This window comes from Candidatus Dependentiae bacterium (assembly GCA_026389015.1).
GTDB lineage: Bacteria > Babelota > Babeliae > Babelales > Vermiphilaceae > JAPLIR01.
The window spans coordinates 1-57,671 of sequence record JAPLIR010000029.1; the positions used below are offsets into that span (position 1 = coordinate 1).

The window sequence follows — 57,671 nt, forward strand, 5'->3', positions numbered from 1 at the left end:
GTCTGCGAGCAGCATTCTCGAGTCTTATCTTTATTATATCATACGTACTTTTTATCATTCCCTGCCCAGTCTCATAAAGCGCCTCTCTACGAGCTCCACGATGCAATAACATTTCTGCAAGTGACCGATGCCCAACATCAGCTGCCAACATCAACGGCGTAAAACCATTACGATCTTTATCTTCTAAGCTTTGTGGACACTTCCTAAGAAACTCTTCGACTTCTTGCACGTTGCCATTAATACAAGAACGAATAACCTCAGCACTCAGTTGTCCTGGTTGTTTCATGCCGTGGCAAACAATTGCACACAAACTACTGACAAGTAGACACTTAGCAACTCTATTATTCATAGCCCCTCCTGGTAAAAAAAAGACACCAAAAAATACCTAGAATAGAGTATACGAGACGACATATTGCTGACAATAAAAATATATTCTTCTTACTCGGGCTCATGCTGTTTTTTGTAGACCTGTTCCAACACCTGAGCAATTGCTATCAATCCTGGAGACGTTGTCTGCGTAACCTTACTCACTGCAATTTCGTGTACCATTTTTTGTTTTTTCGGGTGCTTAATAGTAAGATCAGCTCCTTTGTCTATTAAACACTTAACCGTAGCAAGCCCCTGGGGATTGGCAGCAGCATACATAAGGACAGAACACCCATCATTATCAACCGCGTTGATATCAGCCTCACGTTTCAATAAAAAATCAACAATATCAACATGACCCGCTCGAGCAGCTATGGCAAGCAATGTTTTGCCACGATAATCAACAGCATGTACCACGTTTGGATCGTCATGAACTGCCTGAGCAATCTTCTCTTTATAGCCGAAATAACAATCAAAAGCACAATCATCAGTGAGTCTCAACATTTCTGAATTTTCTTGCATACCAAAGAGAAAGGAAGAAAAAGTTACATTAACTATCAAACTTATAACAAAAAGCTTTCTGTTCATTACTTCTCCTTATAAATAGGGTAATAATTTCATGTTAAGGCTATATAAAAGGAAAAAAGGAAAACAAGAAGAAACTGAAAAAAAATATATTTTTCTTTACTCTACTTCATATTGAGCTTTGTAGGATTTTTCCAATACCTCAGCAATCTCAGCCAACTTAATAGATGATCTGCGAAGCGCTTTAATAAATACAATTTCATGGGCCATTTTTTGTTTTTGTGGATGAAGCTGACTCAAATTTGCACCTTTATGTATTAAATGGCGCACCATGGAAAGTCCTGAATAATCTGTCGCAGCGTACATAAGAACAGAATTGCCCTTGTGATCAACAGCATTAATATCAGCCTTATGCGCAAGCAAAAGATCAACCATACATTCGTGTCCCGCATGAACAGCAAGTGCAAGCAACGTCTTCCCATCAAAATCAATCTTATATACCAAAGACGATTCGCTCTCTAATGCGAAAGCCAAAGCTTGCTTATGGCCAAACCAACAATTAAATTTATCTTCATCACTCAGAAACATTGACTCTTTTTCTCTATCATCACTCTTATTTTCGTCACGACACTCCGTATCTTCAGTCTTATGTCCAATGTAGCTCAAAGCTAATTGATCATGACTAAGTTGATTCTGCATGCCATACGAACAAATACAAGAAATGATAGTAACCATAAAACTTATGGCGAAAAGTTCTTTATTCACTACTTCTCCTCAATACATGCAAAAAAATTTCATGCTTATGATATACGGAGAAAAAAAGAAAAAACAAGAGAAAACAATATAAGGCTTGATGCATATAGATCATACGCATCAAGCCTTATGTTAAAATCTAATTGGTACGCGTGGCAACTCTGTAGCCATCTATCCAAGTATAATAATCAACTTGTTTATCTTTACTTATTTTCTTATCCACAAACATTTTAAATGTCTCAATCAAACCTTTAAGTTCAGATCTTTCTACCGCTGACAATTTACGACCCTTGAGCAAGGTAAATTTAAATTGCGCCCTATTCATAGCTTGCGTAATCGCAAAGGTATCTACTGCTCCATTAATCTCTATCAAAATGTTTTTAATATCGGCAAGTTCTTTTTCACTTGAAACCGTTGGGGCACTCGTCACTTGATCAGCCTGAATAAACGCAGCAGAACCTAAAAAGCCCGTCGCAAGAACAGATATTACATATAATTTTTTCATTCTCTTTTCCTTCCATTTTAAATATAAAACAATTCATTATCATCGTGAGTGCGGTCGTAGACCCTATCGAACGACTCTCCTTTTAAAAATAAACGTGAAACGTTACACAACCTACAATTCCCTCTTAAAATTATACTTTTTAATAGACTCCAGACGCAATGATATGACATGCCGTTTGACAATAAGCCACAGGGTAGGGTACTCTTAGTAATGAATAATCCTTCAGGGACTGTTCTCTTTGAAATTTTTGGGGGCGTAATGGTTTCGACGCGTTATTGAGGGCTTTAGGAGCATGTCGAGCGTTGACTGAGTGCTCGTTAAACAATTGGTTAAAATAAGAAATGCAAACGTTAACTCGTATGCAGAATCATTTTCTCCCGCTTTTGCGTAAGTAAGTGATTCTCTTTTCAGCAAAACGTGTCTATCAGTCGCGCTGAAACGTATAATAAAAAGATAGAACCGCCAGATGAGATTTTTTAGTTACGTAGTCTGGTTTGTATCATGGAACTAACTCATAGATTAATGCAGCCGTTTTTGATGTAGTCTATGAGTATAAACAAGAACTAAGCATGTAGTTGCCTGGGGTTTGACATAGGGCGGACATGGGTTCGACTCCCATCGCCTCCACCAGTCTTCGCTCCTGCTCCGCAGGGCTTCGTCTGGCTCCGCCACTTAGGCTGTGGAAGAACAAAAAACTTTAAATGTTTTATTGCGAAGACTGCCCGAAATAGCCGAAGGCGACGACGGGCTTATTGCTTTTGAAATATCTTCGCTTATCCGGGCCTTCAGGCTCGGCAAGCTACGTCTGGCTTCGCCAGTCAAGGATGATTTATCTAATATATCTGGCCCCCTTTCATTCCTACACATTCTTTTTTTAATCTACAGTATCTAGCTGTATCTTTCTGCCGCCCATACAAAAAAAGCACCATAACAATTTGAGAATGCCCATAGATGAACAACAAGCTGTAGTTCCAAATACACGGCGCTCCAAGCAGCCCGCAGCGCTGTTTAACAGCGCGAAGGTGCGCGATTAGTGCCGTATTAGGAGTCCAGGGGAACACTGGCACGGCGAGGCAGGGCATTCGTGCCAATGCCCTGCCTCGCCGCGAGTAGCGGTGAAGTGGAAACAAGAAAAATAGAAAGCTATACCGAAAAAAAGGCAACGTTAAGAAAGAGAATGCAAAACGATATTTTGCTCCCCCTTCCCTTTTTGACTCTCATTCTTTCTTTATGGTATCATCAACGCATTCAGATCCCATAACCATTACCATAAAGGGTTTTTTCATGAAATCACACAACTCTTATTTGTTAAGCCTCTTTTTTGCGATCGCCACACTTTTTAGTGCAACCAACATGCACGCATATCTCTATCGAGATGAAGCTATTACCGAAGCCACCGATATTGGGTACAAACTGTTTCTCGTATACAACCTTGATGCTGACACACAAGAAAAAGTAACAGAATTTATTGAAGATTTTAGTAAAAATACTTTTACCTACGATATTCCTTACAGCCAATTCAACAGAGAAAATATCGCCGAAATGATTATTGTTGCTGCAGCAGAATGGATCTGTAATCAAGCAATGAATGTAGCCTCAGGAGAAATATTGCGTGATAGCACCTTCCGCCCCCACTTCACCGGTACTAATCAATTTAATTTAAAAACAATGCGTACGATTATTCATAAAGCAATTGATATCCAACTTAAACGCATCACCAAAAAACCATTAGAAAAAGTTATGTCAGGCGACTTCTACCAATTTATTGGAGAAGGATTACGCATTAAAGTTCGTGAGCAGCTTCAAGAAATCGTTAACCGTGAGTGCGCTGCCTACTGTGGCGATGACAATCAAGGCCTTATTCTCTTAACCTGTGGCCACAAACTACACCAAACATGCTTGAATAGCTTACAACGCATTCAATGTCCCGTATGCTCTGATAGTCTTTTATATCTCAGACCAGCAGCACCAGCGCCAGTATATCAATCAGCTATGCCTGCGCCATCTGCACCGCTCTATCAACCAGCACCTAAGCCACAAGCTCCTAAGCCTGTATTTCAACCCGCGGCACCACGCCCAAGCTATCAACCGGTATATCAAGCACCTAAACCGGTTTACCAATCACAAAAACCCAGGCCAGAGATTCACCTCTCCAACGAAGAAGCTGCCGCGCTCTTAATTGGCACCGCAAGCGTTGTGGGCATAGCCCTTGTTGTCTGGGCACTTAACACGCTTATCAATCACGCATAGCTACGTAGATTTTTCATTAAAAAAAGCCGCTCATATGAGCGGCTTTTTTTGTTTTTAGATACTAGCTATAATAATCAGTCTTTATATTTCAAGGCGCGTGATGTTTCTCGTTTAATGTCGCGCTCTTTGATAGCCTCTTTTTTGCCGGCAGCTTTTTTATGTTTACCAAGGCCAAGCTCAACTTTAACCATATTGCGTGCATTAAAATAGAGCAATAGGGGAAGAACCGTTATACCTTTGCGAGAAATATCACCTACTAATCTTGCAACTTCTCTTCTATGCAAGAGAAGTTTGCGACGTCGGGTTGATTCGCCATCATCTTTGAGAAATGCTTTTGAGTAAGGAGTAATTCGACAATTTACTAAATATAACTCGCCGCCAAGAATTACCGCAAAAGCACCAATTAAAGAAGCCTTACCCTCGCGCATTGATTTAACTTCATCGCCAGTCAATACGAGTCCTGCTTCAATTTTTTCAGAAATTTCGTAGTCAAAATATGCTTTTTTATTCTGTGCAATTACTTTCATCAAGATACCATTTACCTTGAAAGATCTCCGACTAAATGTCTCCGATCTTTCATTCTAATTTGTGTTCGCTCTCGCGCACATGAGGGTTTTATTATAACTTTTTGCATCATCAACTCAATTAGGGTATCCTACCATTATATTAATTAATATCATAATTAAACCGTCGCTAATTATAGCAGGAGGACCATGAAAAAGCTCATCGCTCTAGTATCTCCTATTTTGATCACTTTTACAATCTGTCACACAAATATAACCCTTTCATATGCCAAAGGTCTCTTGATTGGCTCAATCCAATTTCCAGCATCATTAACTAGTATTCCCGAATTGCGTGTATACCGCGGTGGCAACAAAGTCGCCTGTGAAACCCATGAAGCTGCAAAAAAAATATCGTTTGCTATACCGGAAGATAAAACTAGAACACAATTCTCATTAGTCATCACCGTACCCCCTTCAAATATCAAAAAAGAACAACAATTCAAATCGGTAAAAGACACCAATGTCATCGAATATTTGACCGTTCAACCTAAGCAAACATATAAATTCTACTGCCTTGAACTTCTTGCCTTTGAAGAGGACGAAGAAAATATCACCCACAGATGGATCATTAAAGAACAAAAGAACGGTCTTGTTGGCGGTAGAATTCCGGACGATGCAATTATTGTATACTATAAACCAGAGTGGATAGGCTCAGTAGAAGGCGGCACGGTAAACGGTAACGTCATAGAGCTCCCTAAAATTATGATAAAAGAGAACATTATCCAACTTGCAGGCTCTGCAATCAAATTAAAAGAAACATCAGAGAGCATCTTAATCTCTGCTATGGATCTTGATGCAATTCACTCGACCTTTAAAAAAGAAATACTTCAAAATAAATTGTGTACTCGCATCACCATTCTAACTTAAAATCAGGCATCGCTATGGCACTCCGTATACTTGGTATAGAAACATCATGCGATGAGACCGGCGCCGCAATCTACGAAGAAGGCAAAGGCATTATTGCAAATGCCCTTTTTTCTCAAATTGAGTTGCACCAAAAATGGGGTGGCGTTGTACCAGAAATTGCTTCCCGATCTCAACTTGAAAAAATTAACCCTATCGTGAACGCAGCGCTTGAACAAGCACAAATAAAAATAACTGATATCGATGCTATAGCGGTTACCAATCGCCCAGGCCTAGCTGGCTCACTATTAGTAGGCGTATGCTTTGCCAAAGCTGTTGCATGGGCAATCGATAAACCAATTATTGGCGTAAACCATCTTGAAGGACACGCTTTTTCTGCCTGCATAGAAAACGAAATACCATTTCCGTTCTTATGCATCACCGCCTCGGGTGGGCATACCTCCCTCTACCTTGTTCACGATTTTGGCAATTATACTATTTTAGGTCAAACAGTTGATGATGCAGCAGGCGAAGCGTTTGATAAAATTGCAAAGCTCATGAATTTGCCATATCCAGGTGGACCAGTCATAGAAAAATTAGCAGCGGCTGCAAACTTTGAAGATTACTACCATTACCCACGTAACAGTAATCCAACCTTGGACTTTAGCTTTTCTGGCCTCAAAACTGCCGTGCTTTACGATTTGGTTAAAAAAAACGCTTATGATATGAGTAGTAAAAAATTCTTAGCCGTAGACGATCTAGATTTACAACAAAAAGTCTCGAGCTCTCTGCTTGTCTGCGTTGCCAGTATCTTTAAACAGAAACTTGAGCGTGCGCTCAAAGAACACCCTGAAGTTAAAGCCATTGCCTTTGTGGGTGGCGTTGCTTGCAACAAATACATACGCAATGAACTCAAAGAGCTCTCCGCTCGGCATGCATTGCCATTCTTTGTACCATCACCACAATACTGCACCGATAACGGCGCCATGATTGCATTTGTTGGCTACTATAAAGCTAAGCGTCATGAATTTTCTAATCTTGATATGGATATATTAAAATAAAAAATCCAATCAATAAAACCAATAATTATGTTTATACTAAAATAGGCTGACACTCTTCATGAGTATCAGCCTATCTATTTTTTAAACCCTTCAAGTTCGCTCGAAAAACTCGCTCCTTCAGGGAGGACGGGTGCGTGAGTCTACATGTTAAATCTAAACAAATATACCCTCCGCCGTCCTGGCTAAAGGAAGCCCGTTAGGGCGTACTTGAAGCCTACTTTCACGAGAATTTATAAAACGTAGCTCGTTACTGTGCCAGCCCTTTATTCTTATTTAAAGCTTCCAAGAACTCTTCGTTAGATTTATGCTTCTTCATCTTATCAATGAGGAACTCCATACCTTCGTTGGTGTTCATAGCAGCAAAGAACTTTTGTAATACCCATACTTTATTCAATTCTGCCTCTGAGTGCAACAAGTCATCGCGACGAGTACCTGAAACAAGCAAATCAAACGCAGGGTAAATACGACGGTTGGAAAGCTTACGAGACATATGCATTTCCATATTACCCGTACCTTTAAATTCTTCGTAAATCACTTCATCCATACGAGAACCGGTTTCAACCAACGCAGATGCGATAATGGTTAATGAACCACCCTCTTCAGTATTTCTTGCCGCACCAAAGAATCTTTTTGGACGTTGCAACGCATTAGCATCAATACCACCAGTTAAAATTTTACCTGATGATGGTGCCGTGGTGTTATACGCACGAGCTAAACGAGTGAGAGAATCCAAAATTATAGCAACATCTTTGCCTGATTCAACATAACGCTTTGCTTTTTCAAGTACAATTTCTGCTACTTGTACGTGACGCTCAGCTGATTCATCAAAGGTAGAACTAATAACTTCCGCCGATGATCCACGCACGGTACGCTTCATATCTGCAACTTCTTCAGGACGCTCATCAACCAAAAGAATGATCAAGTGGGTTTCTGGATGATTAGCAATCAATGCTTGCGCTAGTTCCTTGAGAAGTACCGTTTTGCCCACTTTAGGCGGCGCAACGATTAGGCCTCGTTGTCCCTTACCGATTGGGGTAAAAATATCCATAACTCGTGTAGAAATGACGGCTGGATTATATTCTAAATTAAACTTTTTGTTAGGGTGCAATGGCGATAAGCGATCAAAATGTGGACGCTCTTGCAAGAGAGCTGGATCTTCACCATTAACTTTAGAAATTTTCAATAAAGCAAAATATTTTTCGCCATCCTTTGGCTTACGAATCACACCAATAACGTTATCTCCGGTGCGTAAATTGAAACGTCGTATTTGTGATGGTGAAACATACGTATCATCTGGACCAGAAAGATAATCACAAATTGCTGAGCGTAGAAAACCAAAACCATCGGGCAGCTTCTCTAAAACACCTGTCACTTCAATTTCAAGGTCAGGATGCGCCTCAGCAAAAACGATTCTTTTAATAAGCTCGTCTTTAGACATATAACTTGAACCAATAATACCCAATCTACGTGCATACAAATTTAAATCGTTAAGAGACAATTCAAGTAAATTTGAGCGACGTTGTTCTGGTTGCTGTGGCTGCTGTTGTTGTTGACGATTTTCATTATGGTGCTGCCTATTGCCTTCATGTGGTCGGTTATGTTCTTGTGACCTAGAATCTTGGCGTTGTTCTTGGTACCGAGGCTCCTGATGTTGTCTCGGTTCGTGTGATCGTGATTCTTGTAATCTAGGCTCTTGATGACGAGGTTCTTGATGTAGTCGTGAATCTTGTTGTTTTGGTTCTTGAGATCTAGGATCACGGTATTGACGAGCTTCTGGCTGTCTGGTTTCTGTATGTAATTCAGGTGATTGCTTAATTTTTTCTTGATGTGGGGTAATTTTTTTAGCAACAGCCGGTGGGGTATCTTGTGCTGGTTGAGCTTGCTCGGGCTGAGCTAATTCTAGTTTGATTTCTGGAGCCTTAGGGGTACGAGTTCGAGGACTTTGAGAGCGTGTACCATGTGCTTTGGGTTGCACTTTCACAAGTTCTGGTGTTGTTTGCTCTTGCGATGTTTGTTCAGCAGTTGGTGCTTGAACTTTTATATCATTATCTTGCATATTGCGACCTTCTAATTCTGACATGGGTTCCTGAGTTTTTGAATTTTTCTCATTCATCAACTGTTCCTCTGAGCTCTACAAAATATACTAAAAACATGTGTGTTTGCTCCATCATAAAGAAACTATTTCTCTACTTTTTGGACATAAAAAAAATGCAAAAATTTATATAGTGCCTACAGCAGACAATGACCGCACTACTGGTATCACAAAAAATCAAAAAGGTATGAAAGGATTTTTCTTATTTTTTTGGTTCTTTATAAAGCAACATCATGACAGGGCTTGCAATATAAATGGAAGAATAAGTACCAAATACAATACCGATTAACAATGCTAAAGAGAAATCTCTGAGCACTTCGCCACCAAGCAAACACATTGAACCAGCGGTTAATGCGGTAGCAAAACTGGTTAAAAGAGTGCGTCGCAATGTTTGATTAATACTAGTATTGACCACTTCATACGTTGATTTGCCAGGCATTTTTTTAAAATTTTCTCGAATTCTGGCAAAAATAACAATCGTATCATTAATCGAATAACCAAGTACCGCTAAAATTGCGCCAATCAAATTGATGGAGATTTCTTTATCAAGGAATAAAAAGACTGCTACAATTACTATAGCATCATGCGCCAAAGCAACCACAGCTCCTGCAGCAAAAGCAAATGACCAAAAACGAATTGCTATGTATAACAACATCGCAATGAGGCCTATGATAACTGCTCGCATTGATTTATAACGCAAGGTTGCCCCAACGCCAGCGCCTACGCTTTCACTCTCTTGCAATTCAACGTTGTTATCTGGCATACCAGCTTGTATTGCTTGTACAATACGTTGGCCTAGGCCCTTGGAATCATTAGAAAATTCTTTAACACGTACTAAAACTTCTTGTGATGAAAAGTCGCGAATAACCGCTCCCTGCCATCCAGACTTTTCGACAATTTCTTTAAGATTATTAGAACTGACTGGCTTATCAAATTTAAGCCTTACTTGAGTACCACCGGTGAAATCAATGCTGTAGGTAAATGCTTGCCCACCACGCGTATGTGCTTTATAGATATATGTTCCCGCAAAAGTTGCAATCAACACTACTGAATAAACGGCACACGCTACACGATACTTAAGAAAATCGATCATAATACTCCCCGTCCAAAATCATCATTCATTACATGTTATCTAATTTTTTTTAAAAACTCATGATAGAGGTACGGCAGTTTTTAACAAGATTTAAAAGATTAAGCAAGTTATTTGTAGGACATCATACAAAAAACTGCCCCTCATTATCATGAAAAGTGAATTATTGTTTACGACTGAACAACAGAAACGTATCTACGCCCTTTTGGTCCGAAGTGAAACTTAATTTTGCCAACAGCTTTGGCAAAAAGAGTATGATCGTTACCCAAACCAACAAATTTGCCAGGATGAATACGGGTTCCTCGTTGACGAACAATAATTTCGCCACCGGTAACCACTTGCCCATCAAATAACTTTACGCCAAGTCGCTTACTATGACTATCTCGTCCATTCTGCGTACTACCACCGGTTTTACTCGTTGCCATGTACAGTCCTTTAACTGATTAAGAAAGTTGTTGTTATTTGTCTAAATAAAAAGAATTGTTTAGCTAGACTTTGTTTTTTCTAACTTCATATAGTATGTGCAGAATCCTCTAAAAAGTCAACGCTCACTATGGCAAAAAAGATCATTGGTCTTGAAAATTCTAATAGAAAATTCTCCATTGGCCGAGTATTCCATGAAACTCTAAATTTTATACAACACTACGCCTAGAGAATCACTTGCCAATCATACTTGCCATAATAAAATTATTAAAGTACTTTGACCTAAAATTTAATAACCCACTACCAAGGAGATCTTCATGTTCACACATTTACCTGTCAGAAAACTCTTATTAAGCGTATTACTTATCCCTACGCTTGGTCAGGCTAGCCAGAAACCTAGCTCATCATCAAGTACAACAAGCACAACAAGCACAACAAGTACAACACTCATGGCTGCAGGGGCAGGCCTTCTAGGAGGAGTCGCAACTACAGCTTTAGCCTCTTGGAGACTCAATGCGAGACGCGAAGCCCTTACAAAAGACAAGGGTGACCTTGATGGCAAACTTACCCAAGCTATCGCGAAGATCACAGAACTCACCGAACAATCAAGCAAACACGCAGAAGCCACAACTGCCTTAGAAAGAAGACTAGCACAAGAATTCCTAACAAAGACTACATTAAGCTCAACAGTGGCTGCCCTAGAAGCAGAAGCAAGGCGCAAACAAGGCGCCCTTGATGTGTGGCAAACCACCGGTCTTCAGCTACTCGCGCAAGCAAAAGCTGATGTAAGCAACATTGATAGCGCAAACATAACACATGACCAACTTACCAAGCTATCAGAGCAAATTGGAAAACATCATGAACTAGCATGCGGAGATCGCATACAAAAGGCAGCATCCGAGCGAATCCAAGCCTTAAGGGCGGAAGAAGCAGAACGGACTCAACAACAGATACAAGAGCATACTACTACTCTCAAAGAAATGCTGGAAAAAGCTTTGCAAGAAAAACAACGTGAAACAGATGCAAAAGTAGCTTTAGAAAAAGCTCAACATGATCTTAAAAAAAAATTAGAAGCTGCAGAGAAACAAAACGTGATGCTTGCGATTGCAATAAACGAACAAACTACATCCATAGAGGATCTTCAAAGACAGCTAGCTGCAAAACAATAATAAATCCAAAAATAGGCCGCCCGCGGGCACTTATTCCGTGAGCGGCCTACAACTTTTTAAAAAATATCTACACTTAGTCACGACTAGCAAGAACAAGTCCCGCCGCTATCGCCGTCACCAAAGCAGTCCAATTTGAAATACCAACATAAGACTCTCCAAGAATCTCTCGCGTCATTTCTTGATTACTATATAAAATAGGCAATCCCATCAAAAAAAAACTCAAGGGTGTCTTGTGCAGAGCCTCTGCTTTTTGACACAGTGCCAAACTTGCAATCAAAGCACCGCCCGTCATAGACCCAAACAGAACTGATCCTACCACCTTTTTTGCTTCCATCTCTGGCTTATTTTTGCATAAAGAGTTTTCATTTTTTAATGCTACGCTTAACCCAGCGAGCATATCAGTCGCACCCATCGCTTGTGTCACAGAAAATAATGCCATAAAAAGCATGCCCTTTTGTATATTCACAGCCACTCCTTTTTTAAATTAAACTCCACCTCACTAGCGCCCAGCTCAAATAATCTATCTCAGGAACCACTCTTTTTCATAGACATTAAAAAAAAGATATTAAAAACCCTTTCCATGACTACTGCCACACGCTATGCTCTTTGGCAAAATCAGCCAATCAAAAAGGATCATTATGAAAATACCAAAAATAATCACACTCACCTTGATACACACGCTTCTCATTTCCACCTATATACAAGCTATGCAGACCAATAATCAAACATCACGATCATGGGCACCGTCTCTCATTGGCACGTTAGCAACCCTAGGTGGCCTTGCACTAACAGCTACCACCTTACATCTAAGAGACAAACTCAAGCAACAGAAGGACATGAACACATACGTCATACATAAAATGGTAGTCCTTGAACATGAAAAAAAGGAATTAGCGAAACTTACCCTTTGCGAAACTGATGAATGGCTCGTTCAAAACGACAAAGATAATGCCATGTTGACAAAAATTCTTGAGAGCAAGATTTGCCCCAATTTTAGATGTCGTTCAGGTAAAACACCTCTCATGCGTGCCGCCCAAGCTAACAATTCTCGCGCAATAAAACTCTTGCTCGACCACAAAGCTAATCCATCATTTAAGTACAAAGAACAAACAGCCCTTGCTATGGCAACAGATGATGAAGTGATAAAGACACTTACAGCAGCACAAGCACAACACAGCTCTGCTGCTGCCACCACAATAGACTGCTGCCACAAAGGTGCAAAATCATGTGTTCATGAAACATCCACAATAAGTCTGCACAACCTTCTCAATGATATTGATAGTGATGACGAAAAAAATGATGAAGATGAAGCAAAAGGCCCTAACAACAGAATAGTTACCGCTCAAACTCCAGCGACATCATTAGCTGCGGCCGCAGCAGCACTCGACCCTCAAGAGATAAGAGATATGGCTCAATTTGCTTTTTCTGATGAGGCAGCACCCTTACGCCAACAAATCGGGCAAGCACTGCTACCTGAAATTAACCGTTTTTTAATGAATACAGAATCAAATGGATCATCCACAACCCCACTGCTTACATGTGCCAAAAGCAATGCTCGTGCAAGTAAAGAAGATGAAGCAAAAAATGATTAATTAATAGACTAGCAGCTATTTTGACAGCATCGACAAACAACCTTATACTTTCTGTCGTTCTTAGCTCACCATCAAAAAAGAAGATAATAATCTTATGCAAAACATGAAATACTTTTTTTTATCTGCACTCGTATCATGCGTGATATTTCATACTGCTGGCGCCATGCAGACTAATTTTGTAAAAAAAACATCCTCTCAACAAAATCCACCAATGATTCTCTCATCATTCAGTAGCCCGCAAAAGACTGTCATGAATCTTAAAATTAAAAAATACATTCTTGAAACACCATCTATACCAACAAATGATTTTCAACAGCAAAATTCATTGCGCAATAGATACACCTTAACAAATGCTCTTCGTCATGTAGTAGAATCTCTACCAACAGCATATACCCCTAAAGAGCATATAGAGGCACAATCATCCATAATAATTCATGCCCCTGATAGCTCGCCAGCGCCAAGTGCCCAACCATGTAATCCCCATGCCTTAATCGATGCAACACGAAATGAAGACGACACAGAATTTAATCGATTAATCAATTCATCTGATACTACCATACAAGATGACAATGGTTATACAGCCCTTATGTGGGCTGCTTATAATGGCAATGCAAAGAAACTTTTTCATCTTATTACATGCGGTATCAAAATGAAAAATTCCTACAATTTCATTAACTATAAAAACAATCAAGGAGAAACTGCCCTATCATACGCTGCTTATGCCGGCCACGCAGCATGCCTTGAAGTATTACTTTGCCATAAAGCGAACATTGCAACAGTTAATAAATCTGGCACAACACCACTTATGCAAGCTTGCTTTAATAATCAAGCAGAAACTCTCGATTTTTTGCTCAAAAAAAATGTAAGTCCAGCCACTTTCGACAATCTTGGAAAAACTGCATCTGCTTATGCACAGTATGCACAAGCAGATGACTGCCTTTATTTACTCAGCAGGCTCTGCAAAAAAACAACCCAGTGAGCTTGTCAAAGAAATTATTTTGACATACCATAAGACAATCCGATAAAAAACTACCCAAAAAAGGATACATTTATGACACAATCATCACACATTATTCAAGCTTTGTTACTCAGTTTACTCGCTCCTGTCTATGGGCATGCTATGGAAAAAAAACCAATCTCAACAGGTTTGGGGGCGACCTCAATAGGCGCTATAGCAGGTGCAATTGGTGCTGGCGCAGGACTCCTTTTGGCGCGCCTCAGCATGAGATCAAAAAATATTCCCTCAACAACAAATAATTCGGAACACGTGGTTGCGTTGCACGAAGAAAAAAAAACATTATTGCACCACATTGAAGAATTAGAAGGAGAAAAAAATCAACTCCTAGTAGACCGTGCTGCACGGCAATCACAACTCGACAACGCTACAGTAACAATCGCTGATCAAACAACAAGATACATCGAGCTAAAGACTGAACAAGCGCAACTACAATCGTTATTAAGAAACAGAAGCGGAGCCTTACAACAACGAGATGACCAAGCAGTTGAGAATGCCGCAAAGCATCGTCGGGCCCTACAAGATCAAATGCGTGCCTATGATGAAGCTCTTGAAAATACCAAACGATCAGTAGCCAATAGATTTCGTGAAACAATAAAAAGGGATGCTACCGAAAATCTAGCTGAGCATGCCATGCTGTTGAAAAAACCTACCTTTATTGCAAAGCTCATAGAACAACAAGCCGACATTCATGCTAAAAATAGTTCTGGCAAAACAGCGCTTGAACAAGCCATGGAACTTGCTCAAGCAAACGATCTTGGATGCTTAAAAGCAATTTTTGAAAAAAGTAAAAACAGCATATCCGAGCCAGAATTATCTCAAGTACTTACCCTTCTTGGCAACACACAAAACAAAGCTACCCAGTACAAAGACCTTACGGTCAATACACAGACTAGTGCAGGCCACAAAAAAGATAACGATGATGACGAAGACAGCGATGGAGCAAAACTATAAATGACCCTAACCCCTGTAAGTTTTCTTAAGACTACTGTCTGCATGTGCCTCATGGGTATGTTTTTTTACATACCAGCAGAAGCTATGCAGCAAGAGGCCAGCCTACATGATAACTCTGACATTATCTACATCAGCAGCACAGAATCAAATAGCCGACCTGCACATAGTGCCCACTTCCACAATCAACTAACAGTAAGAATACAACCGACACAAATATCACCCGATACATTTTTAGAAATATCAAGCAAGAATGATGATGCTAATTCACCATCAAAAAATAATACATTAAAAACTATGAAATCAACATTCGTGCCACAGCATTTTATATTTACACCATCATTAGAAAACGACAAAAGAAGAATCAAAGAATTGCCAGAATTAATAAAAGATGCACAAAAAATATTTGACGCTCTTCAGAGCAATAACCCACGCATAATAAAAAAAATATTAGAAGAAGAAGACCAAAAAAACATTAATACAGAATACGAGACCATGAAAACTGCTGACGCTGTAAATCCAATCACTGGAGACTGTTTACTGTCGCTAGCAGCAGAATATAGCTCCCCGGCAATATTAATGACAATTCTTTCAAAAGGTCCGAAACTCAATAAAAAGAATTGCTTTGGCCAAACAGCATTACATCGCGCAGTGCTTTGCGCAGAGGACACATCAATAGTGCAGCTGCTATTGCGCGCAGGTGCCGCTCCTGACATTCAAGATAATAATAACAATACAGCGCTGAATATTGCTCATCATTATGCAGAAGGTGTTACAAAACATCAAATCTGCTCACAGCAACATTTTGTACTAACACGAAAAATCTTGCAGGATCATATAGAACTGCAAGAGAAAATCGCTCTAGAAATTTTTACCCACATTTCTATTGCAGACCGTGATGCAAATAACACCATAACAAAATTAATTATGGAATATCGCAGCTAATTTGAACACTACTTACTTACCTCGTGCCAATCAGCACCCAAACGCGTAGTAACCACCAATGGAATAGTCCAGTCAACAACTGATTCTAACACCTTTTTGACCAACGCCACCGTGTCATCTTGTTGGTCTTGAGGAACTTCGAGTAATAATTCATCATGAATTTGTAATAACATTTTTGCATCAAGGTTATATTTTTTGAGCTCAGCATCCAAGACAATCATACCTTTTTTCATAATTTCTGCTGCTGTGCCCTGCGCCACCGTATTAATCGCCATACGACATGCTTCTTCATACAACGATCTATTACGTTCGTGAATTGCCGGTATATAGCGTCTGCGGCCCCACAGCGTAGTAACATAACCATCTTTTTTTGCTTGATCGACAATCGATGCCATCCAAGAAGACACTTGAGGATATTGCTGAAAATATTTGTCGATATATAATTTTGCATCTTTAAAAGAGATATCAAGATCTTTGGAAAGACCGTACGGCGTTAGACCATACAGAATACTAAAGTTAATACGTTTGCCAATTTGACGTTGCTCATTAGTTATCTGATCCAAAGGTACATCAAATAATCCCGCTGCTGTTTGCGCATGAATATCATGGCCCGATAAAAAAGCATTGGTTAATGCTTTGTCGCCCGACAAATATGCCAAAACACGCAACTCAATTTGGGAATAGTCAGCAGATAAAAATACTGACCCAGGTGCAGGCTTAAACGCCGCACGAATACCAAATGAATTTGACGGAATATTTTGTAGGTTTGGTGATGAGCTTGCCAAACGACCCGTTGCAACTGCTACCTGACTATAGGTTGTGTGAATGCGATTTGTTGTTGGATTAACATAGGTTGGCAATGCATCAATATACGTATTTTTTAGCTTAGAAAGTTCTCGATGTTTTAAGATTAATCCTGGCACTGGATGCATGGTTGCCAATGTTTCCAAAACTTCTTGATCGGTTGAATAGCTGGTACCCTTTGCACTCTTTTTTTGTGTTGGCAGTTTAAGTTGATTGAAAAGAAGATCTTCAATTTGCCGCGGAGAGCCCAAATTAATATCTTTGTTGTGCTCGCCCGACAATGCAAGAATCTCTGCTTCTAAAAATTCTAATGCTATAGTAATTTGCACATCAAGTTTAGCTAGCAATGCAGTGTCAACGTAAATGCCGCGGGCTTCCATCTCAAATAATATCTGCACAAGAGGAAACTCAATCGTTTCATATAACGACAACAATTTTTCTTCTTTTAACGCATGTTCAAGAAGTTTCTTTATGCGTAATGTCTGATGCGCATCAGCTGCGGCATACATGGTTGCCAACTCAAACGGCACATACGAAAAATCTTTATATTTATTGGCGGTCACCACGTCTTCATAGGTCAACATAGGCTCACCTAACAAAGTCATAGAAAGATCTTTAAGGCCTGCTCGTTGCCATTCTTTAACAAGTAATGCTGCCGCAATGTAAGAATCAAAAACAACACCGCACACATTAATGCCCGCATGCCATAATACCAATTGATCGAATTTTGCATGATGCAGATATTTTTTATACTGCGCATCTTCAAGAATTGGCTTAAGAGCAGCAATAACTTCAGCTCGTGAAAGTTGCACATCGTCAACGTTATGGCCAAAAGGAATATAATAGGACTCCCCTTCTTTAACACACAACGAAACACCCACCAGAGTGTCCTGCAATGGTTTTACGCCGGTTGTTTCGGTATCAATAGCAAAATGCTTTCTATCTTTTAAAAGATAGCAGAGTTCTTGCAATTCTTTGGTAGTAGTCACTGTTTTAAAACTATATTTTTTAAGCTTGGCTATTTTTTCTTCGGCGGTGGATAGCCCCTGCTGCAAAACCGTATCAAGGCCTTTGAGTAAGGTTTTGAAATTAAGTTCTTCAAATAAGGGCTTTGCTTTAGGCCAATTATTGGCATCGAAAAGTAAATTTTCTCGCGTAAGACCCGTTGGGTGATACTGTAACAAGAAGAGCTTTTGACTTAGAAACGCATTCTCTTTTTGCTCTTGCAATAAGATACGTGTACGATCTTTTTTTACTAAATCAATATGGTCATACATATCTTGCAGCGAGACAAATTGTTTTACTAAGTCAGTAGCGCCTTTTTCTCCAATACCTTTAACGCCAGGGATATTATCTGATACATCCCCAAGAATAGAAAAATAGAAAGGCAACTTTTCAACCGGAAAACCACGCTTCTTTTCAAATGCCGCAACATCAAGAAATTCATCCTTGAAAGCATCATACATCACCACTTGCGCATCTAATGCCTGACTCATGTCCTTATCTGATGTTGCAAACACCACCGTGTCGCCATTTTTTTTACACTCGAGTGCGAGCGAATACATAATGTCATCTGCCTCAATGCCTTGTTGGGCGATTTGTGGCAAACCTATCATGTCGGCAAACTGTACGATTAATTTTTTTTGGTCAAAAATGTCGCTCGGCGGTGCCTGGCGCGTTGCTTTATAGTCGGGGAACATTTCGTGCCTGGTGGTTTTACCTTTGCTATCCCACACTAAAACGATAGCAGCTGGAGAAAAAGTGTCGATCAGTTTTTTTATCATACGACAAAAACTATAGACCGCCTGCACGGGAACACCCGTGGGTGTATGGAGTGGACGCACGCCATAGTAGGCACGATATAAAAATGAAGAACCATCTATGAGAAATACCGTTTTTTTAGGATCAAGATTCATGCTAAGCCTTTCAGAAAAAAATCATATAGTCTTAGCGTAACATACCTATAAAAAAAACACATTCCGAGTATACTCATAGTATGTTTATTCAAGTACGCCTTCTTAAAGGATTTCAAGAGCCATTACTGTACGAAGTTCCCAAGAATTGGGATAACCAGTCGCTTGTCGGCAAGCTCGTGCGCGTGCCAATACAAAAATCTTTGCGCTCAGCATTAGTTATGCAACAATTTGCAACAAAACCAACCGACTGTATCTTTACCATTAAACAAGCACATGCCATTGAACCATTTCCCGCTGACCCCTACTATTTCAAATTTATTCATCAACTGAGTGCGTACTACCAAGTAGAACCGCTGTATTTGATTAAACGTATTCAACAGTTTTTGGTAGACAATGAAATGGAAGACCAAGTAGTCAGCAGTCATAACCCAGAAAAGACCCTAGCGCACGTCACCCTCACCAACGAACAACAAACAGTGGTTGATTTTCTGACGCCCTACATTGCAGAACCAGCCTATGTGCCTACCGTGCTGCATGGGGTAACCGGATCGGGCAAAACTGAAATCTATAAAAACTTAATCATCAAGAACTTTGCACATCAAAAGAACACGCTCTTGATGTTGCCGGAAGTAACCCTCGCTATCCAATTTGAAAAACTTATGCGAGCGCAGTTACCTTCAGAAATTCCTATATTCAGCTTTCATTCAGCAACAACGCCTAAAAACAAACGACTACTCTGGCATGCCTTGCTCACCCAACAACCAATACTTATTATCGGTGTGCATTTGCCCATATTGCTGCCATTGCCTAATCTTGGCATGATTATTATTGATGAAGAGCACGAAGTTGGTTATCAAGAAAAAAAGCATCCCAAAATAAATAGTAAAGATGCTGCAATCTGGTGCGCCAGCATACACAAAATTCCTATTATATTAGGGTCAGCTACGCCATCAATCAATTCACTGTACAATGTCCATAACAAAGGTTGGCACTTTTTCCAACTCAAAAATAGGTTTGCCGGAACGTTCCCGACCATAAAAACCGTATTTTTGACTGACAAAAACAGCCGCAAATCTTTCTGGATTAGCAAACAATTGGAAAGCGCTATTAAAGACCGATTACTAAAAAATGAGCAAACCATTATTTTTATAAACAGACGAGGTTTTAGTTTTTTTGTGCAATGCAAAGCGTGTAGCTTTATATTCCAATGCAAAAATTGTTCAGTCAGTTTAACCCTGCATGCTGACAATCTTCTGACGTGTCACTATTGTGCCATCTCAATGCAACTGCCTCAACAATGTCCTCCCTGCCAGGCATCTGATGCTCAATTTTTAAAAAAAGGTATCGGCACACAACAAGTGGTCACCATTTTAGAAAAACTATTCCCCCAGGCTCGCATTGCCCGTGCAGACATGGACACCACACTCAAGAAAAAAGTGTGGCAACAAACGGTATTGGATTTTGAACAAGGCAATCTTGATATTCTGGTTGGCACACAAACCATCACGAAAGGTTTTCACTTTCCTGGTGTCACCCTTGTTGGCATCTTATGGGCCGACCTCAATCTTCATTTTCCTATGTATAATGCCGCAGAAACTACCCTCCAACAACTCATTCAAGTTGCTGGTCGCGCCGGGCGACAACGACCTGACAGCCAAGTGATTGTGCAGACTATGATTGATCATGCTATATTTCAATATCTTAACGAAATTGATTATCTCAGTTTTTATGATGCTGAACTAGAAAAGCGCACCATGCTCAACTATCCGCCATGCATGCGGCTTGTTGAACTAGAATTAAAAAACTCAGACCCTCATAGCATTGAACGAGAAGCTACCCACCTTATGCATACAATGATGGAAATTAACACCAAGAAAGAGTTACAATTACAGCTCTTAGGTCCTGCAAAGCCACCAGTACATAAAATTAAAAACACTTATGCACGGAAAATTTATATTAAAGGCAGTAGTATTCAGAACATTATTATACTTTTTCAGAGTATCAATACATACGCCTATAAAAGTCACATCTTCTTCACGCCAAATCCCGTAACTTAACCTCCAAAAAACACCTTTCAATAAAGCATTTTTGATTATACACCCACATCCATTGTTTTTAATGGACTATTTTGTTTATAATTACAATTAGAACGAAATATCATTGGTCATTGTAAAAAAGGAAAAAAAATGAAAGAACTATCATCGATACTATTAATACTCAGCATACTGCTCACCGTTACTCCCTACATAAGAGCATCACAAACAGCAACCACTAACACAATGTCGCAAGGGGCAGAGCCTAAAGGCGCTAATAAACAATTATTAGACGCAATTGCAGAGAAAGATCCTCAAAAATGGCCTACTGCTATTGATGCAGCTCTTCAAGCAGGAGCCGATATTAATTTTCAAGCCAAAGACGGCACAACGCCACTCAGACAAGCAGTGCGAACGGGCAACACAAAGATTGTAGAAACCTTACTAAAAAACCCCACTATCGATATTAATCTTGTCGACAATCAAAGCTTAACCCCATTAATGTCTGCTATCGTAAGAAACCATAAGGATATAGTCTCGGTCTTGATAAAAGACCCTAGAATAAACCCTAATATACAAAGTAACATTGGACGAAATGCACTGCATTTAGCCGTCGTGAGTAAAAATCCAGAAACACTTAAATTAATAACAGGCAACGTACTCATCACTAAACTTAACTTATCGGCTAAGGAAAAAGATGGATTCACTCCACTAACGATGGCAAAAAAATTAGCAGAGATAACCAAAGACAAAGATCAAAAACTGGCTGATGTCTACAAAAATATGGCCGCACACCTAGAAACAGCAGAAAAAATACAACGCGATCAAATTGAAGGACGAAAGCAAGCACTCAAAGAACTAGAGGACGCTGGTGCTACCCATATGCCTTCTGATCTATTAGAAGATGGTGAGAATGATACCTTTAAACTCATGGAAGAATATAAATCGGGTGGCTTTGGTCAAGTGTATCGTAACTAATGGGTTAATTCTCATTGATAAAAAAGTGCTTGCGATAATGCTTCAGCTCTTCAATTGATTGTTGAACATCTTCAAGCGCTCGGTGATTGTCAGGTTTTTTGAATTGGAGATTGGGATTTTTTGGATACCAATACTGCACCAACTTTTTTACTGAACTTACATCGATAAGGCGATAATCTAAAAAGGCCAGAATGCTTGGCATATGAACATATAAAAAGGCACGATCTTGCCAGATAGAGTTTCCAGCCATCAGAGCTTTGCCTTTGTTGCAATGCTCCATAATGAATGCCAAGGTTTCTTGTTCAGCTTGTTCTGGCGAAACGGCAGATTCACGAATTTTTGCAATAAGCCCAGATTTAGTATGCATTTTGACTACAAACTCATCCATTGCTGCTAGCTTTTCTTCTGGTTGATGAATCACCAGCGACGGACCTTCTGCTATGATATTCAGCTGATCGTCGGTAATGATTGTCGCAATTTCTACAATAACATCAATCTCAGGCCTGAGGCCCGTCATTTCCAAATCAATCCACACTAAATTTTTATCTGAAGCCATGAATACTCTTTACGTTTATACTTTACCAAAACACCACAAATTATTATCCTTATAGAGTGCAAAAGTAAATTCTTAAAAGCAATACTATTACCTTATTTTTTTAGAAAAAATTTACCCGCAAAGGAATCAACAGTGTCAAAGCTTCGCGTCGGTGTTTTTATGGGCGGCAGAACAATCGAAAAAGAAGTCTCGTTTAATTCTGGACGTACCGTTTGCGACCATCTGGACACTGTGCGTTATGACGTTATTCCGCTCTATCAAACAAGTAATGGCGCTTTATATCTTTTGCCATGGCATTTTTTGCACCGTGGAAAAACTTCAGACTTTGAACATCGCCTGCCCAACGAAGCACAATGTATTACCTGGGACTCACTCAAAAACTTAATCGACTTTGCTTATATTGCTACGCATGGCCGCTATGCTGAAGACGGTACCTTGCAAGGATTTTTTGAAGTACTTGGTATCCCTTACCTCGGCTCAAAAGTTTTTTCGAGCGCTTTAGGCATGGACAAAAACATGCAACGAGATTTCTTAGCTGCAGCTGGCGTTGATATCCCCAAAGATATTGTAGTGACTGCACAACAAATCGAACAATTCGATAAAAATGCTATTCTTTCACGGCTAGAAAAACACAACGTCACACTACCCTATATCATCAAGCCCTGCAAAGAAGGGTCATCTTTAGGTATCTCGGTCGTGTTTGACAACAAAGATCTTCACCAAGCACTGATTACAGCATCAGAAATCTACCCTGGCATACACCAAGATGTGTTAGTCCAAGAAAAACTTGAGGGCATGGAATTTTCATGCATAATTTTGACTGATTATAAAACAGGTACCCTTATTCCCTTACCGCCAACAGAAATAGTTCCTGAAGCTGGTACACACTTTCACGATTACGAACAAAAATACATGCCAGGCAGAGCATCAAAGTTCACCCCTGCACGTACAACACCAGAAATCATTGCCCGTATTCAAGGGATCTGTGCTCAAGCTATGCACGCTCTTGGTATTACCAATATTGGACGAATTGATGGCTTTTACACCAATGACGATCGCATTGCCATTGTAGATCCCAACACCTTATCGGGCATGGGACCTGCAAGCTTTTTATTCAGACAAGGTGCTGAAATTAATATGAGTCACACGAAAGTGATTAACCACCTCATTGAAACAGAATTAGAACATTACGGCATGCTCGATGCCATTCTCACCCAAGAAAAAAAGGATGCAAAGCACGTGCAAGCAGAACAAAAAATGCGTATTGCAGTATTACTCGGCGGCGCATCCAACGAAAAAGAAATTTCACTCGAATCGGGGCGCAATGTCACCTACAAACTTTCGCCGCACAAATATGATGTTATGCCTATCTTTGTTAATGCTAACATGGAGCTGTACAAACTCACCCACTCACAACTCGTACGTGGTTCAATAAAAGAAATAGAAGAATTGCTGCAACCAGAAGCGAAATTACAATGGAGCGATTTGCCCACGATTACTGATTTTGTATTTATTGCACTACACGGCGGCCACGGCGAAGATGGATCAATCCAAGGCACCTTAGAAATGCTCGGACTACCCTACAATGGATCATCGGTACTGACCAGCGCATTATGCATGGATAAATTTAAAACAACGCAATTCTTGCGCAGCAAGGGATTTGAAGTCCCTCAAGCGCGCTTGATTTCAAATACTGAATGGCGTGCTGACAAAGAACAAATCGTCAAAGAAATATGTACAACAATGCCATTGCCGCTTATCGTCAAACCACACAATGATGGCTGCAGTGTTATGGTACAAAAAGTAAAACGAACAGCAGATTTAGAAAAGTCTATTGAACTACTGTTTGCAAGCGATAAAGAATATGCGTTGGTTGAAGAATGCATCATTGGCATGGAGCTCACGGTGGGCGTTATCGGCAACAATAATCCACAAGCATTAATCCCTAGCCAAGCAGTCACCACATCGGATATTCTTTCCATCGAAGAAAAATTCTTGCCCGGCGCTGGCGAAAATCAAACCCCTGCCCCACTACCACAAGAAACATTACAGCTGGTGCAACAGATCATGGTTGATGCGTATAAAGCACTTGGCTGCAAAGGCTACTCACGCATTGATTGCTTCTATCAAACCGGGCAACAAAGCCCAACAGGGGTTGAGCGCGTAGTGATTATAGAAAACAACTCATTGCCTGGATTGACCCCTGCAACGTGCATATTCCACCAAGCCGCTGAGATGGGCATTAAACCAATGGATTTCATTGATATGATTGTCCAGTTTGGGTTTGAAGAGCACCACCATGCACGAGTATCCCACGATGCAGGCAAACCACTTCAACAATAGATTCCGCCAAAGCATTCACTGTATAACCAAGTGAATGCTTTATTTCTTTTGTGATTCGCCCATTGATGATTAAGAAGACGAAGGCGATGATGAAAGGTTATTGGGGTTCAATAGTCTAGAATTTTCTTTTAAACGTTCAAATTCCTTAACATATTCTACCACTAAATCACCATTTTCGATGATCAATGCATTTTCTTGATGCTTTTTAAAAGCAGCTTCGGTAAAATTATAAGAACCAGTCAACAGTAAAATACGATGCACAAGAGTTGTATCAAAAATAATAAATTTATTATGCATAAGACTATATGAGTACTCTTTTTTTTGCGGAAGAGGCCAAACATAAACAGAAACTCCACCTTGAATAAGTTTATCCCTAACTCTACGTTGAATAAACTTATCATACTGTGCACCTAGCTGTGAAGAATCTAAAACCACCTCAACAATAATGCCTCTCTTGCGAGCCTCAATTAATGCTTCAGCAATAAAATCATCAGTAAATGTATACATAGCAACAGAAATTCTTGTCGTCTCGGCTTTAATAAGACCAACAACAACCTGCCTCAGGTTCCCATCGGAAGCAAAAAAGGCCTTACCAATAGGCGTGTCATCATTTTTAATGAGCTGCTCTCGAGCAAAAGCGATTTCTGAAGCTTCTTGCTGACTCGATTGAGATTCCTCTCCTCCTTTTTTTTCTTCATTTGACGATAATGCAGACTGGGCTATTTCCATTCCCGATTGAATTGGTTCAAAAATAAGCTGCCTTGATGAAGAGATCCCCTGACTTTGCTCACCTAGAAGTACTTTTTGTTGGTTTTTCTGAACACTAGGTTCACCAGTACGTTGACGTTTTATTGTACCTGAAGCTTGCTGTGCTGGTGTTAATTTAGTTTTCTCTGGCGTTACTTTTGGGTTTTGTTGGGCAGCTTGAATAAACACCGACGCAAAACCGAACAACATAATACCGTTGATTCTTAAAAAAAATTTACAAAACATAAAGACTCCGATTTTAAAAGAAAAAAATACCTTTGTTATAGAAGCATGCTTGAATTCGCGTTAAAAAAACAATACCCAACAATAAAGGCCTAGTTTTCTAGCTCCTTGCTCGCTATAATTTCGAGGTGGCTGCCTGTAATTTAACCATGATACGAGACACTGTTTACAATCCATAACGCATATTGATAGAATGCCTAGTATAAACTAGGAGGGGTCTATGAAAACTATAGTGAAAAATAGCATTATACTATCGCTCTTTTTAATGGCTTATTCAGCAATTGCTATGCTTAAAAAATCACCGAGCAATATCTCATGGCTTAACTTTCAACAATACCAGCAACTGCAACCCACATCTCCAAAAAAAGCGGTTGACGATAATCAACAACCTACTCACGTTGAAGATAATAATATATCATCACACATTGCGGCAGCGTTTGATCAGGAGACTAATTACAATGATGATAGTGATGATAGCGATGATGACGATGATTATTTTATGGAAAAATACTTTCCCCACATCCCACAATCCCCAATCACCGCCCAACAAAAAATTGATTTAAGCTTATTGCGAACATCAAAAACAGGTGATTATACCAATGTAAAAAATGCATTAGAACAAGGCGCTAACCCCAGTGTGCAAGGATCTTTGGGACAGACTGCCCTTCATTACTGCGCAATAGAAGTCAATCGCGTTCATATTGCACAATTATTATTGAAGCATCAGGCTAATATTAATGCACAAGATGATGAGGGAAATACACCATTACATGTCGCAGCAATTTTTGGAATACTGCATAGCAATAATGAGATGCGAGACTATCTGATTAAAAATAAAGCCAATCGCCATATACAAAACAATGACGGATTTTCTGCTGCTACTTTGGATAGATTATGCAGGCAACATCCAGAAGAAATACAACAAGCCAATATAGACTCGTAGTACCTACTAAAAATAAACAATAACCATAAGATTTCGGTTGGGCTTCACTTTGATAATCTTACTACAGTAAATACCTAGTTTTTAAAAACTTAGTAACGTATAATCTCTAAGCAGTGAGCATTTCTTTATAAAAAAATTATTATGCAAAATGTACATGCTATATTTTTTGAAGTTTGCTTAGAAAAAGACATCCAAAACAAAGCTGATCAAACAGTAAAAAAATTTCATTCACATGCAAAAAAAAATAATTTTTATCATCACGCTCATAACAAAAACAATGGTCATAAATACGATGGATAAACCATCGCCTATTAGGTATACGGCCAATGAACAATTGCAACAACAGCCGGATAACACAACAAACAAACAAATTTTACATCCTGATGTCATGGATGTAAAAAAAATAGAGGAACACCTAGAAAAAGCCCTCAAAGATGGCATGGACCCCAATTGTCGTGACCATGAAGGACAAACCAATCTTCATGTTGCCGCATCACAAAATAATAAGAATATAGTGAAGATCCTTTTGGAAAACAAAGCACATCCTAATCTGCCTGACGATCAACAATGTACACCTTTGACCATTGCTGTCGCTCAACGAAGAAACAGCATCGCTTCTTTAATTTTGAATAATATGATGGAGCAATCTATTAATCCGAGTGGTTTTGGGGACGCAATTAATACACCTCTTCATTATGCACTAGTCTTTAAAAACTACCCGTTAGCAAAACAACTGATTGAGAGTAAAGCGAACCCTAATGCACAAGACGAAGGCGGAGATACACCATTACATCTTCTGGCAATGACAGGGTCACATAATCAAGAGCGCAAAGAGATCAAAAAAATTCTCATTGCTGCAGGCGCTAATGTGAATATAAGAAATGATGACGGAAAAACAATAGCTACTCTTCAACAAGAGAAAAGAATACGCAGGCGTTCAAACTTCTACAATTAATAGTGTTAAACCAGCGGCACAACATGCAAAAATAAGCGCCCATGTAATAATTCTATAACAAAGCATCATTAGTCCAATTACCCATAGGCACCTGGAAAAAAATATATGGCGCTACTGCAATAGCGCCATAATACATAATAAAAGCCAGTATCGTAAAAATGTTATATAAGAGATCAAAAATAAGAACCCAATGAAAATAAAAAATCGGCGTAGTCAAAAAAAATTATTTTATTTGCCAAAAGTACCTTCAATAGAGAACTCTTCCACTTTTTTTCGCGTCGAGGGCGTTTCTTGTTCTTGCATGTATTGAGGTAAATCTTCTTTGTTGCCAGGTTTGCCAAGCGCGATCATAGCCTCAACCGTATAATCATCAGAAATCTGCAATGCTGTCTTTGCGCGATCGTAATCAAAACCACCCATACCACGCGCAACAAAACCATTCATCGATGCTTGTAATGCCATATTTTGCCATGCAGCGCCCGTATCAAATGAATGTGTGCGCGATGGCGCATTATTGTGGGTAAAATTATTGCGTGAAATAACCACTACTAAAACTGATGCTTTTTTTGCCCACTCTTTGTTAAAATCTACTAATAGGTCAAAGTAGGTTTGCCAGTGTTGTGAGTCACGCTTTGCATACAGAAAAAACCATGGTTGATCATTATACGATGAAGGAGCCCAACGTGCCGCCTCAAAAAGAGAATTCAATTCCTCATCCGTCATTGGTTGCCCAGACATAGCACGCGGTGACCAACGATTGATAATACAATCAGCAACCTTATGAGCTGGCTTTCTTGTATCAGCCCTAAGTTGAGAATCCTGCAAGTGCTTACACGTTGTTATCGCGGCACCAACAAGCACAAAACATGCTGCTCCAAATGCAAATATTTTTGGGTACATATCAATTCCTTTTTTTAAAAACGGTATTCACTAAAAATTATTCGGGAATAGTACCATATTATCATAAAATTAACAGCTCAATTTCATGGAGCCTATATTCTGCCCTCCCATGAGCCAATAACTCGCTTCAATCGGAAGACCAGACTACCTATTGACTTTATTTCATAATAGTATTAATATATAAGAATAAGGTTATAATAAAGTACCCAAAAAATGTAAGGTAATATATGAAATATATAAAAAAAATGTTACTCGTCGTCATTGCTACATTGATAATACCATCCCACATGACAGCAATGGGACCAACCAAAAGATTTTCAAAGAAAATCGTTATGCCACTCCTTGAACAAGCGCTTTTTGATGCTCTAGACGTAAAAAGAGACATTAAACCTTTGTTAGCGCATGTTAACCCGAATATTACTTCTGCACCGTACAATTTGACGCCAATACATGTAGCAGCATTAAAGGCACACGATTCTGCCATAAGAGATTTGCATAAAGCCGGGGGCCTACCAAATCCTGTAGATATTTTTGGTCAAGGACCTGCACACCTTACAGCACAGTTTAAACCACAAGAGACGCAAGAATTTTTAGAAGGTAAAGCCGCACACAACATCATTGATGCCTTGCATGAAATTGGTGTCAATATCAATGCTCGCGATATCAAGCGCCGTACACCACTTATGACAGCAGCTTCTGAAGGCAATTATCCCGTAGTAGAAGCTCTCCTTAAACACAAACCTGATCTTGATGCACAAGACGATGATGGCGACACTGCATTACACAAGGCTGCACGTAAACCGTGCATAAGCTCTTTAGAACTTCTCCTCAAGCATGGCGCCCGACAAGATCTACCCAACGAAAGATTTTTTCTTCCTAGAGAGCACAACACCCACCTACCAAGATTAGCCGCACTTTTTGATAAGTATAAGACAGGCACACCTCAAGCGACTTCTGATCAACCAAAACTTGATGAATCTACAGAAAGTCATTTAACATTTCTTACCAAAGAATAAATCTAGCTCTACCGGGCGACGTTATAAAACGTCGCCCTTTTTTTTCGCCTACTGTAAACTGTCCAGGGTTTAACGTGTTGTTAAACAACTGTCAATTTTTTATATGGAGAGTGCTTTTATGGAAAAACATTATTATATCTTAATCGTTCTACTATTAATAACCTCGCGCGTAAGTTTAACGATGGATGAACAAAAAGGATTATACAACCTTGCTTATTCACACAACAGCTCTCTACTAGATGCAATAGAAAGAAACTCTCCAAAAGAAGTTGAAACGGCATTACAAAATGGCGCTCATGCAAATGCAAAAAATTCCAATGGCAAATTAGCTATTTTTGTTGCGATAGCAAACGGCAATCAAGACATAATAAAAACCCTCATAGAATGGCACGCAGATATTCATCGCAAAAATAATAAGGACCATACACCAGTACATGAAGCCATAAAATTAGAACGCCCAGATATTGCTGCATTATTAATCGAGAGTGGAGCTTATAATCCTACAAAAGCGAATTCCACTGACCCTCAAAAAAATCAATGTTGTTCCATATCATAATAAAAATAAACGATCGCGATTTTTTATGTGCGAACAGATTATCTATTGATTCTTCGTACAACGCTGGATAGTCTATCAAGCGACTCATAAAATATAATAATTATTATCGGGAGTTAAAAATGAAACCATATTATTGTTTTATCCTTACTGTTGTAGCATTGCACAATACTCATATAAACCATGCAATGGAAAAAAATAACGATACTTGCGATGTTGAAAAAAATATGGGATTTAGTCCACTTCATCATGCAGCTCATTACAATAAAATTGATATGGCGCAAACTCTTATTGACCAAAAAGCAGATCTTGATTCTAAGGATAAGTTTGGTTACACACCACTGCATAAAGCAGCGGCGAAAGGGAACCTTGATACAATAAAACTTCTTCTTAAGAATAATGCCACAGTTGATGCAGTATCTGATAGCAACCAAAGTACTTTGCATACAGCCGCTATCAGCAAGGATGGCCAAGCTATTGCACTATTACTAGAAGCAAAAGCGTTGTGCAATCTAAAAAATAACCGTAAACAGACACCACTCATTACTGCTTGTATACACTCTAATCAAGAGACCGCAAAAACATTAATAGCAGCAAACGTTGCTATTAATGAACAAGATGAACAGGGCAACTCAGCTTTGCATTACACCTATCTTGCCAACGCCTCCGAAATTCAAAAGATGCTAGAAAATGCTGGCATCGATACAACGTTACAAAATAATGATAAAAAAACGGCTACTGAAATGCAGACCATTTCAGATAGTTTTAACTAACCACAAACAAGGAGTATGTATGAACCGCACCATGAAAGCTACCCTCATCGTAACTGTTTTTCTAACAGCCATAACACCGCATTTAGCCCTAGCAAAGGCCAAAAAGAAGTCACCCGAAAAGGAGCGCGCAAAGTCAACACAAACAACTGCACATTATCCAGCCAAATCTTTTGACTTTGCCGCCAACAATGTCACCTTCAGCAACTCTCAACTAGAACAGCACACCAAGCTGTATCAAGGGTATGTAAAAAAAAGAAACGAAATCGAAGAGTCACTAAAAACCGTTGACCGTTCAAATGTCGCCAATATTACCTATTCACCCTTCAGAGCGTTAAAGATTGCCGAGACGTTTGCGCATAACGGCAGCATTTTGCATGAACTGTATTTCCAAAATTTGGGCACCGGCACGCAACCTGGCAAACAAACTCTGGAACTCATCAATAAAAATTTTGGTTCATTAGAAAAATTTAAAGAAGATGTCATTGCATGCGCTAGTTGCTCACGCGGATGGGTAGTCACTGGCTATTGTTTGGATGACCACAGCGTGCATAATTATGTGCTCGATGCACACAATCAGACCGTGCCTGTCTTGGTAGTGCCACTCTTGGTAATCGATATTTACGAACACGCCTACATGATTGACTATGGCATTGATCGTGCTCAGTATTTAAAAGACATGTGGGAAAACATCAATTGGGATGTCGTTGAACAGCGTGTTGAAAAGTGGTTGAAAAAGTTACAATAAAAAAATTTTACATGACAAAGGGTGGCCTTCTCATTGAGAAAGCCACCCTTTTTTTAATCTATAATCAAACACAATTTATTTTTGCGCTCTGTACACTTGCGTTGCGCCCTCTAGCATATTTCTATATTCAGGATTTGATTCTGCCCATTTGCGGATTTCATCAATGCTTGCTCCACGTTGAATTAACAATGCAAGCGTTTCCGTATGACCATTAAGCGCTGTATACTCTGCTGCTGTTTTATGAGCATTATCCTTGATATCAATGGTGCGTATTTCTTCCAAAACTTCTGTTTTAGATCGTTTAGCCTTATCAGCATTATTCATCCAACCATCTGTTTTTTTGCCAACCCAACGACCCAATTGTGAATCATACTCTTCGGAAGTAGAAATTTGTGTTTGTTTCACGGCACCTTGTGTAGCTGGCATCCAACATAGAGCTAACTCTGCTGCACCTGTGGCACCATTAACGGCAGCAATGTGCAATACGTTGCTACCTCGTTTGGTATCATGTTTTTGCATAGACAAAACTGATGCCGGCATCCAAGAATAACCATTCCAAGCCATCATGCCTTCTACATCATTAGCTGCTGCTGCACCAAACATATTGCGACCTTCATTTTTATCGTACACAGCTTGGTATTGTTGATTTTTATAATAGCCAATCAATGCACCTAACGCTGTCGCAACAACTGTTGACCCTACCACTTTTGCTGTTTCGTTTGGCATACAATTGTATCCAGCAACTGCAAAACCTAAAGCACCACTACCTAAAGCATAAAGTCCTGTCTCTACGACCTGATTCCATGGCTTTGCAGCTTGCATGCTTTCGTGCTCTTTACGCATATCAGCAAATGGATCGCGCGGCTTAATATCTGCGTAAGCCAGTGAACTACCTACGAGCACTAAAACTAAACTTTTACTTATTGTTGAAATGTTCATGTATAAACTCCTGTGATGATTGTGTTAAAAAATGTGTTAATTATCGGCCTTGAACTTCGTCTAAAACTTTTTGTACTGCTGGATTAGTTGCTGCTATGCTTGCAACGGTGTTGCCAAAGTTGTCGCTCAAACCGCCATTAGCACCAGAAAGCAATAGAACTCTCAGCACATCGATGTGACCACCCAAGGCTGCATATAAAACTGCCGTGCGATTGAATTTAGTATCTTGTCTGTCAATAGTTTTTATTTCTTCATAGATAGTGCTTGTACTTGAAGAATTGCCAAAGCCATAACCACCATTAAAACCATTATAATGGCCAAAAGTTTGTGTGTGTTGTTCGCCACGAGCTATTTGCTCAGTCATTGGCATAGAGGCAAGTAATAATTCTGCTGTTTTTGTTGCACCATTTGCTGCGGCAAAATGCAATGCATTTCTACCATTGCCATCAACGGCATATGAAAGACCTGAGCTGTAAGCGATCCATGTTTTTACGCCAACCGCATCATCGTCTGCCGCTAGGCCATAAATGCTTATGCCACTATTTTCATCAAATGCATGTTGATAGTTACTATGCCATTTATAGCCAATAAAACTACCCAATAAGCCAAAGCTCGCAGCGGTTGCCACCAGTTTGGTGCGAATATTTTCGCGAGCGCAATCAGCAATCAGACGAAGAATAGGCAGACTACACAGTAACCCGGTGCCAGCACCTGCAGTAGATTGCAAAAGAGAACCCCATGGCGCTTCTGCTCCTAGACATTGTGAACCAGGACGCATGTCGGCACATTGATCAAAGGCAACGACCGGAGCACATGTAGTAAAAAAAACAGCTAAGGTTAAACCACGAAAGGTAGAAGATGTGATCATGAAAAACCTCATAGGTATAGAAAGTATAAAAATAAGAAAACCTGTATAACTATAGCAGTTATACAGGTTTTTTCATCTATTTCATAAGGACAAGCCTTTATCCGCCTACGATGGTTCCGGTACTAAAAGCGGTACCCCCGCCTCCACCACCGCCACCAGAAATGCTTGAAAGCAAGAACTTAACATCATCATCGCCAAAGCGTAAGCCACCGCCAACAAAGACATTAGAATTGTGCCTACTTGCAAAGTCATCCGCACCAAACGTGACGTAAATATTCTGCAAGAGGAACATTCTGTTGAGCCACTTAATGTGTGGGCGACGATCGTTTATTCTATTTTGACCCGTCATGTCATACATTTCTAATGAAGTAACCCAACGGAATTTGTCAGTACCCAGTGGAATATCCACATCAACTGCAAAACCAGCTGAACCTTCAAACATACCAAAACGTAATGCTATCGTGTCTTTGAAGATTTTACCAAACTGTAAGCCAAAGCGGACACGATTTCTATTGAGGATATCAACTTCTTGATCGTATTTTTCTGAATCATCCAGTTTTAAGGTGTCTTTGCATATTGGGTAACCATTATCATCCAAGTAGGTTTTGCGTACTATGTGACGATTAATGTCTCCCTTTTCCGATGCAGCCAATTGCAAGAGATAGAAGCGATCTTGAGTTGCGTGTATACGGACGTCAAAGAATCCTTTTGAATCTTCAAAAATATAATGTTCTGCCGGACGATGCATAGATTCAAAGTGTGAATCGAAGACAATTTGCATACGATCAGTCTTGGTGAAGTAGTCCTTCAGACCGCCAACAGCAATCTTAAGATCTTTATAGGTCTCGTCTTCGTTGATCAGCTTACCAAGTAAGCCCTTCCCTTCGTCTATTTTTTCAGCGACTGAAGCCAAACTTTTCAGACCGTCTCGCGCTCCAACCGATGCGCCCTCAATTGCCTCACCTGCACTAGAAATATGCTCTAAAGTATCTTTAAATGCTGGGAAAATGTCTTCTTCTAACTTTTCTGCCAAACGCCTTAAGTCTTTGCCAAGCGCTAAGATATCGTCGAGATTGTCTTCATTGCGGGTGATTGTACGATCAAGTACATCTGAAAACGATGCCATTCTTTCTGCTGTTTTGTTGATATTATCAAACAGAACACGCATTTGGGCTTTGCCGTCTTCGCCACCTATGGCAGCCTGAACCGCCTCAGTCACATCTTCAACATTGCTGGCTATTTTTTTAAACTGCTGCAATAGTTCATCGATTGAAACAGGAGATTTGCTTGGCTTGCTGAGTGTTTCGCCGCCATCTAATTTACGCAATAACGGATCGCCCGTATTAATCTCTAAATAATTAGGTCCGAGTAACCCTTGTTGACGAACAATTGCATAAGAATCGGAATACAAAGAAAATTCTTTGAGTACCATGACCTTTGCTTCAGCTTGCACATCGCCATCGGCATGCAAAGTAATGTCTTCCACCCAACCAACTTTAACACCAGCGATTTTTACATCTGCTTTTCGTGAAAGGCCCGAAATATCTTTAAAGAAAATTACATACTGGTTATAGTTCCCTTTATCAAAACGAAACGCGCCAATCTCGAATCCCATATAGATAAACACGCCTAGTGCTGCTAAAACAAATATACCAACTACTGTTTCTGTTCTACCTTGCAAAGCTAGTTCCTCTTTTTAGATCACAGCCAATATAATTTTTTAATAACAACAGTGAACATTAATTTTTTATCTTTTTGCTCTTTAATACGCTCTACAACAGCGCATACTCGCTGAGTCACTTTTCCAACAGTACCATAGGATAGCACTGAAAATACTTTTGGTTCAACTTTAGTTTGGAAGATAGATTCTATACCTTTTGGTAAATTAGTGAACTCTTGACCATATAGTTTAGCAAAAGTGTTCTGCCAATCACCCGGCCATTGGAGCGTCGCTTTAAACGTTTTCAATGCATCGTTCACCATCTGCTTCCTATTTTTTACGTCACCACTCTCCGCTCTCTTTACACCTAATAAACCACACAATGAATCAGAAAGCAACCATGGCTCTATAGCTTGCTTGCCACTCCATAAAGTAAATATATCAGTCAGGTACAGACGCCCTTTTTTATCATTGTCATTTTCTTTCTTATCTCCGTTGCGTGGCTCATAAAAGATGTTATCCCTAAATACTTCAAATCCTTTGAGAGGCATAAGTTCAGTGACATCATCGAGTCTATACTGCCTAGCTTTTAAAAATTTTTCAAACTCCGCAAACAAATCTTCCTTGCCCATATTTTTAAATGCTTCGCGAATCAAAGGAATCAGTACTTTTTCAACTGATTGATCTTTTCTAAATTCATGTTTTTTGAAATCATACAACGCGTTAATATTTATCTTGCCATCTTCGCAGCTCAGGCAAACCTTAATCTTACCATCAAGCCCATCTACTTCTTCTTTTAAGCTAAATGTTTGCCAACGATTAATAGTAGGCACAATCAATGCTAATAATTTTTTTGTCGCTTCATCTTCCGGCGATAGTTTTGCCGGTGCTGCTTTTGCTTGAGGACCCGCTGGAACAGGTGCTGGTTGAGATGCATCTTTTTTTGCCTCAAGGTCAATCTCTTGCGAAAGTTGACTGATAGCAATCTGAATGCCACTAAAAGCAATGAGCTTTGCTTTTTCGCGATCAATCATTGTCTGTGCAAATGGTACATGAATAGAACCAGTCGTAAAAATATAGGTCACCAACACCACGGAAAGCGAGATGATCATTAAGGTGACGATTAGAATATAGCCTGATTTTTTGTTGTTATGATGCATAATTCACCTATTGGGCATTCCCATTTATTATTGCATGTAATTGATCGATGGAACTAAAAGACATGCCTTCGGTTATTACAATCGGCGCATGAACGACATCGATACTTCCAGAAACAGATCCAATATTCGGTGCTGCAACTACCGGTGCACTAGGCGTTGTCCCTGCCGGAGCAGCGGCTGCTGACGCACCTGGTTGTGCAGCTGCATGAGCACCTTGCACGCCTTGTAATACTTTTTGCACCATGGTCATTGGCGGCTCAGGTTCTGGTGGCTGTTTGCCATCAGCAAGAAACGATATGGTGAAAGCAAACACGGTATCACGTTTTTTTGCATTGTCCCATAAGGTTAACTGTATCACCACATAATCGGGAAACGCTTTTTCATTTTTTTTCTTATCTTTTTTATCATCCTGTGCGCCATCTTTATCTTTTTCGGTATTCCATTCTTTAGTTTTTTTGTATTCCTTTTTTTGCTTTTCTTTTGGCGACGCGCCGTCGTCTTTGGCAGGGACAGCAACAAAATATTCAATGGTCATACGCTTAATACCATCAATGATTTCATACTCTTTAATGTCCTTGGTCGACCCAGGCTTGTAGGTGTCAAAATATAAATCAACACCCTCTTGACGCATTAATTTGTAGGTGTTTTTTTCTTTTTTATCCTGCACCAAACGATAGATAACACGAGCAATGCGCGGCTTTGCTTTACCTGCTTTATTACCTGATTTATTTTCACTCCAATATATTTGCAATGGATCATCGGTAATAAAAGTAAGCGTATCTAAATTTTTTTCGCGATTATTACCAAAGAACACTTTAGTAACTTTTTTTATAGGTTTTTCTTTTTCAGCAGCTCCCGGAACTGGCGCAGCTGGCTTACTGCCAGCTGGTGGAACCGGACTGGACTGTGTACTCGTCTTTTTTTGGTCTTCCGCTGCAATAGGAATAAAGACACCCATCAGATCTTTTTCGAGCTGTTGGTGTACAATTGCAGCTTTGACTGACACATCAACATAGTCATCAACTACGTGAACATAAGAGCCAATCTGTCCAAAGCTCATAAACAGCATAACGCTAATCATGGAAGCAATGGCCATCGAAATTAAAATCTCAATGAGGGTAAAACCTGACTTCATACTTTTTTTACTTTTTGTTGCGCAACATATAAAAAGTTAACTACGACATCCTGGCGTTTTTTGCCGTTCTCATCCCACTCAATAGTAATGCGCTCACGCACCACATTATCTAAATCTTTTAATGATGATTTTTTATCAACCGGCTCACGTTGATAGCTCAACCGCATTGCCGGTGCATCAAGTTTTTTTTCGAGCGTAAATTTGTGTTCATCACTAGCTTCAATGCGAGCATCAATAAAAAAGTTTTCTGCATAATACATACGCTGCAATTTATTAGAATATTTGACCACTGCCTGCAACACAGACCCTTGCGTAATCATAAGCGGCGTCATGACAATACCTATGATAGCAATAGACACTACCGCTTCAATAAGAGTGAATCCAGCCCTACTTCGCTCTGTGAGCTTCGAAGAACAGGCATTATTTTTGGAAGGTATCATATTCTTTAAACTGCGCCGTAAAAGGATTTAATACTAAACCTACTGGCCTTGGCTTGCCATCATACATTCTATCTTTGGTATCAAAAAAATTAATAGTCACTTCTTGCGTTAAGCCATCGGGAACAATAAAAAACCACGAGTCTTTCGTTGTGTCTCCACTGCGCCGATCCATTAAATCTCCATCTTCGATAATAAAATTCTTAATATCTACCGCTTCAGGGATTGAGATGGTGGTGTTCATGGATGCTCCCACAACATTCTTATAATCAACCTCACCCTTGTTATTCTTTTGTTCAGCTTGCACACGAAGTTCAATTTTTTTCTGCTTAAAATCTACAAAGATTTGGTACAATTGATGAGACGTAATCGCATGTTGGCGACCGTAATTCACCAATGCATTGAGCTTGGCTATAAATTGCTTGCGCTCATAGCCAGGCTGCGCACCTTGAAAATTGGGAATAACAATGGTTGCCAATAGCCCGATGAGGGCTATGGCAACCATTAATTCAATGAGCGTAAATCCTGATTTGTTTAATCCCAAACGCTTATCCATTCATTCTTTGAAGAGCTTTTGCCATTTGGACCAAAAGAATGAAGCTCGTAGGCATGAGATGATCCTGGTTGATTAGCAGCATAATGATAGTTGTTACCCCATGGGTCTTCAAATGTGTCATCTTTGACTTTCCCTAAATAACCACCCTCTTGCCATTTTTTTCTATCCTTTTCATCTGCTGGAGCTTTTACTAAGTCTTTTAATTTCGTTGGATAATGACCTACTTGAACATTATACAAATCAATGGCACTGGCAAACGTCTTAAGTGTCTGTGTTACTTGGCTCTTTTTTGCTGATTCCAAATATCCCAAAAAATTGGGAATAACCACTACGGATATGATACCTAAAATTGCTATCGCAATTAATAATTCCATCAACGTAAATCCGTCGCGCGCCTGTTTGTGTGCATATATCATACGAAAACTCCTACTGCTTAAATGCCGGCTATGTTACCCATTTGAGTAATTGGCAAGGCAACTGCTATTACAATAAATCCTACTATCACTGCCATAACGATTAATAAAATTGGCCCTAATGCTGCCGTAAGCCCATCAGCCAATTCACCTAAATCCTCCTCATAATTTTGCGCTACTGTTAACAACATACTATCCAATTGCCCACTTTGCTCGCCCGTACTAATCAGATGTATGGCAATCGGTGGGAAGATATTAGTCTGCTTTAAATATTGCGCAATCTTACCCTGCTTGATTATTTTATCTCGCGCTTGATTCAATGTATCAGCAAGCACACGGTTATCAATAATTTTAACTACAATATCAAGTGATTCAGCTAAATTAACGCCACCTTCAAGCAGCATGCCCAGCGTATAACTAAATTGTACTACTGCATTAGTTTTGACAAAATATTTGATAAGTGGCAAGCGTAATTTTATTTCATCAATGGTGCGTGCTCCTGAAGAAGTGCTACTCCAGCTCTTCCATGCTATAACAAGCAGGATTAAGCCAATAATTAACAGCACAAAGTGGCCTGACACAAAATCAGAAATCGATAGCAAAAATCTTGTTGGGCCTGGGAGCTCTTGCCCACCCTTAAAATTTTCTGCCATTTTAGGCACTACGAAGACTACCAACACACCAATCACTAAGACAGCAACAGCCAACTGCATCAAAGGATATTGCAAAGCACTAGAGACTTTTTTGCGTATCGCTTCGCGACGCTCTATGTAGCTCGTAAGTCGTTCCAAAATAACTTCCAATTTGCCGCTTGCTTCACCAGCACGGACCAGTTGAACATAAATGTTATCAAACACATTGGGATAATTTTTGAGAGCATCGGCAAACGAAACACCTTCTTTAAGGTTATCTTTTACGGTGACCAGAATGGAATGCAACGTGCCTTCAAACTGATCGGCCAGTAATTCAAGTGCTTGCAGCAGCGGTACACCAGACTTAAGCAATATAGCCAACTGCTTGGTAAACATAATTTTTTCTTTAACAGGAACACCGCGGCTGAACAAACGCTGCCACCAGGATTGCTTTAATTGATCCTTGGCAAGTTCTATGGCAGTAGGAAACAAACCTTGCCGCGTCAACTGTTCTTTTACACTCTGGAGGGAGGGTGCATCGAGAGATCCTGTTATTTTTTTGCCCTCTTTGGAAAATGCTTGATACGAGTATAGTGCCATCTGAGTCCTCTATCCGCGTTTTGCTTTATGAGTTATCTTAATAACTTATTGAATAAAAAAATAGTTTTATGATACGCTATGTTGTTGATTAATGTACTACATTACCATAAAGGAGTAATGGCATGACAATAAAATTATTAAGTATTGTATTAATAGTTTGCATGGCCACTTGTGTAGAGACTATACAAGGAACAGTAAAAAAAGAAAATCGTAATGCATTGTGCAGAGTTACAAAAGATAAATCTCTGGTTCTCTATGAACCAATCGACATAAGCACGCAAGGCATAAGCGCCTACCTACAAGATGTGTACAACCAACGAGAATATGTTGATGTACTGTCCAATGATTTCTCTCACGTAATTCAATTTTTACGTTACGGAAAAAAAACTCAACAATCGCATGCCTATATTAAATCTATTCTCAAACTATTCAGCAACAAACTCAACTCAACATTTCTTTCAAAGTACGATCACTTTAAACAACATCCACAAGATTTTTTCAATGACCTTTCCCAAGAAATTTTAGACAACTTACAAAATGGTTTCCCGAGCCTTGATGAAGACATTAGCAAAGAAGAGCTCCGTCAGGCGATTATCCGATTCTTGGACATTGCACTCAGCAAGCTTATTTGGAATGCGCAAGAACCTGAACAAATATGGGACAGCTTCAAAGCTATCACCAAAAATCTTGAGAACTTGATGGAACACCATATCATTAATGATCTTGACGATCTTGATGATTTACTCTGGACACTTATCCATCGTTTTTGCTACTTCTTGGACATCGTCAGACCAGAATTATCGACTGCATTCTACGAACAAATAAAAGACGATCTTACCAATCAACAACTAGCGCTCCTTACTATCGAAGAACAAGAGCCGCTCATTGAACCTAAAAACAGTTATCTTTTACAAGCTGTCCTAGAAGGTCAGGCAAGAAAACAAGGCGCTGAAAAAGGGCTTCTTCTTGAATAAATAGATTCATATAGATTATAATAAAAACCCCGCAGTTGCGGGGTTTTTTGTTTGCGTGTTCACTATAACTCTGTCATAATCTTATAGCAACAGTCACAAAACATTCTCTATATTACCGAGTCTGCGTATTTTATGAAAAATATTATTATTGCATCATTATCATTATTAATCAGTTTTTGTGCACATAACCAAGTTCTTGCCATGGACATGTCAGCAACTGGCAGCCCAATTGAGCGCTCAAGGTTAAAAAGCACGGAGGTAGCCCAAAACCCGACCACTCTAACTCAGGCGGTGCGCATTAATGATATTGAAAGCCTTAAACAACTCATAGCAAATAAAGCCGACCTCGAAGCAAAAAACAAAGATGGTCAAACTGCAGTTGCCATAGCAGCAATGATGGGAAGAGACGGCGCATTACATATACTGTTAGCAGCTGGTGCTAATCCCAATGCAAGAGACAATGACCAATTTACGCCGCTTATGGAAACAGCTTGCCGCGGATGCAGCAAATGCACCTCATATCCTGACAAGAAAAACCCGCTTCCTTTAACCTGTCAGTCGTGTTTTAATAATGCACAATGCTTAATTAGCGCAGGAGCAGATTTAAACGGTAAAGACCACAATGGTTACACAGCCGTTCTTTATGCAACTGGACACCAAAAGTGGCCCATCGCTGATCTGTTGCTCTACCATAAAGCTCGCCATGATGCGCGCGAATGTACCGGAATAACATCGCTGCATAATGCCACACAATATGGTTCTATAAATACCGTTCAGTTACTTTTGGCCAATGGAGCCAGCGCAGAAGCACCAGACAATGGCGACAGAACTCCTTATGACTTGGCACTAAAAACTCGAAATCATAATTTGATCGACATATTTTCGGTAAACATAGCTCAATATAGCCAAAAAGAAATTGAAGTCGCTAAGGCTCTCCTTGATATGAGGACCAGGCAACAAGAAAATGTGAAAAAAGAAAAGCAACCCTATGCCAACAACTGTGGGGCTGGATTTCGACGTTATACTAGCCCACTGCCAACCATACATGAGAGCAAACTAAGAGTGCTTGTTGGCTTAAAATCTTAAAAATCTAGAGCGAAAATACCACCAAAGGCTGGGCAAAGCGCTGCACGTTTTCCATTAAATGGTAAGCGAGCATACAATGACAATGCTGGTTTCACGCATGCACCTTTATCCATAAGCACTGAAAAATCATAATTTGCCTTAATGATAGCATGATGCATGGTAAAATCTTCCAAACTTATTGCTGTATTGGCAATATTGTCAGAAAAATTTGGTGATGAAACTGCAAGCACATCATCGCCCCGTTTGAAGAATTGATACCCAAACTTAATATCAAAACCTTTCATGTTACAGAACTGACAATAGAGATTGAACCGTTGCATAAGCCCAAAATCTTTGTACACTGCTGTTTTTTGTAAGAGTAAAAGTTCAGTTTGTAGTACGTCAGTCTTGATACGTCTACAACGGGTGTTACCAAATAAATGCTGTAACTGGACATCGCCACCTACTTTAAAATAATCACCCAAACTCAAATCAAGACCAAAACCAAAAATAACCCCTAGGGCGCCATCATAGCCAAATGGTAACGCAAAAATTTTATCTTCATCTTGTCGCAAGCCCGTTGGAAAATTAGTACCAAGACGCCACGTAACTTGAGCGTTTTTGAGCAATGGTTTATTTTGTATAAAATTTTCCATCCATTCAATGAGAACAATTAAATCACCAACACCAGTGCGTTTCCATGAACCTAATTCAAGCCCATCGCCCAATCGCTTAACGTTTGCAAAAAAATCGTTCGTGAGTTTTCTTTTAACGCTAAAATCACCGGCGCTTACATTTTGTGTTTGATTAACCCAAGTAACATCAGACAAATGCATAACATTCACGGGCAAATAGGCAGTTAAAAACCATGTATTTAAAAAATGCCAGCGTCCTGCAAAGGCAACCGTATCATAGTGAAGATTACCACATACATTAAAATGTCCACGTACACCATCGTCATTTGCGCCATCCGCACGCAGGTTGGTGGCAAGAAGGCCAATAGGGCTTGCAGAATCGAACCCTTCTAACATTTTCAATGCGTCTTGATCTTCATTCCAAAGACGTAGAACGTTGGTAAAGTCTCCACACTCACCAAATCCTTTTGCATTGAAGCCATGTTCAGCAAGCACAGAAATATGCCCTGTTGTATCAAATCTAAAATCAGGACGAATGAGTGTGTCATACTGACGCAAAAGATTCATTGCAGTGATTGTGTTAATGGTCGTTGCCAGCAGCATAAGTGCGGCTAATCTATTATTTTTTTTATATATCATGGTTTATATTCCTTGCTTGCGTATATATATTCATTTCACTAAAACTTTGGCGCTCAATTACGTAATAGTGAGCGTTGAGCACGACTCATTCACTTGTAGACCAAAATCTCCACCTACCAACCAACTTCCCGATGCTGAACTACGCAGCATTCGTGCTAGATAAGAGTAACTATTAATCGCCAGAGGAATTTTCGCGTTTACAAACCCTGCAGAACGCACCGATCGCTTCATGCCCGTCGTACTTATAACAACAGGAGGCTGCTCAAGATCTTTATCTAACCCACTAAACATCATAGACCCATCGGTCGTGATTAAGTCTCTAAAACCATTAAAATTTAATATTGGTGCTGACACCGCAACACCAGGGAAAAAATTTGGAATCTCAAGCAAAGTGCTTTCATCAATAGTGCTTCCCATGAGATTTCTGCTATTGAATCGTGCAATTTGTGCCTGACTGTAACCAACATAGGCATTCAACACATAAATATTCCCACCACAACATTGCGTAAAATCTTGTACTCTGCCTGATGATGTAATAGCAAACAATTGTGTCACCGGCCCAACACTCTGAGGTAATGTCACTTGAGTCCACTTTACCTCTTCCACCGTTGTAGCGGTTGAAATATCAGCGCCATTCCCAACACGTAACAAACCTCGGCTTGTTGAAAGTAAAGCACATTGTCCAGAAACAATAAAATCAGTAAATGTATCCTGCGATATAAGACCCAACGCTGAACTCGGCGTAGCTAACGTCACAAAACTCAACAAACCCGTCGCAAAATTACTTGCGCTCAAATCAATGACGTCGAGCTTAGTGTCAGTCATCACATATAACAAGTGTCCATCGGCCATCAGCTTGCGCACAAATTCATAATTACCGATTTTTTTAAATGCCATGCCATTCGTTAAACCAACAAAGTTTGGCCCAAGACCAACACTAGGATCCCATCCTGAACCATCAGGTTTTGAGAGCACAGCTAATCCATCAATGCCACCAACAAATAACCAAGCACTTTGTTCACTCGAAACATTATCTACACCAATTTCTGCACGAGTAATTGGCCCAAGGTCGCTCAGTGCGCCGCCGGCGATAGTCACCACGCGTGGCATGGCCATAGGGGCTGGCAAATCGTACGTAATCGTCCCATCAGGAAATGTTACTTGATCCGTTGTAAAGTCACCGAGGTTAGGCACAAGCGTCGTGCCATTTGATACACCCGTTTCGACTAATACAATTTTATTTAATCCTGTTGCAACAAGTAATGAAGTCTGAGCATTCAAACCTGGGGTGGTAAAGGGAAAATCAAAAAGCCCCTGTATACCCGCAATATCTTTTGGAAACCCTGCGCCCAGAAGAGATACCAAACCAACAGATTCACTCGTTAATGTGCCACCAAGCAATCCATCTTGAGCGCCAGTACCCCACATGCCTCGTGTAATAATATTTCCCTGAATACCAGTCATAGAAATAATGTCATAAAGTGGATCTATAGTTGCACCAAAAATAGGGTCTATTGAACCACCAACAGGTTTCCAATTGGTCCAACGAGTAATTTTTTGTGTGCTATCAAAAAGCGCTTGAGAATAAAAAATACCCGGAATTTGGTTCATAGCAGGATTTGATACGGTTACATAGACCGTGTCACCACGGACTATCATGTCGGTGATATCGCCGGCAAGGAGCTCATCGCCACCAATAGACGCCGCAAAATCATCTGATGTTGTCATCTGACTGTTGTCCATAGCTGGTTCGGTGAATGTGCCATACGCTGGATTGAATACTTGATTTTTATTAGCTATCACGCCCAACAGAGCAGCATCTGCATTGTTACCCACTAATGGCAACGCATACACGGTACGTTTTGTTGATGCCGCGTCACCATTACCGCCTTGTACAATCAAATAGTGGAGCGACGTGCTTGTATACATAGTATTGATACGATGAACGCTCACTTGTGTATTGGCACCAATACCACCAATAATTTCATTTTGATTGGCAAAAACGGCATCAATCGCAATAGTCTGTATGACAAACTTGCCTGTTTGTGTTGGTGCTACCATAATGACCGAACGAGCACCATCGGTAGGGCACACACCACCTGTTACTTGTAATCCTACATATAAACGACCGAAATTTGCATCCCAATGGAACACCGCATTGTCATTCATTGAAACTAGATTGTTGAAAATTTTTACTGCTGGCGTAGCAATATCTAAAGGCAGCGCACGGGTCTGAGAACCTACAGGGCTGCCAATCGGCGCATCTACTTGCTCAAGTACTCGGCTGGAAGAAATCACCCCGGCTGATTCTGTTTTTTTTGTATCAAGCTTTAATACTGCAATACCACTTCCCGAGGCACCAAAATTTCCGCCGGCATTACTTTTGACCGCCGCAATGGCGCATTGATCTGCCATGTTACCAATACCGACAATGCCAGAAGTTACCAAAGTGCCACTCGCATCTTTAATACTGTTAGCTGACAACACCGCTTTTCGACTACTAAAAAAAAGATCTATAACGTACAACGACGTAAGATCATTGGTCGTAACCACTAAAGGCGCATGAGTAATTTCACGCGGAAGTCCTGTATTGTTTTCTGCTGGAGAAAGCAACCCTAAAAATTGAATCCCCGCATTGAATAATGGATTAGGTTGGTCAGCTACATTGTTGAGCCAAACAGTGCTTGGCGTCATGGGCACAAGCGCATTTGAATTTTTTACCACCGTTGAAACAGCAAAATCTGAACCATCTGCCGTACATTGTGCTCCTATATAAAAAAAATCGCCTTTTGGTGACGCAGCATGTGCTGAAGTCGGAAAGGTAAATGTTTGACCAGACCCCTCCGGCGCATTGCCCTGTAGAACATTCGCCTTGAGTGGCACCGAACAACAAACAAGTAAAAATATATGAAAACTACGAACCAATCTTGAATACATCATAACTCAAATCCTTAAAAATCTGACCATTGTCTACGCGTAAAGCTCTTTGGAATACGCAGGTATTTTACGAAATTTTCTCAACGCTGTCACAAAAAAGATTGCCATTTAAAAAGCCATTATTTCCAAATAAGAAAACTTATGCTATATACTTATATAAACAAGCTATTTATTTTTTAAAAAAATTTCATAAAGGCTATTTATATTATGCCACACGCTAAAATATTCTCTGCCACCACTATAGGCATTGATGCACAAGTCGTAAGCGTAGAAGTGGATCTTGCCATGGGCCTACCACAATTTTACATTGTTGGTCTGCCTGATACCGCTATTAAAGAAAGCAGCAAGCGTATTCTGACGTCACTAAAAAATAGTGGCTTTAAACTACCAACAAAAAAAATAGTAGTGAATTTGGCGCCCGCTGACTTGAAAAAAGAAGGCACCTTGTTTGATCTACCTATTGCTATTGGCATTCTGCTCGCCGGTGGATTTCTTGAAATACCTCGTAGTTTTTTAGATGAAACATTATTTTTAGGCGAACTTTCGCTCGATGGCAGCATAACCTTTATTAAAGGCGCACTTGCAATAGCATATGATGCAAAACTTCTTAAGAAAAAACGTTTAATTATTCCCAAAGCTAATGCTGCCGAAGCTGCACTCATTGGTGAACTTGAAGTTATCGGCGTGGACCATACCACCGAACTCATTGCCTATTTACGTCACGAACGAGACATCGCGCCAACCATAACTAATCTTGCAGCACACACAACGGCTAACAGCGATAAACTCAATGACTTTTGCCAAGTTAAAGGACAAAATCAAGCCAAACGAGCTTTACAAATTGCTGCTGCAGGAAGACACAATATTCTTTTTATTGGCCCTCCTGGTTCGGGAAAAACGATGCTGGCAAAGCGCCTGCAAACCATTATGCCGCCAATGATATTCAATGAAATACTTGAGACCAGTAAAATTTATTCGGTAAGCGGCAAACTCGGCAAACAATCATTGGTAGTCCAACGGCCATTCCGCGCCCCACATCACACCATTTCTCAAGCCGGCCTTGTTGGCGGCGGTTCTTACCCTCAGCCTGGCGAAATTAGTTTAGCGCACCACGGCATTCTGTTTTTGGATGAGTTGACCGAATTTAAACGAGATACCTTGGAAGTATTACGTCAGCCGTTAGAAAATAAGATGGTCTGTATTTCGCGTGTACAACAATCAATTACATTTCCAGCCTCATTCTTATTGATAGCTGCTCTCAACCCTTGCCCTTGCGGATTCTTGGGCGATAAAAAAAGAATGTGTCATTGTTCTGCGCCGCAGATCACTAAATATTTGGCAAAACTATCAGGCCCATTATTAGACCGCATCGATTTACAAATTAATGTTCAATCAGTTGAATATGACACTATTAAATCAAAAGATTTGAATAACACCAGCTCACAAGAACTCTATGCAACCGTGGAAAAAGCACTGGCTATGCAAGAAGCACGATTCGGCACCAAAACCATACTCAACAGTTTTATGCCTGCTGATGTGATTGAAAAACATTGCGTGCTAACTCCTGCAGCCGAAGAAATCATTAAAAAGGCTTTTGACCGATTACGCTTGAGCATGCGCGGCTATCATAAAATACTCAAAGTTGCCCGTACTATTGCCGATTTAGAAGAATCCCACCTCATTGATGTTGCCCACGTTCAAGAAGCCATCATGTATCGCTCACTTGACCAACATTTAGACCAACAACGCTCATGATCCTCGGCATTGGCATTGATAGTGTCGAAATTCAACGATTTAAGGAGTGGCATGCCTTTACTCAAAAATCACTGCAACGGATCTTCAGCGAGGAAGAAATCTCTTACTGCCTGAGCAATAAAGCCAAGAGTGCCGAGCGATTTGCCATCCGCTTTGCGGCTCGCGAAGCTCTTTTTAAGACCCTGAGCAGTGCTTACCCAACCTTTGAACTGCCCTTTTTGACACTGTGCCGATTAGTCCGCACGGAAAAGAACCATCGCGGGGCTCCTTGCTTACAGGTTGACTGGTCACGTTGTTTACCCTTAGCCACCCAAACATACCCTATTTGCCATACTTCCTGGACACACACGGCTACCACTGCTACTGCGATAGTGGTTCTAGAAGAAGCTTAACCTCGATTCACCTACCTACACTAGCGCCATACCTAATAAAGACCGTAGGTTTTGATTGACAATCATCAATAAACCCTTATAATTAAGGTTAATTAAGGACTTTATAAGTCTAACAAATTTTGAAAATGTATATCGCGGGGTAGAGCAGTCTGGTAGCTCGTTGGGCTCATAACCCAAAGGTCGCTGGTTCAAATCCGGCCCCCGCAACCAATTTCTTCACAGGGCTTCATTCAAGCGCTCTTAAATATAAATCTATTATCAAGAAATCTTACTTTATTACTAGCATCACTCTTTATGGAAACTTATATGAAAAACACATTCATTAAGCTATTAATAACAATCTTATTATCTTTAAGTATTCCTGTTTTCGCTCTCAAAAACGATCTATCAGCTCCCGCTACACATTCACTTCTTGCAGAATCTGCATCAAGTTCAGATAAAAACGGCGCTGATGGTTTTCTTGCAAGACTTTGTAACTGCATTAGAGCTTTATACAAAAACTCTTCTCTTGTTTCATGGCCACGTACCGATGAAGCTCTCACAAAAAAATCAAAGATTTGGACAGATCTTATGCTCGTCAAATAAAAGAACTTAAACGTTTGATTGATTTTAACAAAAAATAGATCTGTTGCACTGTCTTTGCTACTCATTGATTGACACCCACACTTCTCGACTGCTATATCTTATAGTAAGTCTCAATAATCCAGCCTTGCCCGAAAGCTAAGTTAATACTTGAGCTTTGTCCAAGCCTGACAAAAATGGGAGTGTGATCATGAACAAAACTAATCTCTTTATAATAACTACCCTTATCTCTTCAACCTGTGCCACCGCAATGGAAGAAATAAAGCGACCAGAATCACGTGCAGCATCTCCTGAAAATACTGATGGTCCATTCGTGATGGCTCGTGTGGCAACAGTCGTAGCAGTTAACTATCCCATGCAATACGATGTAATCAACTCACTAGAATCGCGCAATATAGAACTACAAAATCACCTTGTAAGTCTTCAACAAGCAGTCCATGATATCGAACAAAGACGCATAAAAGAATATGAGCAAAGCGCCATGCGAGCGACTTCATTACTGCTTACAGAAGCTATTCCCAGCGGGTGCATTCCATGGATTAAAGTATTAATTTCTGATAAAGCAGATGTAAACTACAAGTCGTGCAACGGCCTTACTCCTCTTACACAAATCATTAAACATAAATCAATCACCAAAGATTCAAAAAAAGAACTTATCAAGCTACTTCTCGCAGCAGGATCACATTCTGAAGGCCAACTTGATAACAGTGATATAGAAACACTAGTCGATAAAAATACAGAATCAGACAAATGCACTATAATGTAGAAACGAAGAACAAAATCTAAGGATTTAATTATGAAAACCCTGAACATTATTCTGATAGCCGCCAGCTGCATGCTCTTAATAATAACAACTGTTATTATATGGATAAAAAACACAACTAAGCCTTCTTTAAAAAGTGGCAATGCTGCACCTTCGTTTGCGCTACCCGATGAAACAGGAACCATGCGATCACTTACAGAATTTAGGGGTAAAAAAGTAGTGCTCTATTTTTATCCAAAAGACGAAACCCCTGGCTGCACCCAAGAAGCATGCGACCTACGAGATGCCTATGCCATCTATAAAGAACACAATATTACCATTCTTGGCATTAGTTACGACTCACCTGCATCACACACTGAATTTAAAGCAAAATATCATCTGCCATTTTCATTGTTATCAGATACTACGCATACCGTCGCTCATGCGTATGGCGCGGACCAACACACCATGGGGCATTTTTTCCCTAAACGCATGACAATCCTTATTGATGAACAGGGAAACATCGTGCACACCATTGAAGATGTAAGTGTGAAAGATCACGTGAATGATATCTTAAAAGCTTTTGGCATTAGCACGAAATAAGTATTGATAATGTCCTAATCGATCACTATAATTGCTCTACCTTACGCAAAATAAATCTCAATAATAACGAAGGCACAATTATGAAAAAAACTTCCCTCCTGCTCATTCTTACCCTTATTTTTTCAACCCCTGTCATCGCAATGGACCAAGAAGAAGCAAAGGGGCCAGACAATAGACAAGAACACAGAGAACACATCGATACAATCAATGATCTTCTTATGCTCAGAGCCATCCCTTCTCTCAACATAGATTTCATACAATTATTAATTACAAAAAAAGCTGAGATAAATACTATCTTCATAGAAGATGGCCAGGAGAATACTCCCCTCATGCTTTTATTAGAACAACCTTTTGTATGCAGAGTGTATGAGCCTTACTGGCACGCGAGCGAACAAGAAGAGCATACTTATAAAATAAAAAAAATTGTTTCAATGCTCATACAAGCAGGAGCAGATCCCTTTATAAAAACATCTAATGGCAAAACAACTTTTGATATAACGGATAACGATGACATTCAACAACACCTCATCAAAGAAGCGAGCACAAAACCAAAAAATGAATGGTGCTGTACCATCCTCTAAATAGAAATTATTAAAGCATTTCTATCAAAAAACATTAAGAAGCCTTAATCTTCTTACAGGAAAAAATAATTACCATGAAATTAAATAGCATATTCATAAGCCTCATAACTATAACCTTGTTCTGCCACGCATCGGCTATGACTCAAATCACAAAAGAAGAAACTGTAACGCAAGAAGGTTTTAAAGAAATTCAATACACTCGAAAAACCAAGACTGAAACAAGCACTCTGTACCTTAATTGTTCCCGCTGGATAACAGGTCCCAATACAGGAAGAACCTACTGTTTTTCCCAAGAATTTTTTGAAGATTATAATAGGCCTATGAAATATTTGGACCACAATGCCAGCAGCTATGATTATTTAGAAAGAAAATACGCTGCTCAGCAAGCAAAAAAAAGTTCTGAAAAATCTATACCCTGACTTGTCTAAAAAACCTTTTTTTCAAACACTTTTTCCACAAAAAAATCAAAAGTAATTACATCGCCATACAAAGTAAACTATATTTCATAGCACAGTTAACCATGCCATTACTTTGCAATAAAAAAAGGATTACGTATGTGTTGTAATAAAAAAACAGTCTTTATAGCCATAATCATAGTAGCACTTGCAGCCTTTGGCATACACTTTCTTACACAAAAAACCACCACTGGTTTGAATATCAAAGAAATAAAATCGTACGCTCAGGTTGTCGGTGAAATGGCAACTGCCGATCCACAAACGTTAATACTTTTTGACACCGACGAAACACTCGTAACATCGCCAGACGTATTTGCTCGCGACTATCCATTGCCACCTTCATTTATTATTCAAGGTATACTCAAACATCCATCGCTCCTCTTTAAAAAAAATAGAGAACAGCTCGAGAGTTTGATTATGACGCATGCGCAACGCAAACTCATAGATCCATTAGTTATTGAACTCATCAATAGTTTAAAATCAAAAGGCTGCACGGTGTTAGTACTCACCCAATTCAGAACACGTCCGTATGGTATTGTTACAGACCCAGTAAAAAATCGTTATGAAATGCTTAAAAATTTTGGTGTAGAATTGAGCTTAACGTACCCAGATTTTAAATTTACAACCCTACCTTCAAAAGGTGGCGGCTACCCAGAACTACACAATGGCATTCTCTTTGCTAATGAACTCACCAAAGGCCAAGCCCTTGAAGGCTTCCTAGACCATTTTAAGATTCGCCCAAGCAAAGTTATTTTATTCGATGATATGGAAAAAAATCTCATATCTGTCGGCAATCTCTGCAAAAAACTCAATATTCCATTTCAAGGCTATCTCTATCTTGCCAAGAAACACTTTTCTGCATGGAACACAAAGCGTGCGCTGCTGCAACTAGACAATATTCTAGAACACGGAAAATGGCTATCCGATGCAGAGGCTGATGCCATGTTGCAAGGCAAGCCAGCCGTAGTCGCACACTAAAATAATTAGCGTTTAGTCCTTCTAAAAAAAAGAGAACCCTCATGCAAAAAAGCCTTATTAGATATTCACTCTGCCTGTTGGTCATTTGTATCAATGTATTTGGTAACGATGATCTTATCAAACGTGGTTTTACTCATGTTACCAGTGAATTCCATCTCATTGATGGAACAACCAACAGAAAAAATAGATTTCCTCATATTCCACACGCACAAGGAACCAGTCAAAACTGGAGTGGCTACGTTGCCGCCACCAACTTAACTCATCCACTACAACATTCTGTCACGAAAGTATCAGGGTCCTGGACAGTACCAACTGTTTCATCGGCTGCACATGACACGCATTGTGCTATTTGGGTTGGCATAGATGGTTACAGCAGTGAATCTGTGGAACAAATTGGCACGTCGCACGACTTTATCAATGGCCATCAAGACAACTATGCGTGGTTTGAAATGTACCCTAACTATGCATACGAAATTACTGGTTTTCCCGTCAATGTTGGGGATTCTATAAGTGCTTCTGTAGTCTATATAGGAAATAACACGTTCACCTTAACACTCATTAACAACACACGCAGAGTGTATGTGGTAATTCCATCTTCTTACACGAAATCATCAACTGCACAAAGAAGTTCAGCAGAATGGATTGTAGAAGCTCCTTATGAAAATGGTATATTACCACTATCTCATTTTAGCATGATTAAATTTCTTAATTGTACGACCACCATTAATGGCACAACCGCGGCAATAAAATATCGTTCATGGGCAGATGACTTTTTGACCATGGTAACCAATACCAATACTCCAAAGGCAACCGTATCGGCACTCAGCACTAATGGCCAAAATTTCAATGTTACATGGAATCATGAATAAAAGAAAAAAAACAGACTTTGAACTTCTTTGTAATTAAACAGAAACCTGATAACTTTTCAAACAAAAAGTTATCAAGTTTTTTGTTTGTGATCGGACGCAGAAAAGCTTAAACTAAGAATGATATATTCACTCGCACCTCAGCAGCTTCTAGGATTTCCTATGAATAGACATTCAAAAATAATGTATGCCGTACTAGTAATAACCACATTAACCAGCCATGCGCCTTCTTCTGCAATGGCATCTTTTATAGCACAACGCATGGCTCAATCTCGAACACAATCTGAAACACAAAGAAAAAAAATCGAAGAAAATGAAACCCAAAAAAGACAAGCCGCGGCGCAGTCAAAAGAAAAAGAAAAATGTGAGGCCCAAAAAGAACGCCAAAAAAGCATAGAAGATGCTGCACAACAGTACAAAACTCAGGTTGAAAAACATAAACAAACCAAAGCACAGAGCTGGTGGCCATCTTTATTTTAATCTATTTATTAAGAACAGTACCGTTATGACAATAATGACACCACGACAACAACAATTTTTTGCCGCGTTGCCCGATTCTTGGAAAAAGCCATTAGAAGGTGTTTGTGCTAAACCTGAGATTGATGCCCTTGCGCAGTTTTTACAAGAACGCGAAGCAATGGGTGCAACAGTATACCCTGCACAACAAAATATCTTTGCTGCATTGCAAGCAACACCATTTGACGATGTAAGCGTCGTGATTGTTGGACAAGACCCCTACCATGGTCCAGGTCAAGCTCATGGATTAAGTTTTAGTGTGCCACCTGGAGTGCGTGTACCACCTTCTCTGCGTAATATATTCAAAGAGTTACATAGTGACATTGGCATGCCTATTCCAAAAAATGGTACGCTCACCGGCTGGGCACAGCAAGGCGTGTTATTACTCAATGCTATTTTAACCGTTGAAGAAGGAAAGCCTGCAAGCCATGCAAACAAAGGTTGGGAGTTTTTCACTGATGCTATTATTGAACAACGGCTCAAACGTAACCATCCAACAGTCTTTATGCTGTGGGGTGCGTATGCACAGAAAAAAATGCAAAACCTGCATATTCACACCGACCCAGCACGACATTTAATCTTAAAAGCAGCTCACCCATCGCCTCTATCAATAAGAGGATTTCTAGGCTGTCGCCATTTTTCACAAGCCAATGCTTTTTTAAGGGAGCATGCTATGCCAGAAATTCAGTGGGAAAACTTGTAAAGTCATACACTAGATAAAATGCTCGTATTCGAAAAATATTAACCAGAGAAAAACCGCATCTTTTTTATGATATCTTCTTGAGCAATGTCCCGACTGATTGCCAGCTAACGACTTTTCCAAAAGGCCAGTTTTGATCATCAGAACCACTATATATAACATACGCTTCTTTTTTTTCGTTTTTAGTGATCCCCTGCCAGGTCTCAATGGCTGAAAAATAACTTGGGATAACCGTCTTGCTCGATTTAATTTCCACAGGCACGAGCTTGCTACCCGTATCAATTAAGCAATCAACTTCATGCCCAGAATGATCACGCCAAAAATAAAGGCCTGGTACTAATTCAAGGTTATAATGCTGCTTGAGTAGGTCAGCTATAATAAATGTTTCAATAAGAGGCCCACGCATTGAATGGTCGATTAATTCATCCGCTGATTTAATTCTGAGCAACGAGCACACCAACCCCGTATCAATGAAGTACAGCTTTGGTGACTTTGTCAGTTGTTTGCCAAAATTTTTATAGTACGGCTGCAAAAAGAATACAACATAACTTGCTTCTAATATTGAAAGCCATGCTTTAACCGTTTTATCGTCAATGCCACAATCATTACCCAATGAAGAATAATTAATTGTTTGTCCAGTCCTACCGGCACACAAACTAATAAATTTTTTAAATAACATCAGATCGGTAATATTTTTTATTTGCCGCACATCGCGTTCTAAATACGTCGCTGTATAACCTTGGTACAATCTTTTGACCGATATTTCTTCCGCGTACAATGCTGGATAAGAACCAGTAAATACTGCCGTCTCAATTTTTTCGGGCAGCAAGCCAGCATCACCAATTTCTGCGATTGAAAGAGGCAATAACGTAATAATGGCTATTCTGCCTGCCAATGTTTGCGTAATGGATTGGCTTACCAAAAAGTTTTGAGACCCGGTGACAATAAAGAAACCCTTTTTTTTCTCTTCGTCTACCATGGTTTGTATGTAAGAAAGCAAATGGGGCGCATGCTGAATTTCATCTAAAATAATGCCATGATCAGTTGGGTAGTCATTCAAAAAACTTCTTGGGTCAGCATGAGCCAACGCACGCACATCATAGTCTTCCAAGGAGATATATTTGTGTTGAGAAAACACATGCCGCGCCAACGTTGTTTTTCCCGCCTGCCGCGGACCTAAGATGGCTACCACGCCATATTCTTGAGCAGCTTCTTTTAACTGAGGCGTTATTGCTCGTTTAATGTACATAAAAAATTCCTTTATTTTTTACTGGTCCCTAAAATCCGGAATCCAATTCCGAATTTTCTAAGTATACCTTAATAACTATAGCCAAAGCCTCTCTATTATTCAATATTATTGATTTTTTTGATTCTCTCAGAAGAAAATCGACAGACTAACCCCTTTTACCCTGACAAATCTACCCCAATTGAGCCATACCAGGCAATAATTGACGATTAACTCATTATAAGTCATTCTATGGATTAATTATTTCTACTTGACATTTTATTCTGTCCTGATATCCTAAGATATAATAGGCAAAAAATGGAGCCTAAAATCGTATAAAATCTAATTTTAAGGAGTTCTTTATGAACACATATTCAAAAATGATCTATGCCGCATTCGTAGCCATGACGCTAGCAAGCTATACGCCTTCTTTTGCTTGCCATAGAGGCGATTCTCATGGAGATTCTATATCTGTATGCTGCTGCAATGATGCGAACAGTCATGGAAGCGGTGGCGGCAGCGACAGTCGCGGCAGTAATGGCGATGGCGGCGGTCATGGTGGTAGTTATAGCGATGGCAACAGTGGCGGTTATGACTACGGCCATGGCGACGGTCGTAATAGTGATGGCACGTATGGCGACTGGTCTCCAAGTGCTTATCAGAAGGGACAAGGTTGTCCTGTAGGACATTATTTTGCTGGATTTCCAAAACGTTATGATGGGCAGCCGGACACATCAAAGCCTATTTTTGTAGCGTATCCCAAGGGCACCGCAAACAATCCAATCGCCGGCGTTAATCAATCATCTAATTATGGCCAGCTTCAAGCTCAGGAAATTGTAACATTTCGACAAGCATGTCAAACAAGAGAATTATGCAGCAAGTATGTAGCACCTAATGGCCAAGTTTGCACTAAAGATGAAGTGATTAAAGCTAAAGCTGATGCCGCAAAACTATTGGCAAAAATAAAAGAGATTAATGAATCTTTAAGTAAAGAAAAATCCGATCCAGGTCCAGACAATGAACAAAGTGCATTAATCCATGTTACGCAAGATGGCGTAGTATGCACAAGTTCAGAACTGCTGTTGTCTACCGCTACCTTCGGCACATGGAGCAAAAAAGACAAAGTCATCGGAGGCTTTCAAGATATAGCAGCCCTTGTTGTGTCAAATACTTCCGATACTTCATTAAAACAAGTAAAAGAAGAATGCGCACTTCAAAATATTTCTCATAGGGTGAGATTGCAAAATCCTGATCGTTTTTGCTCCAAAGATTATAATGCAGCACGTGAAGTACAATGGAGCTTTAAAACTGAACAGGACAGAGAAGATGCACGGGCATATTTAGAATCAGTAGAAAATGGTAAACAAACAGTTTCAGATTTTCTCATGAATGACTTTGTCAGCAAAATGTTTGGAAACCCAGAAAGTCGATCAGAATGTCTTGATGCTCGACCAATGACCACGCAAGAATGCAAAGCTGATGGCGAAGAAAGAGCTAGTTCATCATCATCATCATCATCATCTTCTTCTTCTTCTTCTTCATCATCATCTTCTTCTTCAGCAGCAGGAGCAAGCACAGCTCGAATTAATTCCCTGCAACAAGCAATTGATGCTTCAGCTCGAAGAATAGAAATGCTTGATGCACAAAAGAAAATGCTGGAAAAATGCATTGAAGAAGCTGATAAAGTAGAAAAAGAAGTACAGACTAAAGTGGATGCTACAACTTTTTATAGAAACATAACCAGCTCCTACCCTCAAAGAGCTGAATCATTAACCCTTGGACAATATAAAGCTGAGCAAGAAGCACTGGCTAGACGAATAGCATCGAATAAAGCTAAGGGAAAGTAATTTCGATTCATTCAACATGATTTAAAAGCGCCCTATGGAGCCTAAAAACTATAGGGCACTTTTTTAGTGTCAACGTGAGCATTAAATATCAAAATCATTTTACCTCTTTTTGCTCTTCAGTACCTTTGGCA

The 57,671-nt window shown here is 39.8% G+C and carries 57 protein-coding genes, 1 tRNA gene and 1 other RNA gene (1 of these 59 running past the window's edge); 33 read left to right on the forward strand and 26 right to left on the reverse strand.

Annotation, left to right across the window (positions count from 1 at the left end):
- The 4 genes from NTX86_05825 to NTX86_05840 all read right to left on the reverse strand — a co-directional run.
- Window positions 1–349, reverse strand: a 349-nt coding sequence (locus NTX86_05825) for an ankyrin repeat domain-containing protein (protein ID MCX5922814.1), incomplete at its 3' end; no start/stop codon positions are given.
- A gap of 89 nt (window positions 350–438) precedes the next feature.
- Window positions 439–954 (reverse strand): ankyrin repeat domain-containing protein, encoded by a 516-nt coding sequence (locus tag NTX86_05830; GenBank protein ID MCX5922815.1) that lies wholly within the window; start codon window positions 952–954, stop codon window positions 439–441.
- Between the two features lie 96 nt (window positions 955–1,050).
- The gene (locus NTX86_05835) at window positions 1,051–1,656 is read right to left on the reverse strand and encodes an ankyrin repeat domain-containing protein (protein ID MCX5922816.1); all 606 of its coding nucleotides are present in this window, start codon (window positions 1,654–1,656) and stop codon (window positions 1,051–1,053) included.
- 127 nt (window positions 1,657–1,783) lie between these two features.
- Window positions 1,784–2,149: a hypothetical protein gene (locus tag NTX86_05840; protein ID MCX5922817.1), complete on the reverse strand. Its 366-nt coding sequence runs from the start codon at window positions 2,147–2,149 to the stop codon at window positions 1,784–1,786.
- A 249-nt stretch (window positions 2,150–2,398) separates the two neighbouring features.
- On the opposite strand from NTX86_05840, the gene ssrA reads away from it, so the two are divergent.
- Both ssrA and NTX86_05850 read left to right on the forward strand, forming a co-directional pair.
- Window positions 2,399–2,779: a transfer-messenger RNA gene (gene ssrA / locus NTX86_05845) on the forward strand.
- Between the two features lie 654 nt (window positions 2,780–3,433).
- Entirely contained in the window at window positions 3,434–4,399 is a 966-nt protein-coding gene (locus NTX86_05850; protein MCX5922818.1) for a hypothetical protein, read from the forward strand.
- Window positions 4,400–4,473: 74 nt separating this feature from the next.
- On the opposite strand, the gene smpB is transcribed toward NTX86_05850, so the two are convergent.
- On the reverse strand, window positions 4,474–4,926 hold the full coding sequence (smpB, locus tag NTX86_05855; GenBank protein ID MCX5922819.1) for an SsrA-binding protein SmpB: 453 nt from the start codon (window positions 4,924–4,926) through the stop codon (window positions 4,474–4,476).
- Window positions 4,927–5,112: 186 nt separating this feature from the next.
- Between smpB and NTX86_05860 the strand changes: the two genes are divergently transcribed.
- Complete coding sequence (locus NTX86_05860) at window positions 5,113–5,829, forward strand: hypothetical protein (GenBank protein ID MCX5922820.1); 717 nt, start codon at window positions 5,113–5,115, stop codon at window positions 5,827–5,829.
- Between the two features lie 14 nt (window positions 5,830–5,843).
- Complete coding sequence (tsaD, locus tag NTX86_05865; GenBank protein ID MCX5922821.1) at window positions 5,844–6,866, forward strand: tRNA (adenosine(37)-N6)-threonylcarbamoyltransferase complex transferase subunit TsaD; 1,023 nt, start codon at window positions 5,844–5,846, stop codon at window positions 6,864–6,866.
- A gap of 247 nt (window positions 6,867–7,113) precedes the next feature.
- On the opposite strand, the gene rho is transcribed toward tsaD, so the two are convergent.
- The 3 genes from rho to rpmA form a co-directional block, all read right to left on the reverse strand.
- Window positions 7,114–8,979 (reverse strand): transcription termination factor Rho, encoded by a 1,866-nt coding sequence (gene rho / locus NTX86_05870; GenBank protein ID MCX5922822.1) that lies wholly within the window; start codon window positions 8,977–8,979, stop codon window positions 7,114–7,116.
- A gap of 181 nt (window positions 8,980–9,160) precedes the next feature.
- Entirely contained in the window at window positions 9,161–10,051 is an 891-nt protein-coding gene (gene secF / locus NTX86_05875; protein ID MCX5922823.1) for a protein translocase subunit SecF, read from the reverse strand.
- A 167-nt stretch (window positions 10,052–10,218) separates the two neighbouring features.
- Window positions 10,219–10,473 carry a 50S ribosomal protein L27 gene (gene rpmA, locus NTX86_05880; protein ID MCX5922824.1) on the reverse strand — a complete coding sequence of 85 codons (255 nt, stop codon included), beginning with the start codon at window positions 10,471–10,473 and terminating at the stop codon, window positions 10,219–10,221.
- Window positions 10,474–10,788: 315 nt separating this feature from the next.
- On the opposite strand from rpmA, the gene NTX86_05885 reads away from it, so the two are divergent.
- Window positions 10,789–11,640 (forward strand): hypothetical protein, encoded by an 852-nt coding sequence (locus NTX86_05885; protein MCX5922825.1) that lies wholly within the window; start codon window positions 10,789–10,791, stop codon window positions 11,638–11,640.
- A gap of 73 nt (window positions 11,641–11,713) precedes the next feature.
- Here the strand turns inward: NTX86_05885 and NTX86_05890 are convergent, their stop codons facing one another.
- On the reverse strand, window positions 11,714–12,106 hold the full coding sequence (locus tag NTX86_05890) for a hypothetical protein (GenBank protein MCX5922826.1): 393 nt from the start codon (window positions 12,104–12,106) through the stop codon (window positions 11,714–11,716).
- Between the two features lie 172 nt (window positions 12,107–12,278).
- On the opposite strand from NTX86_05890, the gene NTX86_05895 reads away from it, so the two are divergent.
- The 4 genes from NTX86_05895 (at window position 12,279) to NTX86_05910 (ending at window position 16,143) form a co-directional block, all read left to right on the forward strand.
- Complete coding sequence (locus NTX86_05895; protein ID MCX5922827.1) at window positions 12,279–13,232, forward strand: ankyrin repeat domain-containing protein; 954 nt, start codon at window positions 12,279–12,281, stop codon at window positions 13,230–13,232.
- Between the two features lie 94 nt (window positions 13,233–13,326).
- Entirely contained in the window at window positions 13,327–14,211 is an 885-nt protein-coding gene (locus tag NTX86_05900) for an ankyrin repeat domain-containing protein (protein ID MCX5922828.1), read from the forward strand.
- Between the two features lie 72 nt (window positions 14,212–14,283).
- Window positions 14,284–15,201: a hypothetical protein gene (locus NTX86_05905; protein MCX5922829.1), complete on the forward strand. Its 918-nt coding sequence runs from the start codon at window positions 14,284–14,286 to the stop codon at window positions 15,199–15,201.
- Window positions 15,202–15,258: 57 nt separating this feature from the next.
- Complete coding sequence (locus NTX86_05910; GenBank protein ID MCX5922830.1) at window positions 15,259–16,143, forward strand: ankyrin repeat domain-containing protein; 885 nt, start codon at window positions 15,259–15,261, stop codon at window positions 16,141–16,143.
- A gap of 8 nt (window positions 16,144–16,151) precedes the next feature.
- Here NTX86_05910 and polA read toward each other — a convergent pair whose 3' ends face one another.
- Window positions 16,152–18,863 (reverse strand): DNA polymerase I, encoded by a 2,712-nt coding sequence (polA, locus tag NTX86_05915; protein MCX5922831.1) that lies wholly within the window; start codon window positions 18,861–18,863, stop codon window positions 16,152–16,154.
- Between the two features lie 80 nt (window positions 18,864–18,943).
- Between polA and priA the strand changes: the two genes are divergently transcribed.
- Window positions 18,944–20,920: a primosomal protein N' gene (gene priA / locus NTX86_05920; GenBank protein MCX5922832.1), complete on the forward strand. Its 1,977-nt coding sequence runs from the start codon at window positions 18,944–18,946 to the stop codon at window positions 20,918–20,920.
- Window positions 20,921–21,049: 129 nt separating this feature from the next.
- Entirely contained in the window at window positions 21,050–21,874 is an 825-nt protein-coding gene (locus tag NTX86_05925; GenBank protein ID MCX5922833.1) for an ankyrin repeat domain-containing protein, read from the forward strand.
- Between the two features lie 4 nt (window positions 21,875–21,878).
- On the opposite strand, the gene orn is transcribed toward NTX86_05925, so the two are convergent.
- Entirely contained in the window at window positions 21,879–22,430 is a 552-nt protein-coding gene (gene orn, locus NTX86_05930; GenBank protein ID MCX5922834.1) for an oligoribonuclease, read from the reverse strand.
- A gap of 132 nt (window positions 22,431–22,562) precedes the next feature.
- Here orn and NTX86_05935 point away from each other — a divergent pair, with 132 nt between their 5' ends.
- Window positions 22,563–24,773 (forward strand): ATP-grasp domain-containing protein, encoded by a 2,211-nt coding sequence (locus NTX86_05935; protein ID MCX5922835.1) that lies wholly within the window; start codon window positions 22,563–22,565, stop codon window positions 24,771–24,773.
- A gap of 69 nt (window positions 24,774–24,842) precedes the next feature.
- Here the strand turns inward: NTX86_05935 and NTX86_05940 are convergent, their stop codons facing one another.
- Entirely contained in the window at window positions 24,843–25,766 is a 924-nt protein-coding gene (locus NTX86_05940) for a phospholipase D-like domain-containing protein (protein ID MCX5922836.1), read from the reverse strand.
- Window positions 25,767–25,983: 217 nt separating this feature from the next.
- On the opposite strand from NTX86_05940, the gene NTX86_05945 reads away from it, so the two are divergent.
- Together NTX86_05945 and NTX86_05950 are read left to right on the forward strand one after the other, a co-directional pair.
- On the forward strand, window positions 25,984–26,706 hold the full coding sequence (locus NTX86_05945) for an ankyrin repeat domain-containing protein (protein MCX5922837.1): 723 nt from the start codon (window positions 25,984–25,986) through the stop codon (window positions 26,704–26,706).
- A gap of 232 nt (window positions 26,707–26,938) precedes the next feature.
- The gene (locus NTX86_05950) at window positions 26,939–27,661 is read left to right on the forward strand and encodes an ankyrin repeat domain-containing protein (protein ID MCX5922838.1); all 723 of its coding nucleotides are present in this window, start codon (window positions 26,939–26,941) and stop codon (window positions 27,659–27,661) included.
- Window positions 27,662–27,889: 228 nt separating this feature from the next.
- On the opposite strand, the gene NTX86_05955 is transcribed toward NTX86_05950, so the two are convergent.
- Complete coding sequence (locus tag NTX86_05955) at window positions 27,890–28,561, reverse strand: nitroreductase family protein (protein ID MCX5922839.1); 672 nt, start codon at window positions 28,559–28,561, stop codon at window positions 27,890–27,892.
- 227 nt (window positions 28,562–28,788) lie between these two features.
- On the opposite strand from NTX86_05955, the gene NTX86_05960 reads away from it, so the two are divergent.
- The 4 genes from NTX86_05960 to NTX86_05975 all read left to right on the forward strand — a co-directional run bounded on the left by NTX86_05960 (window position 28,789) and on the right by NTX86_05975 (window position 31,648).
- Entirely contained in the window at window positions 28,789–29,577 is a 789-nt protein-coding gene (locus tag NTX86_05960) for an ankyrin repeat domain-containing protein (protein ID MCX5922840.1), read from the forward strand.
- Window positions 29,578–29,695: 118 nt separating this feature from the next.
- Window positions 29,696–30,133, forward strand: coding sequence for an ankyrin repeat domain-containing protein (locus NTX86_05965; protein MCX5922841.1), 438 nt, complete (start codon window positions 29,696–29,698; stop codon window positions 30,131–30,133).
- 119 nt (window positions 30,134–30,252) lie between these two features.
- On the forward strand, window positions 30,253–30,903 hold the full coding sequence (locus tag NTX86_05970) for an ankyrin repeat domain-containing protein (GenBank protein ID MCX5922842.1): 651 nt from the start codon (window positions 30,253–30,255) through the stop codon (window positions 30,901–30,903).
- A gap of 19 nt (window positions 30,904–30,922) precedes the next feature.
- Window positions 30,923–31,648, forward strand: a complete 726-nt coding sequence (locus NTX86_05975) for a superoxide dismutase (GenBank protein MCX5922843.1) — start codon at window positions 30,923–30,925, stop codon at window positions 31,646–31,648.
- A 75-nt stretch (window positions 31,649–31,723) separates the two neighbouring features.
- On the opposite strand, the gene NTX86_05980 is transcribed toward NTX86_05975, so the two are convergent.
- From NTX86_05980 to NTX86_06020, 9 genes are all read right to left on the reverse strand, one after another.
- Window positions 31,724–32,587, reverse strand: coding sequence for a hypothetical protein (locus tag NTX86_05980; protein ID MCX5922844.1), 864 nt, complete (start codon window positions 32,585–32,587; stop codon window positions 31,724–31,726).
- A gap of 40 nt (window positions 32,588–32,627) precedes the next feature.
- Window positions 32,628–33,455, reverse strand: coding sequence for a hypothetical protein (locus tag NTX86_05985; GenBank protein MCX5922845.1), 828 nt, complete (start codon window positions 33,453–33,455; stop codon window positions 32,628–32,630).
- 97 nt (window positions 33,456–33,552) lie between these two features.
- The gene (locus NTX86_05990; protein ID MCX5922846.1) at window positions 33,553–35,136 is read right to left on the reverse strand and encodes an MlaD family protein; all 1,584 of its coding nucleotides are present in this window, start codon (window positions 35,134–35,136) and stop codon (window positions 33,553–33,555) included.
- A 20-nt stretch (window positions 35,137–35,156) separates the two neighbouring features.
- Window positions 35,157–36,275, reverse strand: coding sequence for a hypothetical protein (locus NTX86_05995; GenBank protein MCX5922847.1), 1,119 nt, complete (start codon window positions 36,273–36,275; stop codon window positions 35,157–35,159).
- Between the two features lie 7 nt (window positions 36,276–36,282).
- Window positions 36,283–37,410 carry a prepilin-type N-terminal cleavage/methylation domain-containing protein gene (locus NTX86_06000; GenBank protein ID MCX5922848.1) on the reverse strand — a complete coding sequence of 376 codons (1,128 nt, stop codon included), beginning with the start codon at window positions 37,408–37,410 and terminating at the stop codon, window positions 36,283–36,285.
- The gene (locus tag NTX86_06005; protein ID MCX5922849.1) at window positions 37,407–37,850 is read right to left on the reverse strand and encodes a type II secretion system protein; all 444 of its coding nucleotides are present in this window, start codon (window positions 37,848–37,850) and stop codon (window positions 37,407–37,409) included. The genes NTX86_06000 and NTX86_06005 overlap by 4 nt, the downstream gene beginning before the upstream one ends.
- Window positions 37,831–38,403: a type II secretion system protein gene (locus tag NTX86_06010; protein ID MCX5922850.1), complete on the reverse strand. Its 573-nt coding sequence runs from the start codon at window positions 38,401–38,403 to the stop codon at window positions 37,831–37,833. The genes NTX86_06005 and NTX86_06010 overlap by 20 nt, the downstream gene beginning before the upstream one ends.
- Window positions 38,382–38,819, reverse strand: a complete 438-nt coding sequence (gspG, locus tag NTX86_06015) for a type II secretion system major pseudopilin GspG (protein ID MCX5922851.1) — start codon at window positions 38,817–38,819, stop codon at window positions 38,382–38,384. Before gspG ends, NTX86_06010 begins: the two co-directional genes overlap by 22 nt.
- A gap of 17 nt (window positions 38,820–38,836) precedes the next feature.
- Window positions 38,837–40,048 (reverse strand): type II secretion system F family protein, encoded by a 1,212-nt coding sequence (locus tag NTX86_06020; protein MCX5922852.1) that lies wholly within the window; start codon window positions 40,046–40,048, stop codon window positions 38,837–38,839.
- 122 nt (window positions 40,049–40,170) lie between these two features.
- Between NTX86_06020 and NTX86_06025 the strand changes: the two genes are divergently transcribed.
- Both NTX86_06025 and NTX86_06030 read left to right on the forward strand, forming a co-directional pair.
- Window positions 40,171–41,022, forward strand: coding sequence for a hypothetical protein (locus tag NTX86_06025; GenBank protein MCX5922853.1), 852 nt, complete (start codon window positions 40,171–40,173; stop codon window positions 41,020–41,022).
- A 132-nt stretch (window positions 41,023–41,154) separates the two neighbouring features.
- The gene (locus NTX86_06030; GenBank protein MCX5922854.1) at window positions 41,155–42,108 is read left to right on the forward strand and encodes an ankyrin repeat domain-containing protein; all 954 of its coding nucleotides are present in this window, start codon (window positions 41,155–41,157) and stop codon (window positions 42,106–42,108) included.
- Here NTX86_06030 and NTX86_06035 read toward each other — a convergent pair.
- On the reverse strand, window positions 42,105–43,361 hold the full coding sequence (locus NTX86_06035) for a hypothetical protein (GenBank protein MCX5922855.1): 1,257 nt from the start codon (window positions 43,359–43,361) through the stop codon (window positions 42,105–42,107). The genes NTX86_06030 and NTX86_06035 overlap by 4 nt on opposite strands.
- A 57-nt stretch (window positions 43,362–43,418) precedes the next feature.
- Window positions 43,419–46,301: a hypothetical protein gene (locus NTX86_06040; protein ID MCX5922856.1), complete on the reverse strand. Its 2,883-nt coding sequence runs from the start codon at window positions 46,299–46,301 to the stop codon at window positions 43,419–43,421.
- Window positions 46,302–46,505: 204 nt separating this feature from the next.
- On the opposite strand from NTX86_06040, the gene NTX86_06045 reads away from it, so the two are divergent.
- From NTX86_06045 to ung, 12 genes are all read left to right on the forward strand, one after another.
- A complete protein-coding gene (locus tag NTX86_06045) occupies window positions 46,506–48,053 on the forward strand; it encodes a YifB family Mg chelatase-like AAA ATPase (protein ID MCX5922857.1) in 1,548 nt (515 codons plus the stop codon).
- Window positions 48,050–48,445: a 4'-phosphopantetheinyl transferase superfamily protein gene (locus NTX86_06050; protein MCX5922858.1), complete on the forward strand. Its 396-nt coding sequence runs from the start codon at window positions 48,050–48,052 to the stop codon at window positions 48,443–48,445. Before NTX86_06045 ends, NTX86_06050 begins: the two co-directional genes overlap by 4 nt.
- Before the next feature lie 133 nt (window positions 48,446–48,578).
- A tRNA-Met gene (locus NTX86_06055) sits at window positions 48,579–48,655 on the forward strand.
- A gap of 96 nt (window positions 48,656–48,751) precedes the next feature.
- Window positions 48,752–49,030, forward strand: coding sequence for a hypothetical protein (locus NTX86_06060; GenBank protein MCX5922859.1), 279 nt, complete (start codon window positions 48,752–48,754; stop codon window positions 49,028–49,030).
- A gap of 187 nt (window positions 49,031–49,217) precedes the next feature.
- Window positions 49,218–49,793 carry a hypothetical protein gene (locus tag NTX86_06065; protein ID MCX5922860.1) on the forward strand — a complete coding sequence of 192 codons (576 nt, stop codon included), beginning with the start codon at window positions 49,218–49,220 and terminating at the stop codon, window positions 49,791–49,793.
- A 30-nt stretch (window positions 49,794–49,823) separates the two neighbouring features.
- Window positions 49,824–50,372, forward strand: coding sequence for a peroxiredoxin (locus tag NTX86_06070; protein MCX5922861.1), 549 nt, complete (start codon window positions 49,824–49,826; stop codon window positions 50,370–50,372).
- Between the two features lie 80 nt (window positions 50,373–50,452).
- Complete coding sequence (locus tag NTX86_06075) at window positions 50,453–50,953, forward strand: hypothetical protein (protein MCX5922862.1); 501 nt, start codon at window positions 50,453–50,455, stop codon at window positions 50,951–50,953.
- Between the two features lie 74 nt (window positions 50,954–51,027).
- A complete protein-coding gene (locus tag NTX86_06080; GenBank protein ID MCX5922863.1) occupies window positions 51,028–51,372 on the forward strand; it encodes a hypothetical protein in 345 nt (114 codons plus the stop codon).
- A gap of 135 nt (window positions 51,373–51,507) precedes the next feature.
- The gene (locus tag NTX86_06085) at window positions 51,508–52,386 is read left to right on the forward strand and encodes a DUF2608 domain-containing protein (GenBank protein MCX5922864.1); all 879 of its coding nucleotides are present in this window, start codon (window positions 51,508–51,510) and stop codon (window positions 52,384–52,386) included.
- Between the two features lie 41 nt (window positions 52,387–52,427).
- The gene (locus NTX86_06090; protein ID MCX5922865.1) at window positions 52,428–53,255 is read left to right on the forward strand and encodes a G1 family endopeptidase; all 828 of its coding nucleotides are present in this window, start codon (window positions 52,428–52,430) and stop codon (window positions 53,253–53,255) included.
- A gap of 159 nt (window positions 53,256–53,414) precedes the next feature.
- Window positions 53,415–53,732 carry a hypothetical protein gene (locus NTX86_06095; protein MCX5922866.1) on the forward strand — a complete coding sequence of 106 codons (318 nt, stop codon included), beginning with the start codon at window positions 53,415–53,417 and terminating at the stop codon, window positions 53,730–53,732.
- A gap of 25 nt (window positions 53,733–53,757) precedes the next feature.
- Window positions 53,758–54,471, forward strand: coding sequence for a uracil-DNA glycosylase (ung, locus tag NTX86_06100; GenBank protein MCX5922867.1), 714 nt, complete (start codon window positions 53,758–53,760; stop codon window positions 54,469–54,471).
- A 64-nt stretch (window positions 54,472–54,535) separates the two neighbouring features.
- On the opposite strand, the gene NTX86_06105 is transcribed toward ung, so the two are convergent.
- Complete coding sequence (locus tag NTX86_06105; GenBank protein MCX5922868.1) at window positions 54,536–55,717, reverse strand: ATP-binding protein; 1,182 nt, start codon at window positions 55,715–55,717, stop codon at window positions 54,536–54,538.
- 338 nt (window positions 55,718–56,055) lie between these two features.
- On the opposite strand from NTX86_06105, the gene NTX86_06110 reads away from it, so the two are divergent.
- Window positions 56,056–57,540 (forward strand): hypothetical protein, encoded by a 1,485-nt coding sequence (locus NTX86_06110; GenBank protein ID MCX5922869.1) that lies wholly within the window; start codon window positions 56,056–56,058, stop codon window positions 57,538–57,540.
- A 99-nt stretch (window positions 57,541–57,639) separates the two neighbouring features.
- Here NTX86_06110 and NTX86_06115 read toward each other — a convergent pair whose 3' ends face one another.
- Window positions 57,640–57,671 carry the final stretch of a PDDEXK nuclease domain-containing protein gene (locus NTX86_06115; GenBank protein ID MCX5922870.1) on the reverse strand. 1,084 nt of this gene lie beyond the right edge of the window, so the window shows 32 of its 1,116 coding nt (coding positions 1,085–1,116); the start codon falls outside the window, past its right edge; its stop codon occupies window positions 57,640–57,642.

Excerpts from the sequence above, each read along its gene's own strand:
- NTX86_06025 (MCX5922853.1), top strand. The coding sequence starts at position 40,171 with ATGACAATAAAATTATTAAGTATTGTATTAATAGTTTGCATGGCCACT.
- NTX86_06045 (MCX5922857.1), top strand. The coding sequence starts at position 46,506 with ATGCCACACGCTAAAATATTCTCTGCCACCACTATAGGCATTGATGCA.
- NTX86_06050 (MCX5922858.1), top strand. The coding sequence starts at position 48,050 with ATGATCCTCGGCATTGGCATTGATAGTGTCGAAATTCAACGATTTAAG.
- NTX86_06035 (MCX5922855.1), bottom strand. The coding sequence starts at position 43,361 with ATGATATATAAAAAAAATAATAGATTAGCCGCACTTATGCTGCTGGCA.
- tsaD (MCX5922821.1), top strand. The coding sequence starts at position 5,844 with ATGGCACTCCGTATACTTGGTATAGAAACATCATGCGATGAGACCGGC.
- NTX86_05905 (MCX5922829.1), top strand. The coding sequence starts at position 14,284 with ATGACACAATCATCACACATTATTCAAGCTTTGTTACTCAGTTTACTC.
- NTX86_05955 (MCX5922839.1), bottom strand. The coding sequence starts at position 28,561 with ATGTACCCAAAAATATTTGCATTTGGAGCAGCATGTTTTGTGCTTGTT.
- priA (MCX5922832.1), top strand. The coding sequence starts at position 18,944 with ATGTTTATTCAAGTACGCCTTCTTAAAGGATTTCAAGAGCCATTACTG.
- NTX86_05970 (MCX5922842.1), top strand. The coding sequence starts at position 30,253 with ATGAAACCATATTATTGTTTTATCCTTACTGTTGTAGCATTGCACAAT.
- NTX86_05950 (MCX5922838.1), top strand. The coding sequence starts at position 26,939 with ATGCAAAAAAAAATAATTTTTATCATCACGCTCATAACAAAAACAATG.
- NTX86_06110 (MCX5922869.1), top strand. The coding sequence starts at position 56,056 with ATGAACACATATTCAAAAATGATCTATGCCGCATTCGTAGCCATGACG.
- NTX86_05840 (MCX5922817.1), bottom strand. The coding sequence starts at position 2,149 with ATGAAAAAATTATATGTAATATCTGTTCTTGCGACGGGCTTTTTAGGT.
- smpB (MCX5922819.1), bottom strand. The coding sequence starts at position 4,926 with ATGAAAGTAATTGCACAGAATAAAAAAGCATATTTTGACTACGAAATT.
- NTX86_06040 (MCX5922856.1), bottom strand. The coding sequence starts at position 46,301 with ATGATGTATTCAAGATTGGTTCGTAGTTTTCATATATTTTTACTTGTT.
- NTX86_05910 (MCX5922830.1), top strand. The coding sequence starts at position 15,259 with ATGTTTTTTTACATACCAGCAGAAGCTATGCAGCAAGAGGCCAGCCTA.
- NTX86_05885 (MCX5922825.1), top strand. The coding sequence starts at position 10,789 with ATGTTCACACATTTACCTGTCAGAAAACTCTTATTAAGCGTATTACTT.
- NTX86_05965 (MCX5922841.1), top strand. The coding sequence starts at position 29,696 with ATGGAAAAACATTATTATATCTTAATCGTTCTACTATTAATAACCTCG.
- NTX86_06075 (MCX5922862.1), top strand. The coding sequence starts at position 50,453 with ATGAAAAAAACTTCCCTCCTGCTCATTCTTACCCTTATTTTTTCAACC.
- ung (MCX5922867.1), top strand. The coding sequence starts at position 53,758 with ATGACAATAATGACACCACGACAACAACAATTTTTTGCCGCGTTGCCC.
- NTX86_06005 (MCX5922849.1), bottom strand. The coding sequence starts at position 37,850 with ATGATACCTTCCAAAAATAATGCCTGTTCTTCGAAGCTCACAGAGCGA.
- NTX86_06105 (MCX5922868.1), bottom strand. The coding sequence starts at position 55,717 with ATGTACATTAAACGAGCAATAACGCCTCAGTTAAAAGAAGCTGCTCAA.
- rpmA (MCX5922824.1), bottom strand. The coding sequence starts at position 10,473 with ATGGCAACGAGTAAAACCGGTGGTAGTACGCAGAATGGACGAGATAGT.
- secF (MCX5922823.1), bottom strand. The coding sequence starts at position 10,051 with ATGATCGATTTTCTTAAGTATCGTGTAGCGTGTGCCGTTTATTCAGTA.
- NTX86_06000 (MCX5922848.1), bottom strand. The coding sequence starts at position 37,410 with ATGAAGTCAGGTTTTACCCTCATTGAGATTTTAATTTCGATGGCCATT.
- NTX86_06060 (MCX5922859.1), top strand. The coding sequence starts at position 48,752 with ATGAAAAACACATTCATTAAGCTATTAATAACAATCTTATTATCTTTA.
- orn (MCX5922834.1), bottom strand. The coding sequence starts at position 22,430 with ATGGCTTCAGATAAAAATTTAGTGTGGATTGATTTGGAAATGACGGGC.
- NTX86_06090 (MCX5922865.1), top strand. The coding sequence starts at position 52,428 with ATGCAAAAAAGCCTTATTAGATATTCACTCTGCCTGTTGGTCATTTGT.
- NTX86_05960 (MCX5922840.1), top strand. The coding sequence starts at position 28,789 with ATGAAATATATAAAAAAAATGTTACTCGTCGTCATTGCTACATTGATA.
- rho (MCX5922822.1), bottom strand. The coding sequence starts at position 8,979 with ATGAATGAGAAAAATTCAAAAACTCAGGAACCCATGTCAGAATTAGAA.
- NTX86_05940 (MCX5922836.1), bottom strand. The coding sequence starts at position 25,766 with ATGTTTTGTAAATTTTTTTTAAGAATCAACGGTATTATGTTGTTCGGT.
- NTX86_06085 (MCX5922864.1), top strand. The coding sequence starts at position 51,508 with ATGTGTTGTAATAAAAAAACAGTCTTTATAGCCATAATCATAGTAGCA.
- NTX86_05995 (MCX5922847.1), bottom strand. The coding sequence starts at position 36,275 with ATGCATCATAACAACAAAAAATCAGGCTATATTCTAATCGTCACCTTA.
- NTX86_05925 (MCX5922833.1), top strand. The coding sequence starts at position 21,050 with ATGAAAGAACTATCATCGATACTATTAATACTCAGCATACTGCTCACC.
- NTX86_05900 (MCX5922828.1), top strand. The coding sequence starts at position 13,327 with ATGCAAAACATGAAATACTTTTTTTTATCTGCACTCGTATCATGCGTG.
- NTX86_05975 (MCX5922843.1), top strand. The coding sequence starts at position 30,923 with ATGAACCGCACCATGAAAGCTACCCTCATCGTAACTGTTTTTCTAACA.
- NTX86_05830 (MCX5922815.1), bottom strand. The coding sequence starts at position 954 with ATGAACAGAAAGCTTTTTGTTATAAGTTTGATAGTTAATGTAACTTTT.
- NTX86_06095 (MCX5922866.1), top strand. The coding sequence starts at position 53,415 with ATGAATAGACATTCAAAAATAATGTATGCCGTACTAGTAATAACCACA.
- NTX86_06010 (MCX5922850.1), bottom strand. The coding sequence starts at position 38,403 with ATGGATAAGCGTTTGGGATTAAACAAATCAGGATTTACGCTCATTGAA.
- NTX86_05945 (MCX5922837.1), top strand. The coding sequence starts at position 25,984 with ATGAAAACTATAGTGAAAAATAGCATTATACTATCGCTCTTTTTAATG.
- NTX86_06070 (MCX5922861.1), top strand. The coding sequence starts at position 49,824 with ATGAAAACCCTGAACATTATTCTGATAGCCGCCAGCTGCATGCTCTTA.
- NTX86_05985 (MCX5922845.1), bottom strand. The coding sequence starts at position 33,455 with ATGATCACATCTTCTACCTTTCGTGGTTTAACCTTAGCTGTTTTTTTT.
- polA (MCX5922831.1), bottom strand. The coding sequence starts at position 18,863 with ATGAATCTTGATCCTAAAAAAACGGTATTTCTCATAGATGGTTCTTCA.
- NTX86_05860 (MCX5922820.1), top strand. The coding sequence starts at position 5,113 with ATGAAAAAGCTCATCGCTCTAGTATCTCCTATTTTGATCACTTTTACA.
- NTX86_06080 (MCX5922863.1), top strand. The coding sequence starts at position 51,028 with ATGAAATTAAATAGCATATTCATAAGCCTCATAACTATAACCTTGTTC.
- NTX86_06020 (MCX5922852.1), bottom strand. The coding sequence starts at position 40,048 with ATGGCACTATACTCGTATCAAGCATTTTCCAAAGAGGGCAAAAAAATA.
- gspG (MCX5922851.1), bottom strand. The coding sequence starts at position 38,819 with ATGATATATGCACACAAACAGGCGCGCGACGGATTTACGTTGATGGAA.
- NTX86_05850 (MCX5922818.1), top strand. The coding sequence starts at position 3,434 with ATGAAATCACACAACTCTTATTTGTTAAGCCTCTTTTTTGCGATCGCC.
- NTX86_05980 (MCX5922844.1), bottom strand. The coding sequence starts at position 32,587 with ATGAACATTTCAACAATAAGTAAAAGTTTAGTTTTAGTGCTCGTAGGT.
- NTX86_06030 (MCX5922854.1), top strand. The coding sequence starts at position 41,155 with ATGAAAAATATTATTATTGCATCATTATCATTATTAATCAGTTTTTGT.
- NTX86_05895 (MCX5922827.1), top strand. The coding sequence starts at position 12,279 with ATGAAAATACCAAAAATAATCACACTCACCTTGATACACACGCTTCTC.
- NTX86_06065 (MCX5922860.1), top strand. The coding sequence starts at position 49,218 with ATGAACAAAACTAATCTCTTTATAATAACTACCCTTATCTCTTCAACC.